Here is a 55888-nt window from a genome sequence, read left to right as displayed (position 1 = left end):
CCCCGAAACGCCACTTTGTGACCGGGAGCCACATTCGCACTCGTCCGGGTTCGATTTCGCGGCTCTCTGGCGAAACCAGGGGTGTCCTTGGTGCATGTGAGCGGACGTGGCCAAGTAGACTTGCGCGGTAGCGAGCGTCCTATGGGCGAGACAGAGGAGAGAACAAGCCGGTGACAGCGAAGAAGAACGAATACGACGCGTCATCCATCACCGTGCTCGAGGGTCTCGAAGCGGTACGCAAGCGCCCCGGTATGTACATCGGCTCCACCGGCGAACGTGGTCTCCACCACCTGGTGCAGGAGGTCGTGGACAACTCCGTCGACGAGGCGATGGCGGGTTACGCCAGCAAGGTCGAGGTCACCCTGCTCGCCGACGGCGGTGTCCGGGTCGTCGACGACGGTCGCGGCATCCCGGTGGAGATGCACCCCAAGGAGCACAAGCCGACCATGGAGGTCGTGCTCACCCAGCTCCACGCGGGCGGCAAGTTCGACAGCGACTCCTATGCGGTCTCCGGTGGTCTGCACGGCGTCGGCATCTCCGTGGTGAACGCGCTGTCCACCACGCTGCTGGCCGAGGTCAAGCGGAACGGCCGCAGCTACCGGCAGGTCTACACCGACCAGCTCCCCGGTGAGCTCGAGGATCTCGGCACCGACGCCGACACCGGCACCACGATCACCTTCTGGGCCGACGCCGCGATCTTCGAGACCACGACCTACAACTTCGAGACGATCTCCCGCCGCCTCCAGGAGATGGCGTTCCTGAACAAGGGACTCACCCTCTCCCTGCGCGACGAACGGGTCGCCGACGAGGAGACCGAGGCCGACGCCGAGGGCAAGCAGGCCAGGGTCAAGGAGGTCACCTACCACTACCCGGGCGGGCTCGAGGACTTCGTCAAGCACATCAACGGCAGCAAGGACCCGATCCACCGCAACGTCGTCTCGTTCGAGGCGAAGGGCGACGGCCTGCAGGTCGAGGTCGCGATGCAGTGGAACAACGGGTTCACGCCCTCGGTCTACACCTTCGCCAACACGATCAACACGCACGAGGGCGGCACCCACGAGGAGGGCTTCCGCGCCGCGCTGACCCGGGTGGTCAACAGCTACGCGCGCGACAAGAAGCTGCTCAAGGAGAAGGACACCAACCTCACCGGCGACGACGTGCGCGAGGGCCTCGCCGCGATCGTTTCCATCAAGATGGCCGAACCGCAGTTCGAGGGCCAGACGAAGACCAAGCTGGGCAACAGCGAGGCGAAGTCCTTCGTGCAGACCACCACCAACGAGTGGGTGGCCGACTGGTTCGAGCGCAACCCGGCCGAGGCCAAGACGATCATCAACAAGGCCGTCTCCAGCGCGCAGGCCCGGATGGCCGCGCGCAAGGCCCGCGACCTGGTGCGCCGCAAGGGCGCGTTGGACATCGGCGGCCTGCCCGGCAAGCTCAAGGACTGCCGCTCCACCAAGCCCGAGGAATGCGAGCTCTACATCGTCGAGGGTGACTCGGCGGGCGGTTCGGCCAAGGAAGGCCGCGACTCCATGTACCAGGCGATCCTGCCGATCCGCGGCAAGATCATCAACGTGGAGAAGGCGCGGATCGACAAGGTCCTCAAGAACAACGAGGTCCAGTCGCTGATCACCGCGCTGGGCACCGGCATCCACGACGAGTTCGACCTGGAGAAGCTGCGGTACCACAAGATCGTGCTGATGGCCGACGCCGACGTCGACGGCCAGCACATCTGCACGCTGCTGCTCACGCTGCTGTTCCGCTTCATGCGCCCGCTGGTCGAACACGGTCACGTCTTCCTCGCCCGTCCGCCGCTGTACAAGATCAAGTGGCCGAGGGCGGAGCCGGAGTACGTCTACTCCGAGCGGGAGCGCGAGGCCGTCGTCAAGGCGGGCGCCGAGGCCGGCCGCAAGCTCCCGAAGGACGACGCGATCCAGCGCTACAAGGGTCTCGGCGAGATGAACGCCGAGGAACTGTGGGACACCACCATGGACCCGGCGCACCGGCTGCTCGGCCAGGTCACCCTGGACGACGCGGCGACCGCGGACGAGTTGTTCTCCGTGCTGATGGGCGAGGACGTCGAAGCGCGCCGCTCGTTCATCACCCGCAACGCCAAGGATGTCCGCTTCTTGGACGTCTAGTCCCGCCCAGGCAGCACTTTTGTCCACTTCGGACTGTCCACACCAGAAGGACGAGATGACGGAAACCTTGCCGCCGGAGCACGACCGGGTCGAGCCGGTCGACATCCAGCAGGAGATGCAGCGCTCGTACATCGACTACGCGATGAGCGTGATCGTCTCGCGCGCCCTGCCGGACGTACGCGACGGTCTCAAGCCGGTGCACCGGCGCGTGCTCTACGCCATGTTCGACTCCGGCTTCCGGCCGGACCGCGGGTACAACAAGTGCTCGCGCGTCGTCGGCGAGGTGATGGGCAACTACCACCCGCACGGCGACTCGTCGATCTACGACGCGCTCGTCCGTCTCGCGCAGCCGTGGGCGATGCGGTACCCGCTGGTCGACGGACAGGGCAACTTCGGCTCGGCGGGCAACGACCCGGCCGCCGCCATGCGGTACACCGAGTCGCGACTTGCCCCGCTGGCCATGCACATGCTGGCCGACATCGAAGAAGAGACCGTCGACTTCTCCGACAACTACGACGGCCGCACCCAGGAACCCGACGTCCTGCCGAGCCGGTTCCCGAACCTGCTCGTCAACGGTGGTTCCGGCATCGCCGTCGGCATGGCGACCAACATCCCGCCGCACAACCTGCGCGAGGTGGCCGCGGGCGTCGTGTGGGCGTTGGAGAACTACGAGGCCAGCGACGACGAACTGCTCGCCGCGCTGCTGCAGCGCGTCAAGGGCCCTGACTTCCCGACGAAGGGCCTGATCCTCGGCACGCAGGGCATCGAGGACGCCTACCGCACCGGACGCGGTTCGGTGCGGATGCGCTCCGTCGTCGAGGTCGAGGAAGACGCCAAGGGCCGCACGATCCTGGTCGTGTCCGAGCTTCCCTACCAGGTCAACCCGGACAACCTGGTGGAGAACATCGCCAACCTGGTCCGCGACGGCAAGCTCACCGGCATCTCCGACATCGCAGACGAGTCCAACAGCCGCAGCGGGATGCGCATCGTCGTCACCATCAAGCGCGACGCCGTGGCGAAGGTCGTGCTGAACAACCTCTACAAGCACACCCAGCTCCAGTACAACTTCGGCGTCAACATGCTGGCACTGGTCGACGGCGTGCCCCGCACGCTGCGCCTGGACCAGATCATCCGCCACTACGTGAAGCACCAGATCGACGTCATCGTCCGGCGGACCCGGTTCCGCCTGCGCAAGGCCGAGGAACGCGCCCACATCCTGCGCGGCCTGGTCAAGGCGCTGGACATGCTCGACGAGGTTATCGCGCTGATCCGCCGCTCGCCCTCGGCCGACGAGGCGCGCCCCGCGCTGATGGAACTGCTCGACGTCGACGAGATCCAGGCCACCGCGATTCTGGACATGCAGCTGCGCAGGCTGGCGGCGCTGGAGCGGCAGCGGATCATCGACCAGCTCGCCGAGATCGAGCGGGAGATCGCCGACCTCAAGGACATCCTGGAGAAGCCCGAGCGGCAGCGCTCCATCGTCCGCGACGAGCTGATGGCGATCGTCGAGAAGCACGGCGACGACCGGCGTACGCAGATCATCCCCTTCGACGGCGACGTGTCCGTCGAGGACCTGATCGCCGTCGAGAACGTCGTCGTCACCATCACCCGCACGGGTTACGCCAAGCGAACGAAAACCGACCTGTACCGCTCGCAGAAGCGCGGCGGCAAGGGCGTCCAGGGCGCGACGCTCAAGCAGGACGACATCGTGCAGCACTTCTTCGTCTGCTCCACGCACGACTGGATCCTGTTCTTCACGAACAAGGGACGCGTGTACCGGGCGAAGGCGTACGACCTGCCGGAAGCCAACCGCAACGCGCGCGGTCAGCACGTCGCGAATCTGCTGGCGTTCCAGCCGGACGAGCAGATCGCCCAGGTCATCCAGATCAAGGACTACGAGGTCGCGCCCTACCTGGTGCTGGCCACGCAGAAGGGCCTGGTGAAGAAGACCAAGCTGGTCGACTTCGACTCGCCGCGCTCAGGCGGCCTGATCGGCGTCAACCTGCGCGAGGGAGACGAGCTGGTGGGTGCCGTGCTGGCCTCCGCCGACGACGACCTGCTGCTCGTCTCCTCCGACGGCCAGTCGATCCGCTTCCACGCCAGCGACGAGGCGCTGCGGCCGATGGGACGCGCCACCTCCGGTGTGCTCGGCATGCGCTTCAACGACGGTGACGAGCTGCTCGCCATCGGCGTCGTGGCGGAGGACAAGTTCCTGCTGGTGGCGACCGACGGCGGCTACGCGAAGCGCACCCCGATCGACGACTACCCGGTACAGGGCCGCGGCGGCAAGGGTGTGCTCACCATTCAGCACGACCGGAAACGTGGCAGGCTGGTGGGGGCGCTCATCGTCGACATCGACGACGAGCTCTACGCCATCACCTCCACCGGCGGCGTCATCCGGACGGCAGCCCAGCAGGTGCGCAAGGCCGGCAGGCAGACGAAGGGTGTCCGGTTGATCAACCTCGGCGAGGGCACCACTCTTCTCGCCGTCGCGCGCAACGCTGACGAGCCCTCGGACGTCATCGATGCGGAAGCCGTGGACGGCTCCGCCGAGGGCGTCGTGGTCGACGCCTCCGTGGTCGATGCCTCCGTGGTGGACCCCGAGGTGGCGGAAGCGGAAGCAGCCGCCGAAGAGGCAGCCGAGACGGATGCCGGCGACAACGACGAGACGAGTGCGTCGGAGTAACAACGACGACGAAGCAGGGACTGAGGAGTTCGTGACACCACCCGAGAATCCCGAACGGCGAGCCGGTGGCGGCCCCGCGGCAGGCGGATCCGGCACGGATACGCCGCCCCCGTGGCAGCGTCTGACCAGGGAAGACGGCGACACGCACTCGTCCGGAGAGCTACCGGCCGACGACGCCGCCTACCCGGACCGGGCGACGCCGCCGTCCGAGGCCGAGCAGACCATCGTCGGCGGGTCCGCCGCCCTGTTCGGCGGCCACGGTGACAACGGCGCCACCAGGACGATCGCGCACGAGGAGAGTCACCGCGGCGCGGCGCCGGCCGGGGAGAGGGAGCGAGAGACAGTGAGCGTTGCGAACGCCGGTGCCAGGGGCCGCTCCGCGCCCTCGGCCCTGCGGCGCCCCGGCCGCGGTCCACGCCGGGCGAGCCTGCAGATCAAACGGTTCGACCCGTGGTCGGTGCTGAAGCTCGCGCTCGTCCTCGGCGTCGCCATGTTCTTCGTCTGGCTCGTCGCCGTCGGCGTGCTCTACACCGTGCTGGACGGCATGGGCGTCTGGGAGAAGCTGAACGGCACCTACAGTTCGCTGGTCTCCGGCGAAGGGGCAGGCGCTCCGGTCGAACCACTGATCAGTGCCGGCCGGGTGTTCGGCATCGCCGCCATCCTCGGCGCCATCAACATCGTCCTCATCTCCGCCCTCGCCACCGTCATGGCGTTCATCTACAACGTCTCCGCGGACCTGGCAGGCGGCCTCGAGGTCACCCTCTCCGAACGCGAGTAGCCACCCGTGCCGGATGGGCCACCCGCTGACGGCGGCCCATCCGGTGTCGGGTAATCTTCTCGTCGTTCGAGGGCCTATAGCTCAGGCGGTTAGAGCGCTTCGCTGATAACGAAGAGGTCCCAGGTTCAAGTCCTGGTAGGCCCACCCGATTCGCCCGGTCATGTCCGCGGAAGGCGCGGACTTGATCGGGTGTTTTTCGTTTCTGGGGCCGAGCCCCAGACCCCACGGTGCGAGCTCCTCACCTTGACGGGGCGGTGGCGTCTCGCTTGGACCAGCAAACGGGTACTGCCGTACGTCGCTGGGCGACGTCGGCTCCGGGAGGGGCTGGGACAGTGGCCTGTATGGAGGGCAAGCGACCGGTCTGGGTGCCTGACCCGAACGCGATGACGCCTCGGCAGATCCGCATGCTCCTCGTCGCCGCGATCGGCATGACGGTCGGTGCGGTCTGTTTTCTGGCGATCGGATTCACGTCTCGAATGGACCGCCCGTTCAGCGGCGTCTGGCTTGGCGCGGTCACGCTCAGCGTGCTCGCCGGGCTCAACTGGTCGCGGTATGGCTCGGTACGGCGATCCCGTCGCGAACGGGAGTCCCACCCCCGCGACCGCTGATCGCCCGGCTGTCTACCGGCGGATCAGGTAGCGCAGCAGGAGAGTGTCACCGTCGACCAGGGTGGACGCCAGCTCCAGCGACGCCGGGTCGATGTTCGCGCCGCTCGTGATCCGGCCCGCCTGACCCGCGACGAGCAGTGGGGAGACCGTCAACCGCAGCTCGTCCACCAGCCCCTCCGCCAGCAGCGAACCGAACAGGCCAGGCCCGCCGTCGCAGTCGATCCGGGTGAAACCTCCTGCCTGCAACAAATCCAACGCGGCAGGCAGATCGACCTCGGTGTCGCCGACGACCTCCACCCGCGCTCCCGCCTCCGCCCACGCCGTCCGAGACGCGGCCGGTGCCGCCCCACAGGTGAGCACGATCGTCCTGGCGCCGGCCGCCCGCAGCACCGGGGCGTCGGCGACCAGCGACGGCCCCGTGGTGACCACCGCGATCGGCGGCACCGCGGACAGCCCGTGCCTGCGCCGCCGATCCGCCATCAGCCCGTCCGCCCGGAAACCCTCGAAGCCCTCCCGCACGGCCGTGCCCGCACCCACCAGGACCACGTCCGCCAGATCACGGCCGACCCGGAACACCCGCTGGTCGGCGGCGTTCGTCAGCCCGGCGGACAGCCCGTCCACGGCGACCGCGCCGTCCGCGCTGCTGACGTAGTTCACCGACACCCAGCGCCTCCCCGCCGGATACGGGTACAAAGCCTCCAGTGCCGCGTCGTCCAGCTCGGAGTCGTCACCGGGCGGCCAGATCCGCCGCATCAGTCGAGGTACCGCTCGGCGCGGGCAGGCGGCCGGATACCGAGAATGCTCGCCACCATCCGCACCGTCTGCAAGGTCTCCGGGACCTGGTGCGCACGGAACATCGCCGCGCCGTCCGCCGCGGCGAGCGCGGTGGCCGCCAGGGTGCCGGTGAGCCTGCCGTCCAGCGGGACGTCCAGTGTCTCGCCGACGACGTTCTTGTTGCTCATCGCCATCAGCACCGGCCAGCCGGTGTCCACCATCGCCCGCACGTTCCGCAGGATCTCCAGGCTGTGCAACGTGTGCTTGGCGAAGTCGATCGCCGGGTCGAGCAGGATGCCCTCCCTCGGTACGCCCCGCTCGACGGCCAGCTCGGCCAGCCGGGTGGTCTGCTCAACCACGGACGCGACCACATCGGCGTACCGCGGGCGAACCGGATCGGTACGCGGGGCCAGCCCGTCGACGTGCGCGCAGACGTACCCGGCGCCGTACCGCGCGGCCACGTCCAGGATCTTCGGATCGGCACCACCCCAGGTGTCGTTGAGCAGGTCCGCACCGGCCTCGCAGACCCGCTCGGCGACCTCGTGCCGGAAGGTGTCCACACTGATCACCAGGTCCGGATACGTCTCGCGCGCCCACTCGATGGTGGGCAGCACCCTGGCCAGCTCCTCGTCGACGGTCACCTCAGGGCCTGGACTGGCCGGGACGCCGCCGATGTCGACCAGATCGGCACCGTCGTGCACCGCCTGCCGGATCGCGTTGCGCGCGATCTCCTCCTCGAACGTCGCGCCGTGGTCGTAGAACGAGTCCGGCGTGCGATTCACGATGGCCATGACCAGCGCCCGATCCCGCTCGATGCGCCGACCGCGGAAGACCAGGTCCACTGCTGCCATCGTGTCGTTCCCTCCGTAGTGCCGTACGCCGGCGTCGAAGCCGTGACCTCCGCAAAGGTACCCAACGCACCGCGACCGGCAGCGGAACAGCCGCGCCGCCCGCTTCGGACACGGGTGAACGCGGCACTGGAGCTACAAGGGGATTCGCCAGGGGATGACCGGCCGGTGACCATGGCGGCACGTGCCTTCGGTGCCGCGAGCCGAGACGTATCGGTGCGGCCCGGTAACGGTCATTCGTCATACGCGATCGGCGTGGCAACCGTGCCGTGGTTTCACAAAGTAGTGACCAATGCGAAGCAATAGTCGATTCGGGCGAATTCGTAAACAGTTCGCCCAACTGGCGCACGGAAACCGCTGGTCGTGGGCCGGGGAAGTGTGGTCTGGACCAGTTGGGGAAGTCAACAGCGCCAGGTGAATCCAGTACCAAAGTCGGTAGTAGTCGACAAAAACAGACAGAACTTCGGGTCATCGTTGACCTGATTGTTCGGCCGTAGTTAACGTCGATTCCGGTCTTCGAGGTGACGAACGGAGGCCGGTCGAGGGGTCCGCTTCGCTGATGACGACGCCGCAACGGGATGAATTGACGATCGCCGGTGTGCGGCCGATTCCTCTGCGATAAATGTATGTCGATTGAAGGAGTTCCGGTGATTTCGCGTCGATCTTTTCTCGGCTTTTCCGCCGCCGCGGTCAGCGCACCGTTGTGGGGCCCCGTGCTGGGCTCACCTCTCGCGTCGGCGTCGGTGCTGGCCCCCGAATCGCTGAAGTTCAACCTGGTCAACAATTCTGGCACGACCGCGTTCGCCTACATCGTGGGCTCGCACGGTGAGATGGACGACGGCCGGGCGGTCTTCATCAAGGCCGACGGCACGCCGTTCTTCCCGGCCCGTCCCGGCGGGGGCGCGGAACCGATCACCGAGGACATCGCAATTCCCGTCGAGGGCACCACCGAGGTCACCGTGCCGCGGATGTTCGGCGCGCGAATCTACTTCGTGACCGAGGAGAAACTGGAGTTCCTGGCCGTACAGGGCGAGGGAGACAAGGCCGCGATCGCGCATCCGGACTTCGTCAGTGACGCCGACGTCAACTTCGGCAAGAACTGGACGTTCGCCGAGTTCACCCTCAACTCCACGCAGATCTACGCCAACATCAGCTACGTCGACTTCGTCGCCGCGCCGGTGGGACTGAAGCTCGACCACCAGGGCGGTGTGCAGGAGGTACCCGGCCTGTCCGACGGTGCCGTCGACGCGATCGCCGATTCGCTGCGCGAGGCCGACGGCGGCAAGTGGGCCACCTGTGTGCAGGAGGCCGACGGCAAGGTCATCCGCATCCTCAACCCGAACCACCGCGCCGCCGACTTCGAGGGGTACCTCGAGCCGTACGTCGACGAGGTGTGGGGTAAGTACGAGGGTGAGACGCTCACCATCGACTCGCAGCGCGACGACATCGGCGTCGTCGAGGGCCGCGTCGAGGGCGGTGAGATGGTGTTCGACTCCGAGCGGTTCGCCAAGCCCAGCTCGGTCGACATCTGGGGCTGCAACAGCGGCCCGTTCGCCAACAACCCCGACTCCGACAGCGAGCTGCGCAAGGCGATCGTGCCGCGGCTGGCGGCGGCGTTCAACCGGACCACGCTGCTGATCAACAACGAGCAGCCGCACGGCGAGGACCCGGCGACCTTCTACCAGAACCCGGTCACCAACCACTACGCCCGCGTGGTGCACGAGAACCTGCCGGACGGCAAGGGCTACGCCTTCGCCTACGACGACGTCAGCTCGAACGCGGGCGAGGACCACAGCGGGAAGGTCAACCACGGCGAGCCGACGCTGCTCACCGTGTCGCTGAACAAGCTGCGCTGACGCGGCCCCCGAAACAGACGGCCTCCGCCGGGAGCACGACTCCCGGCGGGGGCCGTTTCCACGTCCGTAGGATCGCGGCATGTTCGCCACCGCCACCGACGGAACCCGCCTGTACTACGAGGAATCCGGCGCGGGCGAGCCGTTGCTGCTGGTGAGCGGGCAGTGCAACGATCACCATCAGTGGGACGGCGTGCGCGGCACCTTCGCGGACTCCTACCGCACGATCGTCTACGACCACCGCGGCACCGGTCGCAGTGACAAACCTGACGCACCGCCGTACAGCACACGGGGTTTCGCCGCGGACGCCGTGGCCGTACTCGACGCGGTGGGTGCCGGACGCGCGCACGTCTACGGCATCTCGATGGGCGGCCGGATCGCCCAGTGGATCGGTATCGACCACCCGGAACGGCTCGGCGCGCTCGTCCTTGGTGCCACCACCCCCGGCGACCGGCACGGCGTCGCACGTCCGGCACACGCGACGAAGGTGCTCACGGCGCTGCCCTCCCGGGTCGACCGGCAGGCGTTGATGGAGCTGATGTACACACCGGCGTGGATCGAGGCACACCCGGAAGTCCTTGTGCCGCAACCGGATTCGATGCCCGGACACGCGCGGCGGATGCACTACGCGGCAAGTCAGGGTCACGACACCTGGGAGCTGCTGCCGCGTATCGCGGCCCCGACGCTGGTCGTCCACGGCGCCGACGACGAACTGAACCCGGTCGCCAACGCGGACCTCCTCGCGGACCGGATTCCCGGCGCGCAGCGGTACCTGGTCGACCGTGGCAGGCATGGCTACCAGGACGAGTTCGTTCAGGAGGCCGGCGCGGTCGTCCGCGAGTTCCTCGGCAGGCATCCGCTGTAGCGTCGCCAGGTTGCGGCAGGCCCGGACCCGTTCGAAGCTGGCAGGGCTGACTTCCTTCCACCACAAGGAGAACCGACATGACCAACGACGTCGTCGAGCTGATCCTGGCCGATCACCGCAAGTTCGAGGAGCTCGCCCGCGGGCTGCGCGACATCGACGCCGATCGCTCCGCACTGCGGGCGGAGATGGCCGCGCTGCTGATCGCCCATGCGGAGGCCGAGGAGCACGAGGTGTACCCGAAGCTGGCGAGTCGGAACGCCACCGAGGACGACGAGGTGGAGCACGGTGAAGAGGAACACGCCGAGATCAACAAGGCGCTGCTCGAATTCATGGAGATCGAGGACCTGAAGGGCGAGGACTACGACGAGGCGCTGGAGGGCCTCGTTGAGGTGCTCAACCACCACCTCAACGAGGAGGAGCAGAGCGTGCTGAACGACGCCCGGCGCAACCTCGACGCCAACACCCGGGAACGTCTCGGCGTCGCGTTCACCACCGCCAGGAAGGTCCAGCTCGACACCAACTGCGGCCGGATCGAGAACGTCCGGCTGATCGTGGAGAAGACCAGGGACCGGATCGACTGAACGGTGTTCCACGTGGAACGCCGCCGGCGAGCGAAGCGCTCACCAGCGGCGTTACCCGTTGGACCGGTGTCTACTGCTCGCGGCGCTGCCGCTCCTCGTCGATCGCGGCCTTCTCCCGAGCCTGCTGAAGCTCGGTCTCCTTCTCCGCGAGTTCCTGCTGCGACTCGGCCTTGTCCTGCTGCGCGCGTCCCTCGCGGCGGGCCGAGTCGTCACCCGTCAGCGCGCCGGCACTTTCCTTGACCCGGCCCTTCAGGTCCTCGACTGCGCCCTTGATGCCCTGTTCCTTCTCGTTCTCGCGTGTCATGAAAGCACCTCCAATGCTGGCCCGCGGCTACCCGGCAGCGGCACCACGCAAACCTCGGTGCCGAACGGTGCAGTAGCATCGGCGGCAAGCTCAGCAAGTAGTCGATGAGGGGGCTTCACCGTGAAGAAGCTGTTCGCGCTCGCGGCCGTCGCCGGCGGCGTTCTGTTCGCCGTCAAGCGCAGCAAGGACGCCAAGGCCGAAGCCGACCTGTGGCGCGAGGCAACCGCGCCGACCACGCAGCCGCTCGGCGGCGCGTCCACGAACGGCAGCGCCCCGGCCCACTCCGGCGCCTCCGACTCGCGCAACAACTGATCCACCCGCGGACGGACGGAACACACCGTCCGCACCCGGGGCTGTAGCTCAATTGGTAGAGCACCGCCTTTGCAAGGCGGGGGTCAGGGGTTCGATTCCCCTCAGCTCCACACAGTCTGACCAGCGGTTTCGCTAGGTAAAGTTGATCTAGTCTTCAAGTCATGGGCATCACAGTGGGTGCGGGTACCCTGGTGACGTGGCCAAACGCACCGGCGGTAAGCCCCGCGAGCAAGGCTCGATAGAGCGTCGCGGCAACTCGCTGCGCGTCAAGGTCTACGCCGGTGTCGACCCCTTGACGGGTAAGCGGCTCTATCTGACCGAGTCCACGACCGACGAGGCCGAGGCGAAGCGGATCCTGAACAAGTTCCGCGCCCAGGTCGACGAGAAGCGCAACGCTCGTACCCGCGCGCTGTTCCGGGTGGCGATCGAGGAATGGCTCAAGGTTCACGAGCTGGAAGAGACCACCCGCGACGGGTACGAGATGTACGCACGCCGGTACATCAACCCCGCGCTGGGAGACGAGCCGGTCAGCGCGATCTCGGCTCGCCTGCTGGAACAGCTCTACGCCGAGCTGCGTCGATGCCGTGCCCGGTGCGACGGCAGGCCCGCGATCGATCACCGCGTCGACGGGCCGCACGAGTGCCGGGTGGTGAAGCACAAGCGTCCGCCAGGCCGACCGCCCGCGGGTGGCTATCCGGAACACGACTGCAAGAAGACCGGGTGTGCGGTCACCGAGTGTCCGCCGCACGAGTGCCGGCCACTGTCGAACGCGACGATTTCGAAGCTGCACTTCATCATGCGTGGCGCACTGTCCGCCGCCGTGCGCTGGGAATGGATATCGAGCAACCCGGCCGAGGTCGCCAGAAAGCCGCGTCAGCCCGTGCCGCAGCCGAAGCCGCCGACGCCGGAGCAGGCGAGCGAGATCGTGACCGCAGCGTGGGAAGAGGATGAGGACTGGGGAACCCTGGTCTGGCTGGTCATGGTCACCGGCCTACGTCGCGCGGAGCTGCTGGCGTTGCGCTGGTCGGACGTCGAGCTGGAGACGGGATACGTGACGATCAGCCGGAACTACCTGCGGCTCAAGGGAAAGACCGTCGAGAAGGGCACCAAGACACACCAGGTCCGCCGTATCTCGCTGGACGAGGCCACGGTGGAAGTGCTCGCCGAGCACCACGCTCGCTACCTCGACACGGCGCGCGAACTCGACGTGGCCCCGCGTCTCGACGCTTTCCTGTTCTCGTACCAGGCCGATCACAGCCGACCCTACGACCCCAGCGGCGTCAGCCACCGCTACGCACGCATGTGCGCCAAGCTCGGCATCGACAGCCACCTGCACGCCCTCCGCCACTACTCGGCAACCGAGCTGCTGACAGCGGGTGTCGACCTCCGCACCGTCGCGGGCCGCCTCGGGCACGGCGGTGGTGGCGCGACCACCCTGCGGGTGTATGCCGCATGGGTCGGCGAGTCCGACAAGCGTGCCGCCGAAATCCTCGGCGGCCGGATGAAACGGCCGGCGTCGAAGCGGGCCGAGCCGTAGGCGTGTCGCGCGAAGACGCCCGTGACCGTGACCGCCTGGCCCTGCCAGCCGAGGTGGCGCGAGGGGTGCGGCGCCGCTGGCCGGAGCGTGGGAACGTCTGGTGCGAGTCGGTCTGCGGGGAGATGACGGATCTCTGTCGACGTCAGCGTTTCCGGCCGGTCGAGGTGATGAGTGCTCGATACGGATTCGTACTCTCCGTGGAGGCCGCCGAGGGTCGTCGTCTGGTGGTGAAGTCGACACCCGACCCCGGTGGAGGGTTTCAAGCCGTTGCAGCGCAACAGCTCGCCGTGCTGGGCATCGGTCCGGCGGTACACGAGGTGTGGGAGTCCGAGACCGGAGCTTGGACGGTGATGGATCAGATCCGGCCCGGTACGCCGTCGATCCGTTCGCCGCTTCCCGCGCTCGTCGCAGTCCTCCGCCCACTGGTGGCGGGACGGCAGTCGAACGCGGCCTTCCCGCCGGTGTCGGCGTGGCTGCGTGACCGGCTCCACCATGGCGACGAGCTAGACCTGCCGACCGGGCGGTCGGTGGCGACGAGGGAAGAGCGCGATCACGCCCTGGCGATCCTCGACGAACTGGTCACCGACGAGCGCAGAACGTTGTGCCACGGCGATATGTCGTCCGGGAACGTGCTCAGCGGCCCTGCTGGGCTCATGCTGATCGATCCCCGCGCAGTCTCGGGGGACGTCGAGTACGACGCCGCGGTGCTGGCCTTGAAGGCCGGCCACTCGGTCGCGGAACTCGTACGCCTGCTCGGGGCCGATGTTGAGCGTGCGGAGGCGTGGGCGTCGATCGCGATCGCCGCCCGTGTCTGAATTGGACGGTCAGTCCGTGCGTGCGGCGTGGATGCTGAGCAGCGCGGCCATGTCGTCAATGATCACGTCCGCGCCGAGACGGGCGAAGAGTTCCCGTTTTCCCGGCTTGTTGGCGTAGCCGACCGTTGCGGCACCCACTGCCTGCGCAGCCTCGATATCGGTCGCCGAGTCGCCGATCATCACGCAGTGGCTCACGTCGCGGCCGGCCAGCTCCGCGGCCTTGTGGAGAAGGTGCGGGTGTGGCTTGAGCAGGCGAGGATCGGACGCCGTTCGCGATGACACCGCCGATACGTACTGGGCAAGCTCGTGCCTCGCCAGGTACTCGTGGACACAACGCGCCGAGTTGTTGCTGACGACGACGAGCGGCGTGCTCGTTTCACCGAAGCGGCGCAGCACCGAGTCGGCCGCCGGTGTCGGCTCCGCACCGCGGACCGCCACGCTCTCCAGCCGGGCGAGTTCGTTCTCGGCTCGCTCCGCCGCGCTCGGATGGTGCTCGGCGACGTAGGACAGGACGTCGAAGGGCTCGTTCGTCTCCGGCATCCCCGGAACGGCGAGTCGAGTCCGAAGTTCCTGGGCGACTGCCGCAGGACTGAACTCGCTGAACACCGAGCAGATCGGGCCGTCGAAGTCGACGAGGAGACACGAAGCGCCCTCGATGACGTCCGCGAGTCGCGCGCTCGTCACGAATCCATCCGGCGGGCAACCGTCGTCCACAGGGACTCGAACCAGAGACGGGACTGAGCGATGTACTGCGATCCGAGCGACTCGGCGTCGCCGTCGGCAGTGTGGTGGAACAGCGTCGCGTCCTTGCCCATCAGATCCCAGATCGCCGTCTTCTCGCCGTCGAGCTGAACGTTGTGCTCGCGAACCGGGTAGTAGCCGAAGAAGGCGTCGGTGTCGTTGATCAGGTAGAGCTTGAACAGCGGTACTGCCGGACTGAACCGGATCTCCGCCCGCGCGTTCGGGACGATGCCGAGTTCGGCCAGCTCGTTCACCGCCTCGACGATGCCCACCGTGTGCCGCTGCATGATCTTTTCGGCGCGCGCACGGAAAGCCGGACTGTCCGACATGTCGCCCACGTGGGCAGGCAGCGTCCAGGGCTGTCCGGGGTCCGGGACCAGAAGTCGGATCAGCAGCGACTCGGGGCGCAGCCGGCCGTCACGAATCTTGTCCAGTGGCTCGGTGATAGCACCGTGGAGCGTTTCGCCGGAGAAGCCCGCGAAGTCGACCCACACCTCCGGTTGCTCGAACGCCTGTTCCAGGTGCGAGCGCAGGTCAACCGGTCGCTGGGTGCGCTCCCGGACGTAGACGCCGCTGCCTTGCCGAGACACCACCAGGCCCTCGTCGCGCAGCAGTCGAATCGCTTGCTGGACTGTCATCCGCGCGACGCCGAACCGGTCGGACAGCTCCGGGCCCGACGGCAGCTTGTCGCCCGGCAGGAACTTCTTGGTCAGGATCGCGGCGCGAAGAGCGTTCGCCACCTGCTGATACGGCGGCCGGGGGTCGTCAGGGTCCAGCTCCATACGCCGATTCTATGCCCCTGCCACCGGGCAAGCTAGGCAGCCTAGACAAGCAATTGACTTGTCTAGAAAAGTTGGGTAGCTTCACACATGGCTAGCCAACCTGTACAGGTTGAGCAAGTTGTGAAGCGGCCCGAGCGGGGATGCCGCCCCGCCCGGGCCTTGCACCCGACACATGGAGTCCCAGATGCAGGAACAAGTTACGACAGCCGTAGTCGCGGTCGGTCGAGGCCAGACCCGCGAACTACTTCGAGACGTGGCGTTGCAGAACGCGATGCGGAAGCGCGCGAGTGGAGTGCCGACGTACACGGTCCCGGAAGCCGCCGCGTTGCTCAGCGTTTCGCAGGAGTACCTGTACCGCCTCATTCAGGCGGACGTCTTTCCCGCTGTCCGGATGCGCCACGGGCGCAGCCAGGGCCGGTATGTCGTACCGGCCAAGGCCGTCGAGCACCTTCTCGACGGAGCTACCGCCGAGGGTGGCTGTACCGAGGTCGCCGATTGGGCCGAGGCGTGGCGTACCCAGACCACCGGGGGTGCGGCATGAGGTCGCTCAAGGGTGTGGTCGTGGCCGGTGTGTTGGTCGCGGTTGGTGTGGTTGCGTGGGAGACGCGGCCGGGGCCGTGGCTGGTGACGGCCGGTGTGGCGGTTGTTGCGTTGATGTTGATGGACGCGGCGCGGGCCCGGGTGTTGCAGCGGGTCGCGATCCTCGGCGTGACGTTGACGGGCCTGGCGGTGTGGTTCGCGGGCTGGGTACCGGAGTCGACCCCGGGCCGGGACGTGTGGCCGTGGGGTCTGGTGCTGGGGCTGCCGCTGCTGCTGGGTGCCGCGCTTGCCGGGTCTCGTCGGCACGGTGGTTCGGCGGGTGTGATCGGTCGTTGGTCGCGTCGGTCCCGCCGTAACGGTGGTGTGGCCTCGCGCTGGCAGATCTACCGGGTGGCCTCGCGTGCGGCGATGCGCCGGAAGGCGAAGGTCCTCAAGCCGAGTGTGCGGGCGTTGCGTCCGTGGCAGCGTCGCCGGACGCCGGTGGAGGAGTACGCCACGCCGATCGCGCGGGTGGGGTCGCAGCGGATTTGGTCGCCGTGCGAGGACGTGACGACCCGCTTCGGTGGCCCTCGCTCGGGTAAGACGGGTGAGTTGGCGTGCCGGATCTTGGACGCGCCGGGCGCGGTGATCGCCACCTCCACCCGCACGGACCTGATCACGCTGACGGCGAAGCTGCGTGAGCGTCGCGGCCCGGTGTACGTGTTCAACCCCTCGGGCATGGGCCAGCTCCCGTCCAGCATCCAGTTCAACCCGCTGGCCGGGTGCGACAACGCGGTGACCGCGACCCATCGCGGCGCGGACCTGTTGCCCGCCGACGGTGGCGACGCCGACCGCGAGCACTGGGTGTCCCAGGCCCGCCGTGTGCTGGCCGCGCTGCTGCACGCCGCTGCGCTGGGGGAGTTGGAGATGCGCGAGGTGCAGGGCTGGCTCGCGGAACCGGAAGCCTCGGCTGATGAGGTGCTGCGGCTGCTGCGGCGGTCGCCGGAACCGGCGTTCGTGCAGACCGCGAAGCAGTTCCTCGACACCAACGATCGGACCCGCTCGTCGATCACGACGACGATCATGCCCGCGCTGGCGTGGCTGGCCGATCCGAACGCGACCGCAGCGGCGACCGGTGGCACGTTCGACGTGGGGCGGTTGCTCGACGAGCGCGGCACTGTCTACATGCTCGGTGCCGAGGAAGGGCATGTGGCGCCGCTGGTGGCGGCGTTGACCGCGCACATCGCCCGCGAGGCCCGCCGGATCGCCGGGGGCTGCGTGGACGGTCGCCTGGACCCGGCGCTGACGCTGGTGCTCGACGAGGCGGCGCTGGTGTGCCCGATCCCGCTGGACGTGTGGACCGCGGACATGGGCGGCCGGAACGTGACCATCCACATTGGAGCGCAGTCCCGGGCGCAGTTGCGTAAGCGCTGGGGCGACACCGGGTGTGGCGAGATCATGACGAACTCGGCCACCGTGCTCGTGCTCGCCGGGTCCCGCGACGCCGACGACCTTCGCGCCTACTCGCTGCTGACCGGGGAACGTGACGAGGACACCAACTCGTTCGACGCCGACGGGCGCGTGACGGGGTGGTCGCCGCGGTCGGTGCCGGTGCTCTCGCCCGGGCAGATCGCCCAGCTCCCGGCGCTGCGGGCGGTGATCATCCGCCGGGGGATGCCGGTGGCGATCGGCAAGCTCCAGATGGCGTGGAAACGCGCTGACGTCAAGCAGCAGCGCCGTTCCGAGAAGTACGGCGACCTCTACGACCGCTGGATCGAGTTCCGCGAGAACGCGACCAGCAAGCTCGCCGCCGCCATCGACACGGCCGCGATCCGAATCGAACCGCTGCTCGAACGCCTCTCCCGCACCAGCACAGACACCCCCGTCGATCGGCACGCGCCCACGGTGCGCCCGGTCGAGCACTCCCACACCGGAAAGGACTGGTCCTGATGCCCACATTTGACACCGCGAGCCCGACGCGCGGCTACGCATCCTCGGAGCGTTGCCGGTCTTCGCGCTGCGTGCGTTCCAGCCACCAACTGACTGCGGTCAAAAATACGAACCCGATCAACCACACGACGATGTCGTCCCAGTGCACCAGTTCCTTGCCGACCGTCAGCCGTCCGAGCACGGTGCTCAGCGGGATCACGGTGGTGATCAGGGCAGCCCTGCCCACGATCTTTCCCCACGGGGTGCGCATACCCGCCAGTCGTCCGGACCAGGGCGTGCGTTACCCGGCGTGCGGAGGTGCGGCATGAACGCGATCACGACGTGTGTGCGGTGCGGCCGGCGTGGGGTCCGCGACTACGTGAGCGACCACGAGACCGCCGCCGAGGGCGGGGTGTTGTCGTGGCGGTGCAGCAACACCGAGGCGTGCACCCGCCGTCAGCACGCCACCGACGCACCCGGGCCGGAGGGCACCGGGTCGTACGCGAGTGCGGCGGCGGTCGCCGGGTTGGCGCGGGAGGTGGAGGCGCTGCGCACGACGGTGGAGCCGTTGACCGGGGTGCCCGGTCAGGTCACCGAGCTGGGCAGGTCGGTGCAGGCGTTGGCGGACAAGGCCGCGCGGGCACGTCCGGCGGCCGGGGGTGCACCGTCGTGGCTGGACCTGCCGACCGATATCCCCACTGTCCGCTCGGTGCTCGACGAGCTGTGCGGGTGGATGCGGGAGGTGTTCCTGCGCTACTCCGACGCGGTCAGGGCGTTGCCGGTGTGCTGGTTGTGGCACCCCGATGTGGTCGAGGAACTGCTGTGGCTGATGTATGCGTGGCTGGCCGCCTACCGCGACGACGAGGGCACGGTCGCCAAGGCCGGGGATTGGCATGACCGCTACCGCCCCGGTGTGGTGCGCCGGATCAAGGCGGCGACGGGCAGTTGCTCGCTGGAGAACCACCAGCCCCGCGGCGACCGCTACACCGGTGCGCCCGTGGTGCCGGTCGCGGATGCGATCGCTCCGCTGGCGGACTGGTGGGCCGTCCACCGTGGCGAGGCCCCGCCGGAACCGGACCAGGCGCAGCTCGACGCGGCCGACGCTGCCTACCGCCGTGCCGGGGGTGGTCGGCGATGAGTGCCGAACTGTGGATCACCGTTGTCACCGCCGCCGGATGGCTGGCCGCGTCCGGTACGGCCCGGTACTGGTGGCATCGCGCCCTGTTCGACGAGCTGACCGGCCTGCCCGGTCGTGCCCGTCTGAACACCGCAGCCCGCCGCGCCGCGCGCCGTGGTGCGCGGGTGGGTGTGCTGTTGCTGGACGTGGACCGGTTCAAGGCGATCAACGACACCCACGGCCACCGCGCCGGTGACGCCCTGCTGACCGTCATCGCCACCCGGTTGAACGCGGCGACGGGGCGGGGTGAGGTGGCGATCCGGTTGCACGGCGACGAGTTCGCCGTATGGCTCGCCGCCACCACACCCACCGCGGCCGCGCGCCGTGCCCGCGAAGTGTCCGCCGCACTGGCCCGCCCGGTTGTGGTGGAGGGCCGGGAGCTGACCGTGACCGCCAGCGTCGGCCACGCCACCGGACGCGCCCGCGACCTGGCCGGGCTGCTGCACGCCGCCGATCAGTCGATGTACGCGACCAAACGCGACCGCACCGCCATCGCCACCCTGCCCGGCGGACCCGGTCAGACGCGGTTGCGCGATGCCCGGAAGGACGTTGCCTGATGCACACCACCGATTCCCGTAGCCGCTGGACGAAGTGGGCATTGTGGGCTCCCGGCCTGACGGTGGCCGCTGGTGCCGGGGCCGCGACCGCGCACGGCGCGTTCGAGGTCGCCGTGGGCGCGGGTGTCCCGGCCGGGCTGGCGTGGATCTACCCGCTGATCACCGACGGGCTCGCCCTGGTCGCCTACCTGGCCACCGCCCGGTTGTCGGGTTCGGCCAGTGGCTACGCCTGGTTCGTGGTCGTGCTGGCCGCTGGGTTGTCCGGTCTGGCTCAGGCCGCCTACCTCGCGGGTGGGGTCGGTAGCTCGCCGCCGGTGCTGCGCTTCGGTGTCGGGGCGTGGCCGGCCGTCGCGGCGGCGATCGTGGCGCACCTGCTGTTCCTGCTCGCCACCGCCGGACGCACCACCACCCCCGACGAGGCACCGAAGCCCGTCGCGTCCGACCGTCCGGCCGCGCCGACACCCGAGCCCGTGCGTCCCGCGTCTGTACGCCCCGCGCCTGTACGCGCCACTGTTGTACAGCCCGGGCCCGTACAGCCTGCCCCGGTGAACACCCCAGCTGTACAACGCCCGGAACCCGGGTGGGCTGTACAGCCCACCGTGCCGTCCACGCCTGCTGTTCAGCCCCCACGTCCGGTCCAGCCGTCCCTCGCCCTCTCGGTGTCGCCGCGCCAAGGCGAGGCCGAGTCGCGCCCGTCGTCGCCGGTACGGGACCAGGCGCGCGCTGCCGCCCGTCGCCACTTCGCCCACCACGGCAGCCTGCCGACGGTCACCGAACTCATGGACGCCGCCGAGGTGTCCCGAGGCACCGCAGGAACCGCGCTCAAAGAGCTACGAGAGCACCCCGCACACCTGCACGCAGTCCACACCACCACCGAAGCCAAGGCCCAGTCATGAGCACACAGAAGCCCACCACAGCAGCAAGTCCCACGAAGTCCAGCAATCCCACCAATGTCACCAGTAGTCAGCAAGTAGTCACGTATTTAGGAACAAGGAAGAAGACCGAAGAAGGATCACACCTAGGCATCACGATCCGATGGGCCGGTGCGCCCTGCCGGGCACCCGGGAACGCCGCTGGCGCGGCGGTGGAATCGACCACCGTTGTTGATCTTGCTTGGTGGGTCTGATGCTGACGATCGCCACGGGATATTCGGTCGATTACCTCACCGATGAGGTCGCCGCGGGGCGGGAGAACTACTACACCGGCGCAGTCACGGCCGGGGAGCCCCCGGGCCGCTGGTACGGGCGCGGTGCCGAAGCGCTCGGCCTGACGGGGCTGGTTGACGCGCAGGACATGACCGCGCTCTACGAGCAGTTCGTGGACCCACGCGACGAGTTCTTCCGCGACCCGGCGCGTTGGGCGGAGGCGTCCACTCTGGGGCATACCGGCCGGAAGTACGCCACCGAGGAGGAGTTGTACGCGGCGGCGTTGGACGCCGAACCGGACGCCAGCGGTGAACGCCGTACAGAACTGCGGTTGGACGCCGGGAAGCGTGTACGCAAGAACGTCGCGTTTCTGGACGCGACGTACAGCGTCCAGAAGTCGGTGACCGTTCTGCACACCGCGTTCGAGGCGCAGGAAGTGAACGCCCGCGACACCGGCGACGAGGACGGCGCGGCGGCGTGGGCGGCGCACCGGCAGGCGGTCGAGGACGCCATCTGGGCCGGGAACCGGGCGTCACTGGACTACCTCGCAGACCACGCCGGGTACTCGCGGGTGGGGCATCACGGCGGGGCCGCCGGCCGGTTCATCGACGCGCACGACTGGACCGTGGCGTCGTTCTTCCAGCACGACTCCCGTAACCACGACCCGCAGCTACACATCCACAACGCCATCCTCAACCGCGTCCAGGGCACGGACGGTCAGTGGCGCACCGTCGACTCGCGCGCCATCCACAAGTACCGCGGCGCCGCATCGGCGGTGGGGGAGCGCACCACCGAGGAACACCTGGCCCGCGCACTGGGCGTGCGGTTCGCGACCCGCCCGGACGGCAAGGCCCGCGAGGTCGTGGGCGTGCGCCAGGAGGTGATGGACCTGTTCAGCTCGCGGCGACGTGCGATCACCCGCCACACGGCGACGTTGGTGGAGGCGTTCGAGGCGAAGTTCGAGCGGGAACCGACCACCTTGGAGCTGGACCGGTTGCAGCGCCAGGCCACCTTCGCCACCCGCAACGCCAAGACCCACGACGGTGAGACCGTCGAGGCCCGCCTCGAACGCTGGGATGCCCAGCTCCGCGCCGAGGTGGCCGGCGGACTCGCATCGGTGGCCAGTGACGTGCTCGACCTGCACGGGCAGGCGCCGGAGGCTGCGACGTGGACGCCGCACGAAGTGCTCGAAACCGCACTCGCCGACGTCCAGTCGAAAAAGGCCGGCTGGACCGCACCGGACCTGACGCGCGTGATCAGCGACGCACTGCCCGATCAGCTCGGTGACCTGGATGGCGCGGACGTGGCGCGCCTGCTGGACGGTCTCACCGAACAGGGCGTGGCACTGGCCGTTCCGCTGGACGCTGAGCGTCCGGCCGACGCCGTACTGCCGAACGAGCTGCGTCTGGCGGATGGACGTTCGGCGTACGAAGCGCCGGGCGGACGGCTGTACGCCACGCCGGAGCATGTGCACACCGAGCGCGCACTGATCGCCGCCACCGCGGTCGGTGGCTCACGAGCCCTCGACCGCACCGCCGCGGACGGGTTCGTGGCCGCGCTCGCCGCGACCGGGATCGAACTCGGTGCCGACCAGGCCGCCGCCGTGCGCGGCGTGCTGTCCTCCGGTGCCGACGTCGAATCCCTTGTCGGCCCGGCAGGGACGGGGAAGTCGTTCGTCGTCGGCGCGCTGGCGAAAGCGTGGTCGGACCCGGACCTGTGGGACGGGCAACCGCGCCGCGTCATGGGGCTGGCGTCGAGCCAGATCGCCACCGATGTGCTAGCTGGGGAAGGCGTCGAGGCCCGCAACATCGCCCGCTGGCTCGCCACCCAGAAACGCCTCGCTGCCGGGAACACGGTCGAGGCCGACGAGCAGTGGCGGCTGATGGCGGGGGATCTGGTGGTAATCGACGAGTCGGCGATGACCAACACCGCCGACCTCGCCGCGATCCATCGCCACGTCCACGCCGCCGGGGCGAAGCTGCTGCTGACCGGCGATCACCGCCAGCTCGCCGCGGTCGGTGCCGGGGGCGGCATGGACATGATGGCCACCGCCGGAGCCAGCTACGAACTCACCGAAGCCCGCCGCTTCCACGCGGCCTGGGAACGCGACGCCTCCCTGCGGCTGCGCGAGGGCGACCAGAGCGTGCTCGGCGACTACCACAAACACGGCCGCCTGCTCGATGCCGGAACGACGGAGCAGGCCGAGCAGTCCGCCGCGAAAGCGTGGCTCGGCGACACCCTCGCCGGACGCCGCTCGCTGCTGATCGTCGACACCAACGAGCAGGCCGCGAACGTCTCCGCCGACCTGCGCGCCGAACTCGTCCGCCTCGGCAAGGTCGACGACCACGGCGTGCCCCTCGGCCTTCAGGGCACCTACGCCGGTGCTGGTGACCTGATCCAGGCCCGCCGCAACGGATGGAGCCTGGCCGGGTTCGAGGGCAACCGGCGCGGACCGATCAACCGCGAGCAGTACCGCGTCATCTCCACCCGCGACGACGGCGGCCTGGTCGTCGCCCCCATCCTCGGCCGCGACGCCTCCGGCGAACAGCTCGGCGATCCGATGACCCTGCCCGGTGCCTACGTCGGTGAACACGTCGCGCTCGGCTACGCCTCCACCGTCCACGCCGCCCAAGGACTCACCGTCGACACCTCCCACTCGGTCACCACATCCGCGACCGGAGTGGACGCCTTCTACGTCGGCATGAGCCGCGGCCGCGACGCCAACACCGCCCACGTGGCCACCCTCGCCGTCCCACCGGACGCGCCCGAGGGTGCCGCCCTGGACGCGGTGCACCGCTCACCCAGCTCCGTGCTCGCCGCGACCTTCGAGACCGCCACCACCGCCCAGTCCGCGCTCGCCACCGCCACCGAGTCCACGGAGGACACGACCGCGATCCGCACCCCGGCCGAACTGCTGGCCGATGCCACCGAACTCGCCACCGCCGGCCGCACCACAACCTGGCTCGACCAGCTCGTCGCCGACGAGGTGTTGACCGCCAACCAGCGGGCGAGGATCGCCGCCGAAGACGGCGGCCCCACCCTCAGCCGCGTGCTCCGCCGCGCCGAACTGGCCGGCCACGACCCGCAGACGGTACTCACCGATGCGGTCGCCGCCCGCCCGCTCGGTGGGGCGCGGCAGTTGACCAACGTCATCCACCACCGCATCACCGACGCCGTCACCCTCGATCCCACCGGCGACACTTACACCGACTGGCTGCCCGCCACGAGCGAACCGCAGTGGCAGAGCTACCTCGCACAGCTCGCCGACACCGCCGACCAACGCCGCCTCGAACTCGGCAACCAGGCCGCCGCCGACGCACCGGCGTGGGCGGTCGAGGCGTTCGGGCCTGTGCCGGCTGAGACCGCCGCCGCGGATGACTGGAAGGCGAAGGTCGGCGTGGTCGCCGCGCACCGCGAGCTGGTCGGGCATGACGACGACAGCACCGCTCTCGGTGCCGCACCAAAACCTGGACAGGTCGAGACGTACGCTTCTTGGCGCTCGGCCTGGCGCGCGCTCGGCCGTCCCGAAGCCGGACGCGACGAACTGGAAATGAGCGACGGACAACTCCGAGTCCGTGTCCGGGCCTACCAGCGCGAACAGAACTGGGCACCGGCCTTTGTCGCCCACGAACTCGCGGGCACCAGCCAGACCGCCGCCGACCGCCGCCAGTCGGCCGCGCTGCGCCGTACCGAGGCTGACGCCGCGACCGACCCGCAGGAACGCGCCCGGCTCACGGCGGAGGCCGATGAAGCCGACGCGCTTGCCGCCGTTCTTGCTGAACGGGGCGAACAGCTCGCCGTCGCTGACCAGGCCCGTGCGCAGTGGCTCGCGCACACTGCCGCGACGCGGGCGGCTGCGGACCGTGCGAAGGCGGAGTTGTCCGCGCGTCATGTCGACGAGCGCGAGGCCGAGTTCGCAGTGACCGCCGCGGAATGGCTCGAAGCTCACGCCGCCGACACCGCCGTCGAGGACCAGCACCGGCCCGTCACCCACGAAGCCGAACTGGCCGAGATCGCCGACGAACGCAGCGCCGACACCGTTGCCGTCGCTGTCGATGAGGACGAACAGGTCGCGGCCGAGCCGGTCGAGGACGTGCGCGAAGTCGTCGAACCGGCCGAGGACACCGGCGATCAGGTGCGAGTGCCAACCGCGGACGAAACCGCCAAGGCCGTTGCCCGTGCACAGCAAGCGCTTCACGAGATCGAGCTACGAGAAGCCGCCGACCAGCGGGCCGCCGACGAAGCCCGCGCCGAGCAGGTCGCGCGCTGGCACGCCGCCGACCAGGCCGCCGAACAGGAAGCGGCTCTCGTCGAGAGCGGTGAGGTGATGGAACATGCCTGAAACCCGGGGAACGGCCTTAGCTGGCGGGACCACCAGCTGGCGGATCCGGTGACTCCGCCAGAGCGGCGCTAAACCGTGGCGTGACATCCGTACCAAGCTGTGCACCTGTGGTGATGAGGAGTCGGTTGCCGTTGACGTGAGAGGAGTACCGGCTCGCCGTCTCGATTTCGGCGGCCGGCACCTCGCGGGCCCAGCGCAGCCCGTAGGTAGAGCTGTCGAAGGTGATCAATACGGCGACGTCGAAATCGAACGAGCGGAAGACCGAGAAGATCGTCCCCGCCTGCGTGCCCGGGCCGACAGTTCTGGCCTTCACCTGAATCCGCTGTCCGTCGGCGGCCAGCAGGTCATAGGACTTGGCCGAGTTCGCGGCCAACTCTCCTTGATAGACCCGTGCGGCAAGGTACTCGGCGTAGTCACCCAGCGGCGCATTCTGCGTCCGCACCACGTCACGCCGCCGCAGCTCTTGCAGGATCGCTGCATAGCGGCCCAGCAACTCGGGAACAGGAACGTCGCTCAGGCCGTCAGGATTCATGTCCAGACACTACGCGTGGCATGTCGCCGTCCCCAGTCGTCGAACTGGCGGAGTCACTGACGGGGGTCGACGTCGAGCGGGTACGCGCCGACCCGGCGCCACACCCAGTTGAACGTGGTCACAATGCCCAGCGCCCAGCCAGGCTGGTGTTGCAGCCACGTCGGCACCGGTCGCCGCGCCAACTGCTTCTCGGCGGCCAGGTGCTCCGTCTCGATCAGTTCCGGATACGCCGACACGGTGCGGCGGGTCACCGGCGAGCGTGCCGGGTGCCACGCCCCGGTGGCAGGACGGACGGTCGCGGCAGCGAGCCACCGGCAGGTCACCACCACGCCACCGGCATACCAGTCCGAGGAACCGGTGGCCATGCGCTGTTCCGCCGCGAGCCACAGGGCAGCGAACTCGTCGCAGGACACCCGCAGGTTGCCCGCAGGAATTCGAGTCAGGTCCGACGCGGTGACGTCCATGTCTTCGAGGATGACACGCCCTACCGACCATTTCCGCCGCTCAAGGGCGGTGGTGACGGTGACGGGCACCCTCCCTGGCGGTCGGGAAACCGGTGCCTCCCTCCGGTCGGCGCTCTCCTGGCTTCACGCGATGTCCGTAGCTACTCGCCTCGGGTGGTGCGCACAAGTCCGGTTACCACGACGGCACCTCCCCAGCAAGGGGTCCGAAACATCTTGGCCGCAAAAAGCGCGCGGCCAACATCTTTCGGCCTGATCCCTTGCTGGCGAGCCTCCGCCGCCGTGGTCGCCCTCGCCCGCGGGCAGGCACCGGAAACCCACCGGCGCAGCCCGCAGGCCCAAGGGCCAACGGGACCATAGAACTCCGGATGGGTGACTCGGATGGTGGAGGGCAGCGGACCGAGTCGATCACCGCGCACCTCATCAGTGAAGGGGTCGACAATCGCACGCCTGCCAGACGGCCGAGCGCCTCGTGACGCTGCTGCGGAACGAGCCCTACCTGCTCCGTAGCTGGTGGCCGCCGTTCATCCAGCACTGCACCGCATCCCATCCCAAGCCACTCGACACCGGTCAGGTCCTGGATCGACTCGAGCCACGGTGTCCTCGACGCGATCGAACGCTTTGAGCTGCTGTTTGACGACCTCGACGAACCGGACCCCGATGTCAAGTCTTGCCGGATATCTCGCTGGCACGACCAGACGACCGGGGTGAACACCGCGTGCCACGACGACTGCTACAAGCACTACTACAAAATCACTAAGAGCGCCAAACAAGGTGGACGGGCCGGGTCGTGACCGGCCCGCCCACCTGCGTTTTCCCGCCCGCATGGCCGCACGTCGAGTGCAAAGGTTCACACGAGGAGGCTTGGATTCCATGGACGGTGATACTTTAAGGGCTCATTTTTAGTCCTCCGATAGTATCAAAATGGAGTTTGAGATGTTGACCGACCTGAGCCCAGGAGATCAGTTGCTCCGCCGTGAGCTCCACCAGCGGTTCGGGGGGCGCCAGCAAGGTGGCATTGGGCCGTCGAGCAAGGCCAAGGTCGTGATGTTCTTTACCGCCCCGGCGGTCGGCCAGCAGCACGGCTACTACGACGGCTGGGACTCTGACAGGCTGTTCCACTACGTCGGCGAGGGGCAGCGAGGTGACCAGCAGCTCACGCAGGGCAACAAATCGATCCTGAACCATCGCCGAGATGGAAGGTCGCTCGAGGGATTCCGGAGTGAGGGCACCACAGTTACGTACCTGGGCGAATTCGAGCTGGTGGGCTACTACTTCACCGACGCCCACGAGACCGGCGACCCGGACAGTCTCCGGCAGGTTGTCGTGTTCAAGATGCGGCCGCTGAACAAGGTGCCGGTCGACCTGCCGCAATTGCCGGTGAGTCCCGCCGCCGAACCTAGGGCCGAACGCGTCCCGGTCGAGGAGCAACACACCGAGCGTGCGCACGTCAGCCCGGACCGCGAGCCGTACGAGTTTGAGAGACGGGAGGCGACGCTGGTCCACCGCTACCAGCAACACCTGGTACGCCACGGGCACGACGTCAGTCGGCTCCGTCTCATCCCACCGGGCGAGACGAGCCCCCTCTATAGCGACTTGTGGGACGAAACCACTAGGGAACTGGTTGAAGCCAAGGGAACGGTCACGCGCCAGCAGATCCGACTCGCGGTCGGACAGTTGCTGGACTACCAGCGCTTTGCGAACGCCGAGAGTCTGGCGCTACTCGTGCCGACGCGACCCCGCGATGACTTGCTCGCGTACCTGGACGCGGTCGGCATCAAAGTCGTCTACCCAGACGGACACGACTGGGTACGGTTGACGCACGCGAAGGCTGCTGGTGCTTAGCCTCGGTGCCTGGCGCGGATCCGATAACGCTCCGGCTGCGGACCCAAACTGTCTGTAGACGCTGGTCCGATGGGGTGACCAGGGCAACAATTCGGGTATGAACTGTCTCAACCTGTCGCAAACTGTCGCACCCGTACACATGATGAGGGGACAGAGGACGGACTGGGAGGGGCGCCATGACTGTGGAAGTCATTGAGGTCAGCAGTGGGGACTTGCTGGCCCGTCGTCAGCGGCTGCTCCACGAGGTCAACTCCACCCACGAGGAGCTGCGCGAGCGCGTGGCCGCCGAGGTCGCTACTACGTCCGAGATCGAAGCACTTGAGAGCCTGGACGAGGTGGAGTTCTTACTCGGCGAGCAGCCTTGACTTCACCGCCCTTCGATCTCCTCACGACAACCAAAGCGTTCGCGCAGGAAGTCCAGGATCTTCTAGATGCTGTTTTCGCGGTGCCAGCAGGTGCCGACCTGGCCGTCCGACAGATAAAGGTGCTGTCGCACGGCGTCTACCACGCCGTGCGGGCGGGCACGCTGGAGAAAGTCGGCAGCATCCCCTTGTATGCCGGTGAGAAGCCGATCGCGTCATTGCTCGTCAACTTCCGTTGTGAGCCAGATCAGACTGGTGAATACCTTGCGGTCCGGAAGTCAGAGTTTTCGATCAGTTCGACGCTTGAAGGCACGCCGCTTTTAAGATGCGACTTTGATCAGAAGGCGCATTCAGTCCCCGCGGCGCACTGGAACGTCCATGCCGAACGAGGCGCCGTGTCGGTGCTCCTGGCGCGCAATAACCGCAAGCATTCCGGACTGTTGTCCGAGGTGCACCTACCTGTCGGTGGATCCCGATTCCGGCCCTGCCTCGAAGACTTCCTGGACATGGTCGTGCGAGAGTTCAAGTTGGATACCAAGCCTGGGTGTGACGGTGCCATTGCTGCAGGGCGCGAGAACTGGCGCGTCAAGCAAACCCGCTCCGCTGTCCGCGATAGCCCGGCAGCCGCCGCGGAGGTTCTGAAGAAGATGGGGTATGCGGTCACGCCCCCGGAAGGGGGTCATCGGTCGCCTAACACCGACATGTTGCAGTGCCGCTAGGGGTATCTGTACGGCCGGCCGAATGGGCCTGACGATGGGTGCGAAAGTCCGACGGGAGCATGCAAGGCAGCCAACGCAGACAACGCCTCGGTCAGCTTGACCAGCGCTATCCGCCCGAGACCGCGCCTACCAGCACCTTTGCAAGGCGGGGGTCAGGGGTTCGATTCCCCTCAGCTCCACACAGTCTGACCAGCGGTTTCGCAAGTAGCTCGCCCCAGGCGCTACGCGAAGCCGCAGACCCGCGGGCCGCCGAGGAAGCTACCCTCGCCGCCGAGACGGCCGAGGTGATGGAACGTGTCCGGGATCCGATGTGGGATAGACGTGGCTTAGCTGGCCGCTGCGTGTCCGCCGGACTGTTCGTAATTCGGCGGCGTGCCCGCGAGCCAGGAACTACCGTTCAAGTCTCATTCTTCGGCTTCCATATCAAACGGGGATGGCGCCTTGAGCACACCGGATCTCGGTCCTGTACCCCAGCGCGTCACTGTCGACGCGGAGCAGGTGCGCCGGTTGATCAGCGAGCAGTTCCCGCAGTGGGCAGATCTTCCGGTTCAGCCCGTGGCCAAGAGTGGTTGGGACAATGTCACCTTTCACCTCGGCGACGGAATGCTGGTGCGTCTGCCGAGCGCGGCTGCGTACGCCCTGGCGGTCGACAAGGAACAACGGTGGCTTCCGGCACTGGCTCCTCGCCTACCGCTACCCATCCCTGCCCCGCTGGCGAAGGGACATCCCGGCGCGGGCTACCCCTTCTCGTGGTCGATCTATCAATGGCTGGACGGCGATCCTGTGAGTGCGGACCGAATTTCCGACCCGGTCCGCTTCGCTCTCGACTTGGCCGGGTTCCTGGCAGCCTTGCAGAGCGTCGATGCCGCCGGCGGCCCCCAGCCGGGGAAGCACAACTGGTTTCGAGGGGCTCCCCTGCGCACCTACGACGCGCAGACTCAGCGTGCACTCGCGGCACTGGACGGCCACATCGACGTTGATGTGGCCCTCGAAATCTGGCAGACCGCGCTCGACGCCCCCTGGGACGGAGTGGACATCTGGTTCCACGGCGACATCGCACCAGGGAACCTCCTGATTGACGGCGGGGAGCTGGCGGCCGTCATCGACTTCGGTACCTGCGGTGTCGGCGACCCGTCCTGCGACTTGGCCATTGCCTGGACACTGCTGACCGCAGATGGTCGGCAGGCGTTCCGCGAACGCCTGTCCGTCGCCGAGGCGACATGGGCACGCGGGCGCGGTTGGGCCCTGTGGAAGGCGCTGATCACCTACGATCGGACCGTGGGCCGGGCCGACGAGGACGCCGCCAGTGCGCGTCGCGTCCTCGACCAAATCTTCTCCGAATACTCGACCGACCGCCGCAGAGGATGAAAGGTCAAGGTCAGCGCATCGGCGAACGTGTCGACGCCAAAGGCCGGCCGGATCCGCTGGCAGAGGCCACCATCACCCGCATCGAGGCGGGCCTGGCCGGCACGCACGGTCGATGCTCACCCCCGCCGGTGGGACGTGGCGCGATTCGGTGGTGCCCGTCGACGAGCCGCTCAGTACCCACGCTCCGTTCTGGCAGGCTGGAGTGACTGCGACACCGTGGGTGAGGGGACGAACGTGGGGGACGCACGCGCTGAGCCGGTCGAACGCGATCATCTGCTACTGGCGTTCGACGGGCCGGTCTGCTCGCCGTTCGCCAGGCTCAAGGCCGAAACGGTCGCCGATCGGCTAAAGGTACTGCTCGGCCCCGGTGTGCCGCGTGAGGTGGCGCGGACGCGCGATCCGTTCGACGTGCTCCGTTACGCGGTGAGCTGCGGCCCGGACACCGCCCACGTCGTCGAGCGGCAGTTGCGGCGGCACGAACTGGAGGCGGTCACACTGGTACGGGAGAAGCCGGACGTACGTGGGGCGCTGCGGCGGCTTACCGACGCCGGCATCACCGTCACCGTGTTCGGCAACCTCGCGGTGGACGCCGTGTCTTCATTCCTTTCGCTGCGCGATCTGGCCGAGGACGCGAAGTGGGTCAGCGCCCGCGCTTCCGGCGACCCTGCCCGCCTCACCCCGGACCCTTTCCTGCTGCACCAGGCGATTCACGCGTTGGGGAGTTCGGCGGAACGGTGCCTGGTGGTGGCCGAGTCGGCCGCCGATCTGGCCGCCGCGGCGGCCGCCGGTATCGACGCTGTCACCAGCCTGCGCGATCCGGCGGCCACCCCCGCACCGGCGAGCAGGTGGCCGCCGGATCGGTGATCAGCCGCAGAGCGCCTGGTTGACGAAATTCTTCGTGGCCTCGCCGGAGCCCGCACCGTCGGCGATCACCGGGGTGTTGATGCCGGTCGACAGCGCGCGCGTGCCGTCGGAGACGGTCATGGTCGTGTATCCGGCGATCTGCCCGATGTGGCCCCAAGCGGTACCGCAGTCGGTCTGGAACTTCTGCAGGCCGATGCCGTACTCGCCGGTGCCGCCGAGCAGCGCGTTGACGAATTTCGTCATGTCGGTGCCGTCCGACACCCGCGCCGGCCGCACCCCAGACGGCGGGTTCGTAGTTGGTGACGTCGGCGAAGGGCGCCCCGCCGACGTCAGAGGTAGCCGCGCGAGTACGGATCGGGCAGGCCCTTCTCGCCCGCCGCCGGAAGGAAGGTCGACGGCATGCCGACGCGGTCCAGGACGTGGGGGCGATGGCCGTCTTCAGGTCGTCACCGGTGAGCTTCTCGATCAGCATGCCCAGCACGGTGTAACCGGTTTTGGAGTCAACGGCCAAACCCGCGATGCGTACGGGTGGCGCGTCGCGGTTCCCGGTGGACGGCACGGCGTGCGGACCGTCGGTACCCGCGCCTACCGTGCGAGACGGAGGTGATCGGCATGTCGTGGCTGTGGGCGTTCCTCGGCCTGGTTGTCGTCGCGTACGTGGTTCCGGGTCCGGACTGGGTGGTGATCCTGCGTCAGTCGGTCCGCGATCGGCGGGCAGGCCTGGTCGCCGCGGCGGGCGTGCAGTGCGGGCTCTGCGTGCATCTCGCCGCCGCCTCGCTCGGGGTGTCGGCTCTGCTGCTGCGCAGTGCGCTCGCGTTCACGATCCTCAAGATCGCCGGCGCCGCGTACCTGATCTTCCTCGGCGCGCAGGCACTGTGGCGCTCGCGGCGCAACGCCGAGCCGTACTCGGAGGAACCCGCCGCCGACGGTCCACTGACCCGGATCTTCGGGCAGGCACTGGTGTCGAACGTGCTCAACCCCAAGGCCGCGCTGTTCTTCGTCAGCCTGCTGCCGCAGTTCGTCGACCCGGCGGCCGCGGTGGCACCACAGGTGCTGCTGCTGGGTGGCATCGACGTCGCCGTCGGGATCGTGTGGTGGGTGCTGTTCGTGGCGCTCACCGGCAGGCTGTCCGGGTTCATGCGCCGGGCGAAGGCACGCCGGATGCTCGATCGCGTGACCGGTACCGCCCTGGTCGGGCTGGGTGCGGGCGTCGCAGCCACAGCTCGCTGAAATCCCTCGCGAACGAGGACCGATGCTGTCCTAAAGGCTTCGTACCGTTGTGCCCATGACAACGCACAGCATCCCTACCGGCTTCGACACCCTCGCCGCGCGGGTCCACGGCCCGGTGTTCCGGCCCGGCCAGGACGGCTACGACGCCGAATGCGCCGGTTTCCAGACCGGGCTCCGGCACCGTCCTGACGTCGTGGTCGGCGCGACCGGGGCGGCGGACGTCCGGGCCGCCGTCGAGTTCGCCGCCACGAACGAACTGCCGATCGCCGTTCAGGCCACCGGTCACGGCGTCGCCGAAGCGGCGTGCGGCGGAATGCTGATCAGCACCCGCCGGATGGCCGGCGTCCGGATCGACCCGGCCACCCGTACCGCCTGGATCGACGCCGGGACGCGCTGGGCCGAGGTGATCGACGCGGCGGCTCCGCACGGCCTGGCCCCGCTCTCCGGCAGCTCCCCGGACGTCGGCGCCGTCGGCTACACCCTCGGCGGCGGGCTCGGCCTGCTCTCCCGCCGGTTCGGTTACGCCGCCGACCACGTCCGGACGATCGACGTGGTCACCACCGACGGCGTGCTCCACCGCGTCACCGCCGAGAGCGACCCGGAGCTGTTCTGGGCGCTGCGCGGCGGGCACGGCAATCTCGGCGTCGTCACCGCGATGGAGGTCGACCTGATGCCGGTGGACCGGATCTACGGCGGGAGGCTCATGTTCGACACGGAACTGGTCGACGAGGCGCTGCGCGTCTACCTGGAGTGGACGGCGACCGTTCCGGACGAGCTGACGTCCTCGGTCTCGCTGATGCGTTACCCCGACTTCGATGGTGTGCCGGAACCGTTCCGCGGTCGGTATTTCGTGCAGGTGCGGGTCGCCCATCTCGGCGAGCCTGCCGAGGGGGAACGGCTGGTCGCGCCGCTGCGGGACGTCGGCCCCCGGTTGCTGGACACGCTCGGCGAGCTGCCCTTCACGGCGTCCGCGTCGATCTGCGCCGACCCGGCCGAACCGCACGCCTACCGCGGCGACAGCCTGCTGTTGCGCGATCTCGACCTCGACGCGCTCCGCTCGGTGATCGCGATCGGCGGGCCGGACGCGCCGATCATGTGCGTCGTCCAGCTCAACCACCTCGGCGGTGCGCTGGCCCGGCCGCCCGCCGTGCCGAACGCGGTGTCGCACCGGGACGCCCGGTTCCTGCTGCGCGTCCTCTCACCCGTGGAGCCGTCCGAACCGTCCGAAGTGGACATCGCTGCCGGGCTGCACGGGCGGGTGCTCGACGCGCTGGAGCCGTGGTCGGCGGGTGCGGGCTCGGTGAACTTCCGTTTCGCCGCGACCGGTCCCGCGGACCGCGCCCGGCCGCTGCACGACGCCGCGACCCGGCGCGGACTGGTCGCCGCGAAGGCCGCGCACGATCCGGGGAACCTGTTGCGCGTCAACAACAACATCCCGCCGGAAGGGTCAGCCGGGCGCGGGTAGTTCGTGCGGCAGCGGGAGGGCGGCGTCCGGATCCAGCTCGACGCCGCCCTCTCGGAGGATCCCGTCGAGCACGACCCAGACCGTGCCGCTGAGTTGCCGCACGAGCTCCGGCCTGCCGACGGCACCGGGCCGGTCCAGCCAGCGATGGGTGGCCGAATCGACGTAGCCGACCAGGCCGAACGCCGTGGTGTCGGCCGGGCCCGCGTCGATGCCGAACGCGCGCAGGTACGCGCCGAAGAGGGTGCCGAGGTGCTCGCCGAGGGTGTTCCGGATGCCCCCGGGGCCGTCCGTGCCGTCGCCGGGCGGCTGCCGCAGCAGGTAGCGGTAGAGGTTGCCGTGCTCGGTCAGCCAGCGCAGGTGCGTGTCCACCGCGAGCGTGATCATCTGGTTCGGCGTGCCCTGCGGGTTCCACACCGGTTCCAGTTCCTCGACGATCAGCTCGCCGATCCGCCGGGCGACCGCGCGTTGCAGGTCGCCGGCGTCGTCGAAGTGCTTGTACAGCCGCGTTCTCGCCACGCCCGCCTGCTGGGCGATGAGCTCGGTGGACGCGTCCGGACCGTGTTCGGTGACGGCGTTCAGCGCGGCCTCGACGAACTCGGCCCTGCGGCGGGCGTGCTGGCCTGCCCAGCGGGTTGCGCGGCCGTCCGGCCTGGGCGCGTTCGCCTGCATGCGCGAAGCCTACCCAGCGAACCGGTCGACGTTTCGCGTTCGGCATGTACGCTCCAGGTAACCAGTACGATGTGTACCCCTAAATCTTGCCGGAGGCGAACATGGCTCGGACCAGGGACCGCGAGACGACGGCCGCCCGGCTGCTGACGTCCTCGGCGCGCAACTCCTTCGACCCGGACCTGGACGTCGACTGGGACGCTCCGCTGGTCGACGGCCTGCCGTACATGCCGCTGGAACGTGTCTCGCTCTACGGCACCGAACTGTGGGAACAGCTCTCCGAGGAGCAGCGCATCGAGCTGTCCAAGCACGAGATCGCCAGCGTGATGAGCGTGGGCCTGTGGTTCGAGATCGTCCTGATGCAGATGCTCACCCGTTACGCCTACGACCTCGACCCGCGCTCGGCGAACGCCCAGTACGCGCTCACCGAGATCGGCGACGAGACGCGGCATTCGGTGATGTTCGCCAGGGGAGCCGAACGCCTCGGCACCCCGCACTACGCCGTGCCGCGCGTCGTGCACAACCTCGCCCGCGTGTTCGGCGCCACGGCGGCGGGGCCGTCGATGTTCGCCGCGGTGCTGGTGGCCGAGGAGACGACCGACCGGTTGCAGCGGTCCATGATGGACGATCCGCGGATCCAGCCGCTGATCCGCGCGATCAACCGGATCCACGTCGTCGAGGAGGCCAGGCACGTGCGATACGCACGGGAACAGGTGAGCCGGATGATGCCGCGCCTGAGCGGCGGCGCGCGCCGGTGGCATCGTTTCAACACGGCGCTGGTCTCGTGTTTCGTCGTGGACAGCCTGATCGACCCGAAGGTCTACGCGAGCGTCGGCATCGATCCCGCCGAGGGCCGCCGGGCCGCGCTGGCGAACCCGCACTTCCGGGCGACGCGGTTCTGGATGGGCGAGAAGATCATGCCGTTCCTGCGTGAGGAGGGCCTGGTCGGCGGCCGGGCGGGGACGGCGCTGTGGCGCCGGGCCAACCTGCTCTGAGGCCCGAACCAGGCCCCGCACAGGAGGAAGCCCACCTCGTTCCGCAGGGGGCGGGCGGAACGAGGTGGGCGGGAATGAACGGACCGTCTCAGACGCGCGTCTCCCAGCGGAAGTAGCGCTTCGCCGACACGGCGCCGATCACTGTCCAGACGGCCAGCGCGCCCAGTGCGGGCAGCGCGTCGCCGACCTGGGCGGCGAAGGTGGACGTGGCATCGTAGGAAATCCTGGCCAGATCGACCATCGCGCCACCGGGAGTGATGGTCTGCAGCATGTTCGGTCCCTCGGCCCCGTTGGTGGCGGCCCAGATCCCGGTGCCGAGCAGGATCAGGAAGAACGGCATCGCGGCCATGTCGGCCTGCTGCGTACTCGACACCGCGCCGGTGGTGGCGAACCCGAGCGTCGCGCACATCGCCACGCCGAGCACGATCGCCGCCAGCAGCACCAGCGGGTTCGTCGGTGCCGCGGGCCCGAACACCCACACGATGGCGACGGTCAGCAGACACTGAAGCAGGCCCAGCACGATGATCGGGGAACTGACTCCGACCAGGATCGTGCCGTCCGAGGCCTCACCACTGCGCAGCCGTTTCAGGTAGAGGTCCTCCCGGCGTGCGGTCAGCGCGAGCGTGGTCGTGATGTAGACCGTCATGCCGAACATCAGCAGGAGCTGCAGGGCGACGGGCAACGCCCAGCCGAGGGCTCCCAGGTTCTCCCTGCCGAAGAAGACCAGCGCCGCGGCCATGCCGATCGGGAAGATCGTCGCCGTCGCGGCCACCGCCGAGTTCCGGCCGATCAGCTTGACCTCGGCCTTGAACAGTGCGGTGAGTTGTCTCTGCGCGAGATTCATCGGACTTCCTCACTCCTACTTCGAGTCGTTCGCGGCGAGGGTTTCGGCGGACGTGAGCGGCTCGGCGCGGCTGCTGTCGGCGACCCCGTGGAACACGTCGTCCAGCGAGGCGTGCTGGGCGCGGAACCGGGGCAGCGGAAGCTGGTGCGCGCTCTGCCACTGCATGACGGCGTGCAGGTCGCGTTCCAGATTCGGGGTCTGCACCTGGACGCGCCCCGCGGCGAGCTTGTCGCGGTCCAGTTCACCGACGAACTCCGGCAGGTCGACGGCCTGTGCGCCGAGCGGCAGGTCGAAACCGATCTGGGCACGCTCCTTGCTGAGCACGTCCACCAGGCTGCCGGCGACCGCGATCCGGCCTTCTTTCATGATCGCCAGCCGGTGCGCCAGACTCTCCGCCTCGTCGAGGTAATGGGTGGTCAGCAGCATGGTGACGCCCTCGTTGAGGAGTTCGCGGATGAACTCCCAAGCTGCCTTGCGCGACTCCGGGTCGAGGCCGGTGGTCGGCTCGTCGAGGAACAGCATCGACGGACGGCCGAGGGTGGCCAGCACCAGGTCCAGGCGCCTGCGCTCACCGCCGGAGAGCTGCTTGACGCGGACGTCGCGGCGGTGGGCAAGTTCGAGCCGTTCCAGCGACTCGGCCGGATCGGAGGGACGGCTGCTCATCGCCTGCCACAGGTCGACGGTCTCGGCGACGGTCAGGTCGCCGGCGAACCCGCTCTCCTGGAGCATGATCCCGGTTCGGCTGCGCAGCTGCTTGCGCTGGGTGGACGGGTCCATCCCGAGTACGCGGACCGAGCCCTCGGTGGGCCTGCGGTGACCCTCGAGGGTCTCCAAGGTCGTCGTCTTGCCCGCGCCGTTGGTCCCGAGCAGCGCGAACAACTCTCCTTCGTTGACCTCGAAGTCCACTCCGCGTACGGCTTCGAAGGAACCGTAGGAGCACTTGAGGCCGTTCACCTCGATCACTGGCTTCTGCATGGAGTCAACCTACGAAGCGGGCGAGGTCACTCACCAGGGTCGGCGATCATCGGTCCGTGTGGGTTTCGTGCCGCCTTCGCATGACAGATGTCATTTCGCCACGTCGTGCGGGACGCGGTGGCCGGGGGCGTGCATGCTGTAGGCATGTCCGTTTCGGTCGGTGCGCACGAGTTCGCGAGCATGAACTGGCTGCGCCGCTACATCTGGGTCACGCTGGCCCTGAGCGGACTGATCGTGCTCTTGGTGCCCGCGTTCGACCTGGCGTTCCGGACGGACTACGGCACGGCCAACACCATTTTCCTGTCGATCGTGCTGGTCGCGGCGGCCGTGCAGCGGACGCGCTTCATCTCGTACACGGCGAAGGCGGTGTCCTTCGCCTCGCGCAGGCCGACCGAGCAGATCCTCACCGCCTCGATCGCGGTCGTGGTCTGCGCGCACGCGGCTCGTTACACGACCTGGGCCGGGGTGTGGAGCCTGCTGCCGGCCGCGGTCGGTGGCGCGGGGGTGATCAGCGCGGAGCGCGGGGTACGGAACAAGCTCGCCTACGGCCTCATCCTGGCCACCGCGGGAACCGTCGGGACGGCCCTGTCCTGGCGGCACGTGCCGGGGGTGTCGCCGGTACCGATGGCGATACTGAGCGGGCTGATGGTGGCCGTGTTCGTCGCCGCGGATCTGCTCACCGTGCGCTTCTGGGACCTGGTGCTCGAACTCGAACGCGCCAGGGAACTGGCGGGCGAACTGGCCGCGGCCAGGGAGCGCCTGCGTTTTGCCGCGGACCTGCACGACATCCAGGGGCATTCGCTGCAGGCAATCGTCCTCAAAGGACAGTTGGCGGAACGGCTGGTGGGCAAGGACGACGACGCCGCCCGCAAACACGCCGCCGAGCTGACCGAGCTGGCCCGCGCCGCACTGGCGGATACCCGGAAGGTGGCGCACGGCTATCGTTCGGTCGGTTTCCGGACAGAGCTGCAGAACGCGGTCGGGTTGCTGGAGGCAGCGGGTATCGAGGTGGAGGTGCGCGGTGACCTCGACACGATCGCCCCGCCCTTGCAGCATCCGTTCGGTGCGCTGGTGCGGGAGGGTACGACGAACGTGCTGCGGCACAGCAGGGCGAAACGCTGCGTACTCGAGATCGGAGCCGACCGGGGGCACACCGTGGTGAGCATTGGCAACGACGGCGTGGACCACGTCGACGACGAGCACGCCGACGGCAGTGGCGTGATCGGCCTGCGGGAACGCTTCGCCACCATCGGCGGCACGGTGACCGCCACCCGGCCGGACGGGGACTGGTTCGACCTCACCGGACGCGCACGAGAACCAGGGAGCCGACGCCGATGATCCGAGTGGTGCTGATCGACGACGAGGACCTGGTGCGCGGTGCGCTGGCCTCGTTGCTGGAACTGGAGGACGACATCGAGGTCGTCGCGCAGGGCAGTGACGGCGATGTCGCGCTGCGGCTGACCCGCGAGCACGAGCCGGACATCGTGGTGATGGACCTGGAGATGCAGGTCATGGACGGGCTGGCTGCCGCGGAGGCGATCCTGGCCGAGGTGGCCGTGCCGGTCGTGATCGTCACCCGGCACGCCCGGCACGGCGTGCTCAAGCGGGCGCTGACCCTCGGTGTCCGGGCGTTCGTCCCCAAGGTGACTCCGGCGCCGAAACTGTCGGCGATCCTGCGCGACGTGCACGCCGGCGGCCGCTACGTCGACCCGGACCTGGCCGCGACGGCGCTCACCGCGAACTCCTGCCCGCTGAGCGAGCGGGAGCTGGAACTGCTGCGGCACAGCCTGGAGGGCGACACGATCGCGTCGATCGCGGAGGCCACCAATCTCGCCCAGGGCACTGTACGCAACTACCTGTCCTCGGCGATGAGCAAACTGGACGCCGACACCCGTTACGGGGCTGCGCGGCGCGCCTGGGAGGAAGGCTGGATCTGACGCGGAGTGAGGGAACGGCCTAAGCGCATCGGTGGAGAAGGCCCCGGGAGATGCACATTGTGACTGACGTAAACAGGACGTTCAGCGCATAACGTCTGGTTATCGGATCGACGGTAAAGAGGGCCGTGAGATGACCAGACAGATCTTCGCAACCGGAGGTGTCGGCCGCGTCAAACCCTGCCGCCTCATCGATCTCAACGAACACGCCGACCCGCGCGGCAGCCTCTCCGTGGTGGAGACGGGCCGGGACATCGAGTTCGACGTCAAGCGCGTGTACTACCTCTACGACCTGCCCGTGGCCACCGTTCGCGGGGCGCACGGCCACCGCAATCTCGAACAGCTCGTCATCGCCGTGCACGGCCAGTTCGAGATCACCGTCGACGACGGCCACCACCGCAGCCGGTACCTGCTCGACCACCCTTCGCGCGGCCTGCTGATCGGCCCGATGGTGTGGCGGAACCTGATCAACTTCTCGCCGGGCGCCGTGGGCCTGGTCCTCGCCTCCGAGCTGTACGACGAGTCCGACTACTACCGCGACTACGACGAGTTCCTGCGGGACGCCTGGGCGGAGGCGTGAACGTCCCGTTCCTGGACCTGCACGCCGGTTACGCCGAGCTGCGCGGCGAGATCGACGCCGCGGTGGCCAGGGTGCTCGACTCCGGCCGTTACCTGCTGGGCCCGGAGAACGCCGCGTTCGAGGCGGAGTTCGCCGAGTACAGCGAGGCCGGCCACTGTGTGACGGTCGGCAGCGGCTGCGACGCGCTGGAACTCGCGCTGCGTGCGCTCGGCATCGGTGAGGGCGACGAGGTCATCGTCCCCTCGCACACCTTCATCGCCACCTGGCTGGCCGTGTCCGAGACCGGGGCCGTACCGGTGCCGGTCGAACCGGACGAGCGCACCGCCACCCTCGACCCGGCGCGTATCGAGGCCGCGATCACGCCACGTACCGAGGCGATCATCCCCGTCCACCTTTACGGCCACCCGGCCGATCTGGCCGCCGTCGAGGACGTCGCCGGACGGCATGGCCTGGCCGTGCTCGCCGACGCCGCGCAGGCCCACGGCGCCCGCCACCGGGGCAGGCGCATCGGCGGCGGGCTCGCCGCGTTCTCCTTCTACCCCGGCAAGAACCTGGGCGCCTTCGGCGACGGTGGAGCGGTCACCACCGACGACGCCTCGGTGGCCGAGCGGCTGCGCCTGCTGCGCAACTACGGCTCGAAGGTCAAGTACCAGCACGAGGTGCAGGCCACCAACTCGCGGCTGGACGAGATCCAGGCGGCCACGCTCCGGGTGAAGTTACGGCACCTGGACCGCTGGAACGCCAGGCGAGCCGAGATCGCGAAGCGCTACGCCGACGAGCTGGCCGGGCTGCCGGACCTGGCGCTGCCGGTCGTGGAGCCATGGGCCGAACCCGTCTGGCACCTGTTCACCGTCCGCTCGCCGCGCCGGGACGAGATCCGGGAAAGCCTTGCCGCGCAAGGGATCGAGACGCTGATCCACTATCCGGTACCGCCGCACCTGTCCGGGGCGTACCGGACGCACCCGGCCGCCGGGCGGGGTTTCCCGGTGGCGGAACGGCTGGCCGCGGAGGTGTTCAGCCTGCCCATCGGCCCGCATCTCGGCGAGGAGCAGGTGGACGCCGTGGTCACCGCGGTGCGCGCCGCCTGTCGCTGACGCTGTTCGTTGTCGGTGCCCGGCGCTACCTTTCCGGGACACGTCACCTACCGGGGAGCCGACATGAGCATCGTGCAGACCAACCAGCCAGAGGGCACGCCCACCTGGATCGACCTGGGCATCCCGGATCTGGACCGGGCGATGGAGTTCTACGGCGCGTTGTTCGGCTGGGAGTTCGCGGTGGGTCCGGCGGAGACCGGCCACTACACGACCTGCCTGCTGGGCGGCCGTCCGGTCGCGGCGCTGATGTGGAACAAGGACCCCGATGCCACCGACTTCTGGTGGAACGTCTACCTCGCCGTGGACGACTGCGACGCCACCGCCGCCAGGATCGCCGAGGCGGGCGGCACCATCCTGGTGCCGACGATGGACGTGATGGACCTCGGGCGCATGGCCGTCGCCCTGGACCCGACCGGTGCGCAGTTCGGCCTGTGGCAGGGCGGCAAGCACATTGGCTGCCAGGTGGTGAACGAGCCGGGAGCGCTGGTCCGCAACGACCTGGTCACTCCCGACGCGGTGCCGGCCCGTGCGTTCTACGCCTCGGTGTTCGGCTTCACCCATGACCGCAACGAGGATCAGCCGGAACTGGACTTCACCTTCCTGCGCAGGCCGGACGGGCACGAGGTCGCCGGCATTTTCGGCGCGCCCGGTGCGCGGCCCGCCTGGAACACGACCTTCGAGGTCGCCGACACGGACGCCGTGGTGGCGCTGGCGAAGTCGCACGGCGGCACGGCAACCGAGCCGGAGGACATGGTCTACGGCCGGATCGCCACCCTCACCGACCCGTTCGGCGCCGAGTTCTCGGTGATCACCCGCACGACCGGAGCCTGACCGGAACGGCGCGGGCCGGGAGCAGCATCCGCCGCCGTAACCCGGTCGACGTCCGGACCGCCGGTTCAGGCCGCCGTGCCGACGAACAGGCCCCGTCCGGACGGTCCGCCCTCGACGTACTCCACCGCGCAGCCCGCCGAGGTGAACGCCGACTCGTACGCGGCGCGTCCGAACAGCGTGATCCGGTGAACGTCCACAAAGGACCGGATGCCCGCGGGTTCGGCGACGGTGTAGTGCACCTCGACCCGGCTCGCGCCACCGTCGAGGGTCGAGTGGGAGACGCGGGAGATCGTCCGCTCGCCGACCCGCACGACATCGCCCGCGACGTACCCGGGCAGGAACCGCTCCGGGAACCACCAGGGCTCGATCACCAGGACGCCGTCCGCGGTCAGGTGAGTGGCCATGCTGCGCACCGCCGCGTCCAGTTCGGCCTGGTCCGCCATGTGCCCGATCGAGCTGAACATGCAGGTGACCGCGTCGAAACGACCGTCCAGCCGGAAGTCGCGCATATCGCCCTGGTGCAGCGGGACACCGGGCAGCTCGGCCTTCGCCACGGCGAGCATGTCGGCGGAGAGCTCCAGGCCCTCGACGTGCGCGCAGGCCCCGGCGAACGCCCGCAGGTGCGCGCCGGTGCCGCACGCGATGTCCAGCAGGGACGCCGGTTCACCCCGCCGGTCCCGCACCAGGTCCAGCACCCCGGCCGCCTCGGCCGTGTAGTCCTTGCCCCGGCCGCGGTACGACTGGTCGTACACCTGCGCGAGCTCCGCCCCGTACATCGCCTCAGCCCCGTCTCTCGGAAGTCAGCCGTTCCAGCTCAGTGACCACCTCGGCCGGACTGCGCTGCGAACGCATCTCGTTCTGCAGCTTCGCCGCGGCCTCGGTGTACGACTGGTCCTCGAGTATCCGGCGAACGTGGTCCCGCAGCGAATCCGCGGTCATGGTCCGTATCGGCTGGTGCACTCCCGCACCGAGTTCGGCCAGCATCGTCGCCTTCAGCCCGGTGTCCCAGATCTCCGGCACCACGACCTGCGGCACCCCGGCGCGCGTCGCCGTCGACCAGGTTCCCGCGCCGCCGTGGTGGATCACCGCGGAGCAGGTCGGCAACAGTGCGTGCAGTGGCACGAAATCGACCAGCCGGACGTTCTCCCGCACCTCGCCGAGGGCGGCGCGCTGGTCGGCGTTGAGGGTGGCGACCAGCTCTATGTCCAGTTCGGACAGTGAGTCGACCATGTCGGCGACCGACACCGTGGACCGCCCGATCCCTTCCCTCGCCGAGATTCCCAGCGTCAGGCAGACCCGCGGGCGGGAAGGCGGTTCGCGCAGCCAGTCCGGGAGGACCGCACGCCCGTTGTACGGCACGTACTGCATGGAGACCGTGCGCCGGTCGGTGCGCACCTGCAGGCTCGGCGGCTCCTGTTCGATGGTCCACTGGCCGGTGGTCAGTTCCTCGTCGAACTCCAGGCCGTACTTGGCCACGGTCCAGCCCAGCCACTCGGCGAACGGGTCCTCGTGTACCTCGGCGGGCTGCCGGTCGAGTGCACCCAGGAACTGCTGCCGGATCAGGCCCAGCACGTCCGTGCCCCAGAGCAACCGGGCGTGCGCGGCACCCGCCGCCTTCGCCGCCACGGCACCGGACCAGGTCATCGGCTCCCACACGACGAGGTCGGGCTGCCATTCGCGGGCGTACGCGACGAGGTCGTCGACCATCGTGTCGTTGTTCATCGTCGCGAACAACGCAGGGGTCAGGATCGTGTAGAAGCCCAGCAGATGGTGGAAGTCGTAGGTGCCCTCGCGGACGTGCGTGAAGTCGATGTTCGGGGCGTCGGCCGGAATCGATGCGCTGGCCGCGATCTTCTCCCGCATGTCGTGATCGGTGCCGACGGGGACCGCGGTCAGTCCGGCGTCGGCGATCGTTTCCATCAGCGCGGGCTGCGAGGCCACCCGCACCTCGTGCCCGGCGCTGCGCAATGCCCACGCGGCAGGCACCATCGAGAAGAAATGGGTGCTGTTGGCAATCGTCGCGAAGAGCACGCGCATCGGGCCGTCCCCCGTCATCGGGCCGTCACCGGCAATCGCAGTAGTGTGCCGGTGACCGGGGATCGCAGACGTCGCAAGGGTTTCCCGGTCTCGACGTTCCGACCGGCGCGCAGCGTCTCGGTGGCCACCTCGGCGGTGAGCCGCACGAGCGGCAGCACCAACCCGTACTGCGGGTCCGCGTCGAGCACGGGACCGTGAGCCTGCGCATCGGCGACGAGCACGACCACCTGCTCGCCCGCACCGACCGTCGTACCGGCGAGGTCGACCTCGGTGTGCGCGACCCTGGACAACAGCCGCAGCGGCGGGTGCGCGTGGAGTACCGCGTCCACCGGCCCGCCGTCCGCCGCGGCCCTCGCGATCACGTTCGGCGCCGTGGCGGCGAACAGCACGCTCGCTGCCATCCGGAACGCGAGTACGTCCGGGTCGGCGTCGGTCTCGGCGAACGCGGCCTCGACGTGTTTGAGCGCCTTGGACAGCGCGACGGCGTCGGCCAGCCGTTGCGGCGTGGCCGTGCCATCCGGGACGAGGCCGAGCCCTGCCCAGTGCTCGCCGATGACGGCGTCCGCACCGAGAACACTGCTGAGAACCCGGCGGGCGAGTGGGTTCGCATAGTCGGTGACCAGGTCGAACGCCGTGAAATCCGCTTCGCGCAACAGGTCCTCGGCGTGGGCGCGGATCGCCGGACGGTGGGCGGGCACCGCCTCGGCACCCAGCACCGGGCGGGCAGCCTCGATCATCCGCGTCAGCTCGGGACGTTCGACGTTCAGCCGTGACCTGGTGGCGGGCAAGATCTGGAGGTGCGCCTTGGCGCCGTCCGGCCTGCGGAAGCCGAACCGCACGTCGGCCAGTACGTGCCGCGCCACGGCCGGATCCCGGATCAGCCAGGCGCCGAGAGCGCTGCGGGTCACGGCGGGATCGTCACCGGAGGTGACCGGCCGGTCTTCCGGCGAGGACGTGGCATCGGTCAGATCGGTGAAGTCGCGCAGCAGAAGGGCGTAGCGATCCCCGTTCAGGGACTCCTGCCAGATCGCGCCGCGGATCGTCTGCAGGCGCTGGCCGAGATCGTCGCGCGTCATCGTCGCCAAGGGGTTCGCCTCCCGCACCGTGCACCGCGTCGCCGAGTCTGTCCGTTATGTCTCACTCCAGCAGACGGAGTAGCCTGCCGCGTCCGTACATCTGTTGAAATCGCCCCGGACCCGGAGTCGTACTTGTACTGAAACCCCTGGCTGGGGCGCTGTCGGCGGTCTTCGGGTGGGAGGATCGGACGGTGAGCATCGACGAGGAGATCCTGCGGCTACTCGACGCGACGGCGGCCGGCCTGGAGCCAGGGGCGGACACGCTCGATGAGCTCGGCCCGGACCGGGTCGCCAGGATCCTGCTCGACGAGATCGTCGACCGGGCCAGGCTCGACACACTGGGGACCTTCGCGGACACGGTCGTGGTGGAGTTCCGGCTCGCCTGCCACACCGGTGCGGCGATCGTGTTCCTGAGCCTCGGTGACGGCGGGTGCACGGTCTCCACCGAGCCCCCTCGCGCCGCGGACGTCGTCGTGGGACAGCAACTCGGCGAGGTCTGCCTGGCGGTGTTCGGCCCCGCCGAGTCGGTGAGCGCGTCGACCCGCTCGGTGTACTGGAACCATGGCAACCTGCTGGAGCCCGGCGCGGCGGCGGCCCCGGTCTTCGCCGTCACCCAGCGCCTGCTCGGCGCGCTCGACCGGCGGGAACGTCCCGGGCTGGCCGAGCTCGCGGTGCGCTTCGGCTCGGACAAGTGGGGACCGCACCAGTTCACCCGGCACTACGAGCGGCACCTGGAACCGTGGCGGGACAAGCGGTTGACCGTGCTGGAGGTCGGCATCGGCGGGTACGACGATCCGGCGGGCGGCGGGGCATCGCTGCGCATGTGGCGCGGCTACTTCCCGAGGGCACGGGTGTACGGCGTCGACATGTGGGACAAGTCCGGTGTGGACGGTCCGCGGATCACCACCGTGCGGGCGAACCAGGCCGACGTGGAAGCGATGTCGGCGGTGGCCGCGAAGTACGGGCCATTCGACCTGGTGGTGGACGACGGCAGCCACGTCAGTGAGCTCACCAGGGGCACTTTCGACGTGCTCTTCCCGCACGTCCGCTCCGGCGGTCTGTACGTCGTGGAGGACGTGCAGACCTCGTACTGGCCGGTCTTCGGCGGCAACGGCACCGACCTCGACGACCCGGACACCACCATCGGCTTCGGCAAGCAGCTCGTCGACGGGCTCAACCACGACGAACTGCTGCTGACCCACGAGCGGGAAGCCGCCGTCACCGACCACCAGATCGAGGGCGTGCACTTCTACCGGAACCTGATGGTGCTGGAGAAGGGCACCAACCTCGGGCAGAGCCCGATCGCCGACAAGCTCAACGAAGCGATCCGCGCCGCCGACGGGGCCTGAATCCCCGTCAGAACGCGCAAGCTGGGCGGGTCAGGTGACCGCTTCGGTGCTGGGTGCCACACCGGCCCAGTTCTCCAGCACCTCGCACGCGCGCTCGACGCCACGGTCACTGCGCACGTACCGCCCGATGTCCGCTGCCTTCTCCCGCATCCGGGGGTCCTCCAGCGCACGGGTGACGGCGCGGTTCAACCGACGGGCGGTCAGTTTCGCACCGGGAATACCTTCGGGTGCCACGCCCAACCCGGCCATCCGTGCCGCCCAGAACGGGTGGTCGACGAAGATCGGCACGACCACCTGCGGCACCCCGGCGCGCAGGACGGCCGCACCGGTGCCGAAGCCGCCGTGGTGGATCACCGCCGCCGCACGCGGGAACAGCCAGGTGTAGTCGACGTCGTGCAGGCGCAGGACGTCGTCCGGCAGTTCGGTGTCCTTGGGGCCGTCGATCATCACCAGCCTGCGCCCGGCAGCGCGTACCGCGTCGAGCACGATCTGCAGGCTGTTCTCCGGATACGCCGGCCAGAGCGAACCGAACGACAGCACGACCGGCGCTGGGCCGCCCTCGATCAGTTCGACGAGTTCCGGCGGCGCCTGCCATTCCCGGTCCCAGAACCAGTAGCCGGCGACGTGGTTGGTCGCCGGCCAGTCGGCGGGGGCGGGCAGCACGGACGGGCTCTGCAGGCAGAACGTCGGCCGGTCGTCCTCCAGCGCGGCGAACGGTACCCGCGGCCCGAGCGGCTTCTTGCCGAGTTTCTCCCGGTAGGCGTTGACGATCGGACGGCACATGCGCCACTCGATCGCGTGCGAGACGTGGTGGGTGAGCCGGTTGTACAGCCTGCCCAGTGGCAGTTCCGGTGTGCCCATCGCCGGGAACGCGGAGGTCGGCGTGTTCGGATACCAGGAGACCAGCGCCCACGGCACGTCCGGCGGGTTGGCGAGGTAGGTGTTGCGGTTGAACACCGAACTCACCACCAGGTCGACGTTCTGGAACGCGGGCGCCACGCAGGCGTCGAGCTGCGCCATCCCCTCGGCCGCGGCCTGGGCCGTGTGCTTCGGCATCGTCCGCGTGAGGCGCAGGATCGACGGGCTCTTGCGCAGCGACTTGATCAGCTCGGGGGACTCGAAATAGTGCTTGGGGCTACCGGGGATCGGGAAGAACTCGAGCCCCGCCTCCTCGGTCAGCTTGCGGAAGTCGCCGTGGGTGGCCAACCGCACCTGGTGTCCGCGGGCGCGCAACCCCGCGCCGAGCGCGATGAACGGCTGAACATCGCCCCGCGATCCGATGGCCACCATTGCGATACGCATACGGCTCCTGTCTTCGTGTGTCGCCCGGCCTTACTGCTTGCGGTACACCGTGATGTGCCGGTGTGAACCGACGACGAACGGCGAACGGTCCCAGCCGCCGAAGCGGTCGACCTTCTCGTAGCCGGCGATCCGGGCCATCATGTCCAGCTCGCTGGGCCAGGCGTAACGGCTCAGCTCGGTGAACGTGGACACCTCGCCGCCACCGATGGTCGTGTGGATCTCCGCCAGGATCTGGTTCGGCGGGTCGACGCTGATCGTGTCGACCATGAGCCGGTCCACGGCGAGATGCCGCACCTGGAACTCCGGCTTGGTGAGCCCGTGGAAGTAGGTCGGGTCGTAGACCTCGACGAGCAGCGTCGCACCCGAGGGCAGGTACTCGCCGACCTTGCGCATCGTCTCGATCTGCTGCTCGGGATCGACGAGCATGAACAGCGTGTTGCAGACGACGTAGCAGTGGTCGAAGGTGCCCTCGAGGTCGAGCTTGGTGAAGTCGGCCCGGATGGTGGTGACCTTCTTCTCCGGGTCACGCTCGTGCAGCTTCTCCAGCATCAACGGCGAGACCTCGACCGCGTGCACGTCGAAGCCCTTGTCGGCCAGCGGAATCGCGACCCGGCCGGTGCCGGCGCCGAGTTCGATGACCCGGGCTCCGGGTTCGACCAGCGAGGCGATGAAGTCGACCGTCGCCGGCGTCTCCATCGTCGGGTACATCTGGTCGTAGACCTCGGAGAGCGCGTCGCCGTAGGCCTCGGGATTCACTTGGAAAGGCACAGGTCGCCACCATCTTCGGCGTCGACGGCCGGCTTCTCGCCGAGCGCGTGGTAGTCCGACAGGAACAGCATCCGTGGCTCGACGCTCTCCTCGTGACCGGCCGACTGGGCGATCAGGAACTGCACCTGGACGGCGTCGGGGTGGTGGTCCACCTGATTGGTGACGAAGTTCAGCAGCGCCAGGTAGCTGACGGTGAGCTGAACGCGTTCGATCTCGGCCACCTTCTCGGAGGCCGAGAGCAGCTCGGAAGCCACGTCGAACAGGGCCTTCTCCATCCGGCGATGCGGGTGCCAGATCATCTGCAACATCGTCCGGTCCTTGTTGATCTGCTTCTCCCGCCACGGCGTCAGCTCACCGTTCGGCAGCTTGTCGCGGTACAGCACGTTGAAGTCGTGCCGCGCGGGCGTCGGGGCGAAGAAGCGCCAGTTCGGGATCGCCATCGACGTCGGATCGATCCGCACGCCCCACGGGTGCGGCTTGTCCGCCTGCTGGCACAACGTCAGCGCGTACCAGGACCCGAGGGTCCCGTAGAGCGCCCACCTGCCGACGGTACCCACCGTCAGTTTCGGCCTGGAGAATCTCGACACCGCAACACACCGCCCTGTGGTTAGTAGGTCTGGCCGGTAGGCCGTTGACAGCTCAAGGCCCGGTCGGCACCCGGTTCGCATGCCGTTCGAGCGCCCACTCGATGACGCTCGTGACGTTCCTGGCCTGGTCCTCGTTCATGACGAGCCCGTCGTGTTCGGCGTTCGGCACGACTTTGTGCATGCTGACCGTCGACAGCTCCGCCAGCTCGGCCTGCATCCGGCCGTGTGCGAGGTCCATCGACGCCTGCTGCCCGGCCGTGACGACGCCGATCGGCAGGGCCTCCGGCAGCAGGGTGGAGGCTGCCTGCGGGGCCCACTCGGTGTTCCACAGTGCGAACTCGCGCCGTGCCGCCGCCCACGGTTCCGGGCGGCGCATGATGCGCCCGCTCGGCTCCACCAGGTCGGCAGGCAGGTCGGCGATCGCGCCGAAGTCGTCCGGGTTGGCCTCCGGCAGCAACCGGTATCGGCTGCGCAGGTGCATCCGTGAGATTCCTTGTTTGACCAGCGGCATGCCCTCGCGTTGCAGGGTGGACCGGCGAAGCTGGTCGGGGTGCGAGGAGTCGACCAACACGATGCCGGCCAGGTCGGCCGCGTGGTTCCGGGCGAACGTCCGCGCGAGCAGGCCGCCCACCGAATGACCCACCAGCAGGTACGGGCCGGAGAGGCCGAGCTCGTGCAGCAGCCGCTTGGTGAGCAGGTTCAGGTCCGCCGAGGTCACGGCCGGCTTGTGCTGGCTGCTCCAGCCGTTGCCCGGACGGTCGTAGGCGAGGTACGGAACGCGGCCGTCGAGCGAGCGCAGAATCCACGCCCATTCCGTGCAGGGGCAGGACAACGCGCTCTCGAACACCACGGTCGGGCCACTGCCCGCCGTGCTGGACATGTGGTGGATCGACTCGCGGCCGATCTGTGTGAACGTTCCCGGAGCCTCGGGACGTTCCTCCGGCTGCCGGGCGCGGGCGGCCCCCGCGAGCGCGAGTGCCGCGCCCGCGGCGCCCGCCACGGCGATGGCCGTCCGGTTCGCCCCGCTCACGATGACGCGCTCGCAAGCTGCTTGCGTGCCTCGGTTCGGGAGGCGAATCCCAGGGACCGGGAGAAGTGCGCGACCGCGGGGTAGGTGGCGACGAACGACCAGAAGAACCGGTTGAGACCCATGAACCGCGCGTTGCCGAGGTGGAAACCCATGCCGCTGAGCAGGATCAGCCGGGCGATCGGTTTGGGGGCGACGAGAACCAGCGGGAACAGGACCTCGGAGAGCATGACCATCCAGGCGAGCCCCTGCGCGGCGAACTTGTTGCTCTTGGCGACCTGGTAGAACAGCTTGTCCCCGTAGGTTCGGGTGCGGAAGACGCCGGTGATGGCGTCGCCGCTGCGCCAGACCGGGGAGGTCAGCTTCACCGCGCCCGAAGTGAAGTAGGACAGGCAGCTCTGCGCCGCGATGAACGCGAGCGCGGCCTCGCGGGCCCGGCGGTCGTGCGGGTAGGCCTTCTCCAGCAGTGAGACGGCGAAGTTGATGAACGCCAGGTGATCGGAGCCGTCCAAGCCGTAGTTGCTGCGCAGGTTCATCGCCGCGCCGGTGCTGGTCATGCCGGCGAGTGCGGCGCCGCGGCCCTTGCGGTTGACCCGGGGGGCCAGCAGGCTCAGGCCGCTGAGCGCCCTAGTCCGGACGACGTTCACGACCTGCGGGTACTTCAGCACCTTGTCGAGCTGTTTGCCGACTCCCCTGTTCAGGCCCAGCATCCGGGTGCGGGAGATGGGCCAGCCGAGCAGACCGTTGTCGTCCAGGGACTTCGAGGTGGCGAGCAGTTCCATCGCGCTGATCGTCGCGCCGACAGCGGTGAGTTGCTCGACACGCTGGAAGGCGTGGTCGATGTCGTCCTTCGGCGTGCCCCTCCAGCGCCCGGGAATCGAACGCAGCCGCATGGTTCCTCCGACCTGTAGGCGATCACCGGCGCGTACGGCAGCCGGACCGCGGGTCCGACGAAGTGGGTGGCTCCATCCGCGGAACGGTAGAACCGGAGGTGGAAGTCGCCTTCGACCTGGGGATCTTCAGTGCCGGGCTGAGCCCTTCGTCGCTTGCCTCGAAGCCTATGGCGAGGCCGGTGTCGAAGTCGTCCGTCATCCGACGGGCATCAGGGGAGGGGGGTTCAACCAGAATAATGATCAGGTATCATGCCGCCCGATCTCGCTGGCCTACTACCAAAGTAGGAGGGGTGAGGCCATCCGGACGCATTCCCACTGTCTGAACGAGCGGAGGTGGGCAGGCTGGTTCCAAAATTACGTTCTATAGCCGACGAAACGGTCGATGTGCTAAAAAGTGCTATCGAAGAACGACGTCAGCGCGTTATCTCCTGGCGGGGAGCGACACGGGGGCGCGGGATCTCTACCCAGTCGTAATCGGGTCGAGACTCTAAGTTCTTCAGGTGCCAGCGGCTCGCAGCAGTCGAGGTGCGGAGTCGTACGTTTCATTGCTATGGGGGAAAGATCGGGCCTTGTGGCCGGCCGCTGCTACTGGGGGTGGAAACACCTGGCAGAGGCCACCACGGCGACCTGTCCAACGACTCTCAATCGAAGGTAGCGATGCTTTGTGATAGCGATGGGAATGATCGACGAGAGGCCGGGCAGAGCTGACGCGGATCCCTTCTTCGCATGGCTGCACGCGATGGATCTGGGGCGGTTCAACATCACGATCAATCACGTATCACCTAACGTCGAACAAGCGGCACAGAATGTGACCGACGCGCGGCCGGATGTTTGGCTCATGCGTTCGAAGGCGTCATTGCGTTCTGGGGCGCTGCACCAGCTCTGCGGGGATTCCGTGCCGAAGGACCTGCTCCGGCCGGTCGTCGCGGTCTGCGAGGACGACACGGAGGACGTCGGGCACGCACTGGGGCACCGCGTCTCCGCGGTGGTACTGACGAACGACTCGCCGTGGCAGATCACCTCGGCCATCCACTCGGCGGCCTCGCGGAAACTCTTCCTGTCCTCGCAGGTCCTCGACCAGTACCGGGACCAGGTGGTCGAGCTCATCACCTCGCCGCCGTCGACCCGGCTGGAGGCGCTGACCAATCGCGAGCACGATGTGCTCATCTGCCTCGCGGAGGGCCTTTCCAACTCCGAGATCGCGCGTCGTCTGTACATCAGCAGGGCCACCGTCGGCTCGCACGTGCTGAGCATCCTCCGAAAGTTGGAGGCGTCCAACCGCACCGAGGCCGCCGCGCTGGCGTACCGGTTCGGGCTGATGGACGGCGCGAAGCGCATCGGCGGCACCGAGCGGGAGGGTGTGGAGGTGCGCCGCCGTGCGTGAGGGCGAGCCCGCCGGTCCGGTCCTGCTCTACGACGGCGACTGCGGCTTCTGCTCGCGGTCGGTCCGTTTCCTCGAGGAGCACAACCTCATGGGATACCGGGCGACGCCGTGGCAGCGGGTGCCGGACGGCGAGCTCACCGTCGCGTTCGAGCGGCTGCAGAGCGAGGTGGTGCTGGTGCGTCCGGGGCTGCCCGTCGTCGGCGGCGCGGACGCGCTCGCCGCGTCGGTGCGAGCGTCGGACTCGCGGCTGAGGTTCACCGGTCGCCTGCTCGCCCTGCCGGGATTTCGGGCGGTGGCACATGCGGTCTACCGGCAGGTGGCGCGGAATAGGTATCGCCTCCCGGGCGGATCGGCGGCGTGCCGGATCGGTTGAGCGTTCGGACGGTGGGCGTCGGCCTTACTTGCGACCTGACACGACGAAGCCGAGGATGACGCCCACCGCCAGGCCGATCGCCAGGCCGATGATGATCTGGTCGAAGAGCATGCCGGCGCCGAAGCCCAGCGCTATGCCTATCGCGGTGAAGTATTCGACGGTGTGCTTCTTCGATCCGGCTTCATTGGAAGTCATGGCATCTCCTATTCCGGGTAGATAATTGTCTGATGGTCACACGGGAGTAGCGTCATGGCAACTCGGCCGGCCCGGTGACTGCGAGCTTTCAGTCACCGCGAATGGAGGAGTTCACCAGGCAGAAATCCCGATGAACTCCTCCATCGCAGTTTGCCCCGTAGGACTACTGAATCAGCCGCGCAGACCCTCGGCGCGAATGTTCAGCAGCTCCGCGCCGGACCTGCCGGCCAGGTTGATGCCCGGGTTCTTGACCGCGGACTCCTGGCCCACCAGGTCGGTGACCATGTTGCCCGCCGCGTACAGCGCGGTAGCCGAGGCGACCACCGCGGCAGCCGCGGGGGTCGCCAGGACAGGGGCGTTACCACTCACACGCTCGAATGGACGAAGAACGCCCTCAGTCTTCTGAAACGCTACCTGGGCAGCCTTCTCGATTCCGTTCATTCCAATTCCTCCATTTCGATCAATGGTATTGATCAGTGGAAATCCTACTGGTCTCATATTGTCTCGCATCCATCATGTGAACGATTGTCGCTTTGCCGCGCTGCAAAAGGAGGAGGTCGATCGCCGCGGCATCGCGAGAGAGGCGACCAATGGTCCCTGCGGGGACTGGGCGTCGAGTAGCGGATGTGTCCCGTCCAGCGCACCGCGCATCCAGGCAAACGTGGCGGCCCCGTCCGAGGCGTTCAGCAGGGCCGTCAGACTGCGCGCGAGCGCGACCTCGTCCTCCTCCCGGCGTTCCGGCGCCAACCAGAACGCGGCGAACTGCCGGGCACCGGCCAGGATCTCCTCGTACGACTTCTGGTAACCGTCCGCCACCGTCCGCCGTCCTTCGGCCAGCGCCGCCTCGACCGCGTCGGCTGCGGCCTGAGCCGCCAGCAGGGCGATCGTCGACGGCGTCAGGAACAGCGGATCGGCGAGACCGGCCGCGTCACCGACGCTCAGCCAGCCCGTACCGGCGAGCTCGGCGGCACGGTAGCCGCGCCACCGGCGAACCGCACCGGACCCTGTGGATTCCGGTGTCTGCCCGTCCGTCGGCACCGGCAGCAAGGTCCCGTGCTCGACGTTGCCCTGGCCGAGCGGTATCGACCAGGACCATCCCGCCTCGTGCGGCAACCTCGCGATCACGAAACTGTGCGGATCCGGTGGTTCGGCCGACTCCGCTCGCGCGACCGGCTCCGTGCTCAGCAGCTGCCCACCCGGATCCGGTTCGGTCGCGGCGAGATGCCCGGCCACCGCGCGCTCGGGTCCGCTGGCATCGACCACGATCGCCGCCGCCCACTCGGTGACGACCTCCTCCGAGCCACGGGATCGCACCCCGGCCACGGCACCGTCGGCGCACACCGGGCCCAGCACGGTCACCCCGCGGCGCACGGTCGCGCCGAGTTCCCGGGCACGGTCCAGCAGCAGCTCGCTGAACGCCCGGTAGTGGACGTGATAGCCGAAGCCGAACGGGCCGGATTCGGCGAGGTCGCTACGGGACGGCTCGGCCCCGTTCCCGCGGTCGAACACGGCGTATCGGGAGCGTACGGCGCCGATTCCGGCCATCCGGTCCCGCAGTCCGAGTTCGGCCAGCAGCGGCTGGACGCCGGGATACAGCGCCTCGGCCCCGGCCGGTGCCGCGGAGGACTCCCGTTCGAGCAGGCACACCCGGAAACCGCGCAGGGACAGCAACGCGGCGACGGCGGCGCCGCTGGCGCCGCCGCCGACCACCACCACGTCGGCCGGGGCCGGGGGCTCGGAAGGGACCGTACTCACGGCGTCCGCTGCACGTCCCCGGTCGCCTCGGCGCGCTGCGCCGCCGGAGGCGTCCCGACGGAGTGGAACTCGGACAGGAACACCATCGTCGGCTCGTCCTCCACCTCGTAGCCGCCCGAGACGGCGATGAGGAACTGCGTCTGGACGGCCTCCGGGTGGTGCTTGCGACTGGTGAGGTGCGAGAGCAACGTCAGGTACGGCACGGAGAGTTGCACGGTCGGGTCGGCGTTGCCGCTGAGGTGACCGTGCTGGCCGATGAAGCGCAGCAGTTCCGCCGAGGTGTCGAACACGGCCTTCTCGGCGCGGCGGTGCGGATGCCACACCGAGTGCAACAGGGTCCGCTCCTCCACCTTGCTGTACTCCTGCCAGCCGGTGACGGTGCCGTCGGCGAGCTTGTCGCGCATCAGCAGGTGGTGATCGTGGATGCCGGGATTCGGGGCGAAGAAGCGCCAGTCCGGGATGAACAGGTACAGCTTGTCCCACACGCTGGTCTTGCTGGAGTCGCGGTACAGCTTCTGGCCGACCACGGTGAGGCCGAACCAGCTCGCGAACACCCCGTAGAGCACGTGCCGTGCGGTCTTCCTAGACATCGCCCTGCCCTCCACCCTGTGCCTTGTCGACGGGTTGTTGCCCGCTGGCGGGCACGCCGGCCACCAGGCCGAGCACGTCCCGCGTCGCCTTCGTCACCGCCGCCGCCCACTCCTGCGCCAGCAGCAGGCCGAAGTGGGACGCCTCGCGCACCACCGAGGCGAACGACTGGTCGGAGAGCTGGAGCAGTTCGTCCTGCAGCTTGCGGTGTGCCACGTCGTTGCGCAGCGACTCGCCGGAGATGACGACGCCCACCGGCGCGCCGCGCGGGAAACGGCCGGTGACCAGCTCCGCCGGGTCGGCGTTCTTCCAGGACACCAGCTCCGCGGCGGCGGATCGCCACATGGCACCCACGTGCAGCCGGGAACGAGCGTGCTGGGCGGCGGTCGGTGGCAGGTCGGTGAACCGTTCGTCGATCTGTCGCTTCCCGAAACCGGTCATCGCCTTGAGCGCGGAGACCTTGAGCGACTGCTCAAGCCAGGCGGTGCCCCGGCGCTG

The 55888-nt window shown here is 68.7% G+C and carries 57 protein-coding genes and 2 tRNA genes (1 of these 59 running past the window's edge); 34 read left to right on the top strand and 25 right to left on the bottom strand.

From position 1 onward, the window contains the following. The first annotated feature begins 170 nt into the window (after positions 1-170). The 5 genes from gyrB to CFN78_RS13655 all read left to right on the top strand — a co-directional run bounded on the left by gyrB (position 171) and on the right by CFN78_RS13655 (position 6210). On the top strand, positions 171-2138 hold the full coding sequence (gene gyrB, locus CFN78_RS13675; protein WP_094863151.1) for a DNA topoisomerase (ATP-hydrolyzing) subunit B: 1968 nt from the start codon (positions 171-173) through the stop codon (positions 2136-2138). Between the two features lie 55 nt (positions 2139-2193). Beyond that, on the top strand, positions 2194-4824 hold the full coding sequence (gene gyrA, locus CFN78_RS13670) for a DNA gyrase subunit A (protein ID WP_094863150.1): 2631 nt from the start codon (positions 2194-2196) through the stop codon (positions 4822-4824). A 31-nt stretch (positions 4825-4855) separates the two neighbouring features. Next, positions 4856-5602 (top strand): DUF3566 domain-containing protein, encoded by a 747-nt coding sequence (locus CFN78_RS13665; protein ID WP_094863149.1) that lies wholly within the window; start codon positions 4856-4858, stop codon positions 5600-5602. Positions 5603-5672: 70 nt separating this feature from the next. Beyond that, positions 5673-5746 (top strand) — tRNA-Ile (locus CFN78_RS13660). A gap of 197 nt (positions 5747-5943) precedes the next feature. Beyond that, the gene (locus tag CFN78_RS13655; RefSeq protein WP_094863148.1) at positions 5944-6210 is read left to right on the top strand and encodes a hypothetical protein; all 267 of its coding nucleotides are present in this window, start codon (positions 5944-5946) and stop codon (positions 6208-6210) included. Positions 6211-6222: 12 nt separating this feature from the next. Here CFN78_RS13655 and CFN78_RS13650 read toward each other — a convergent pair whose 3' ends face one another. Together CFN78_RS13650 and folP are read right to left on the bottom strand one after the other, a co-directional pair. Further along, positions 6223-6963, bottom strand: coding sequence for a dihydrofolate reductase family protein (locus CFN78_RS13650; RefSeq protein WP_094863147.1), 741 nt, complete (start codon positions 6961-6963; stop codon positions 6223-6225). Further along, on the bottom strand, positions 6963-7835 hold the full coding sequence (gene folP / locus CFN78_RS13645; RefSeq protein WP_094863146.1) for a dihydropteroate synthase: 873 nt from the start codon (positions 7833-7835) through the stop codon (positions 6963-6965). The genes CFN78_RS13650 and folP overlap by 1 nt, the downstream gene beginning before the upstream one ends. A gap of 644 nt (positions 7836-8479) precedes the next feature. On the opposite strand from folP, the gene CFN78_RS13640 reads away from it, so the two are divergent. The 3 genes from CFN78_RS13640 to CFN78_RS13630 all read left to right on the top strand — a co-directional run bounded on the left by CFN78_RS13640 (position 8480) and on the right by CFN78_RS13630 (position 11131). Continuing rightward, positions 8480-9688 (top strand): glycoside hydrolase family 64 protein, encoded by a 1209-nt coding sequence (locus tag CFN78_RS13640; RefSeq protein ID WP_094863145.1) that lies wholly within the window; start codon positions 8480-8482, stop codon positions 9686-9688. Positions 9689-9767: 79 nt separating this feature from the next. Further along, positions 9768-10550, top strand: a complete 783-nt coding sequence (locus CFN78_RS13635; protein WP_094863144.1) for an alpha/beta fold hydrolase — start codon at positions 9768-9770, stop codon at positions 10548-10550. 77 nt (positions 10551-10627) lie between these two features. Continuing rightward, positions 10628-11131: a hemerythrin domain-containing protein gene (locus CFN78_RS13630; protein WP_094863143.1), complete on the top strand. Its 504-nt coding sequence runs from the start codon at positions 10628-10630 to the stop codon at positions 11129-11131. Between the two features lie 70 nt (positions 11132-11201). Here CFN78_RS13630 and mbp1 read toward each other — a convergent pair whose 3' ends face one another. Then, positions 11202-11435, bottom strand: coding sequence for a microaggregate-binding protein 1 (gene mbp1, locus CFN78_RS13625; protein ID WP_094863142.1), 234 nt, complete (start codon positions 11433-11435; stop codon positions 11202-11204). Positions 11436-11555: 120 nt separating this feature from the next. Between mbp1 and CFN78_RS13620 the strand changes: the two genes are divergently transcribed. The 4 genes from CFN78_RS13620 to CFN78_RS13605 all read left to right on the top strand — a co-directional run bounded on the left by CFN78_RS13620 (position 11556) and on the right by CFN78_RS13605 (position 14099). After that, positions 11556-11747, top strand: coding sequence for a DLW-39 family protein (locus CFN78_RS13620; protein WP_094863141.1), 192 nt, complete (start codon positions 11556-11558; stop codon positions 11745-11747). Between the two features lie 37 nt (positions 11748-11784). Further along, positions 11785-11857, top strand: a tRNA-Ala gene (locus CFN78_RS13615). Between the two features lie 86 nt (positions 11858-11943). Continuing rightward, entirely contained in the window at positions 11944-13284 is a 1341-nt protein-coding gene (locus CFN78_RS13610) for a site-specific integrase (protein ID WP_205660508.1), read from the top strand. Between the two features lie 167 nt (positions 13285-13451). Further along, positions 13452-14099: a phosphotransferase gene (locus CFN78_RS13605; RefSeq protein ID WP_165777548.1), complete on the top strand. Its 648-nt coding sequence runs from the start codon at positions 13452-13454 to the stop codon at positions 14097-14099. A 9-nt stretch (positions 14100-14108) separates the two neighbouring features. On the opposite strand, the gene CFN78_RS13600 is transcribed toward CFN78_RS13605, so the two are convergent. Next, the gene (locus CFN78_RS13600) at positions 14109-14783 is read right to left on the bottom strand and encodes an HAD family hydrolase (RefSeq protein ID WP_094863139.1); all 675 of its coding nucleotides are present in this window, start codon (positions 14781-14783) and stop codon (positions 14109-14111) included. Continuing rightward, positions 14780-15622: a GntR family transcriptional regulator gene (locus CFN78_RS13595; protein WP_094863138.1), complete on the bottom strand. Its 843-nt coding sequence runs from the start codon at positions 15620-15622 to the stop codon at positions 14780-14782. Before CFN78_RS13595 ends, CFN78_RS13600 begins: the two co-directional genes overlap by 4 nt. A 253-nt stretch (positions 15623-15875) precedes the next feature. Between CFN78_RS13595 and CFN78_RS13590 the strand changes: the two genes are divergently transcribed. Both CFN78_RS13590 and CFN78_RS13585 read left to right on the top strand, forming a co-directional pair. Then, the gene (locus CFN78_RS13590) at positions 15876-16163 is read left to right on the top strand and encodes a helix-turn-helix domain-containing protein (RefSeq protein WP_240519437.1); all 288 of its coding nucleotides are present in this window, start codon (positions 15876-15878) and stop codon (positions 16161-16163) included. Beyond that, positions 16160-18091, top strand: a complete 1932-nt coding sequence (locus tag CFN78_RS13585; protein ID WP_094863137.1) for a type IV secretory system conjugative DNA transfer family protein — start codon at positions 16160-16162, stop codon at positions 18089-18091. The genes CFN78_RS13590 and CFN78_RS13585 overlap by 4 nt, the downstream gene beginning before the upstream one ends. A 34-nt stretch (positions 18092-18125) precedes the next feature. Here the strand turns inward: CFN78_RS13585 and CFN78_RS13580 are convergent, their stop codons facing one another. Beyond that, on the bottom strand, positions 18126-18317 hold the full coding sequence (locus CFN78_RS13580; protein ID WP_133116348.1) for a hypothetical protein: 192 nt from the start codon (positions 18315-18317) through the stop codon (positions 18126-18128). Between the two features lie 132 nt (positions 18318-18449). On the opposite strand from CFN78_RS13580, the gene CFN78_RS13575 reads away from it, so the two are divergent. From CFN78_RS13575 to mobF, 4 genes are all read left to right on the top strand, one after another. Next, a complete protein-coding gene (locus tag CFN78_RS13575; RefSeq protein WP_205660507.1) occupies positions 18450-19208 on the top strand; it encodes a hypothetical protein in 759 nt (252 codons plus the stop codon). Then, on the top strand, positions 19205-19804 hold the full coding sequence (locus CFN78_RS13570) for a GGDEF domain-containing protein (RefSeq protein WP_094863135.1): 600 nt from the start codon (positions 19205-19207) through the stop codon (positions 19802-19804). Before CFN78_RS13575 ends, CFN78_RS13570 begins: the two co-directional genes overlap by 4 nt. Further along, complete coding sequence (locus CFN78_RS13565) at positions 19804-20700, top strand: hypothetical protein (RefSeq protein ID WP_133116347.1); 897 nt, start codon at positions 19804-19806, stop codon at positions 20698-20700. Before CFN78_RS13570 ends, CFN78_RS13565 begins: the two co-directional genes overlap by 1 nt. Before the next feature lie 229 nt (positions 20701-20929). Then, entirely contained in the window at positions 20930-25291 is a 4362-nt protein-coding gene (gene mobF / locus CFN78_RS13560; protein ID WP_094863315.1) for a MobF family relaxase, read from the top strand. 16 nt (positions 25292-25307) lie between these two features. Here the strand turns inward: mobF and CFN78_RS13555 are convergent, their stop codons facing one another. Together CFN78_RS13555 and CFN78_RS13550 are read right to left on the bottom strand one after the other, a co-directional pair. Next, positions 25308-25823 (bottom strand): DUF6998 domain-containing protein, encoded by a 516-nt coding sequence (locus CFN78_RS13555; RefSeq protein ID WP_094863133.1) that lies wholly within the window; start codon positions 25821-25823, stop codon positions 25308-25310. A gap of 53 nt (positions 25824-25876) precedes the next feature. Further along, positions 25877-26287, bottom strand: a complete 411-nt coding sequence (locus CFN78_RS13550; protein ID WP_094863132.1) for a hypothetical protein — start codon at positions 26285-26287, stop codon at positions 25877-25879. 933 nt (positions 26288-27220) lie between these two features. On the opposite strand from CFN78_RS13550, the gene CFN78_RS13545 reads away from it, so the two are divergent. The 5 genes from CFN78_RS13545 to CFN78_RS13525 all read left to right on the top strand — a co-directional run bounded on the left by CFN78_RS13545 (position 27221) and on the right by CFN78_RS13525 (position 31442). After that, positions 27221-28129, top strand: a complete 909-nt coding sequence (locus CFN78_RS13545) for an SRA domain-containing endonuclease (RefSeq protein ID WP_133116346.1) — start codon at positions 27221-27223, stop codon at positions 28127-28129. Between the two features lie 176 nt (positions 28130-28305). Continuing rightward, complete coding sequence (locus CFN78_RS13540) at positions 28306-28494, top strand: hypothetical protein (protein WP_094863130.1); 189 nt, start codon at positions 28306-28308, stop codon at positions 28492-28494. After that, positions 28491-29210 carry a hypothetical protein gene (locus CFN78_RS13535; protein WP_094863129.1) on the top strand — a complete coding sequence of 240 codons (720 nt, stop codon included), beginning with the start codon at positions 28491-28493 and terminating at the stop codon, positions 29208-29210. The genes CFN78_RS13540 and CFN78_RS13535 overlap by 4 nt, the downstream gene beginning before the upstream one ends. A 441-nt stretch (positions 29211-29651) precedes the next feature. Further along, positions 29652-30578 (top strand): aminoglycoside phosphotransferase family protein, encoded by a 927-nt coding sequence (locus CFN78_RS13530; RefSeq protein ID WP_094863128.1) that lies wholly within the window; start codon positions 29652-29654, stop codon positions 30576-30578. A 234-nt stretch (positions 30579-30812) separates the two neighbouring features. Beyond that, the gene (locus CFN78_RS13525; protein WP_165777547.1) at positions 30813-31442 is read left to right on the top strand and encodes an HAD family hydrolase; all 630 of its coding nucleotides are present in this window, start codon (positions 30813-30815) and stop codon (positions 31440-31442) included. On the opposite strand, the gene CFN78_RS13520 is transcribed toward CFN78_RS13525, so the two are convergent. After that, entirely contained in the window at positions 31443-31685 is a 243-nt protein-coding gene (locus CFN78_RS13520) for a hypothetical protein (protein ID WP_133116345.1), read from the bottom strand. It lies immediately after the preceding gene. Between the two features lie 369 nt (positions 31686-32054). Between CFN78_RS13520 and CFN78_RS13510 the strand changes: the two genes are divergently transcribed. Continuing rightward, positions 32055-32672, top strand: a complete 618-nt coding sequence (locus CFN78_RS13510; protein ID WP_094863314.1) for a LysE family translocator — start codon at positions 32055-32057, stop codon at positions 32670-32672. Positions 32673-32727: 55 nt separating this feature from the next. Then, positions 32728-34137 (top strand): FAD-binding oxidoreductase, encoded by a 1410-nt coding sequence (locus CFN78_RS13505; RefSeq protein WP_094863124.1) that lies wholly within the window; start codon positions 32728-32730, stop codon positions 34135-34137. Here CFN78_RS13505 and CFN78_RS13500 read toward each other — a convergent pair. Then, a complete protein-coding gene (locus tag CFN78_RS13500; RefSeq protein WP_094863123.1) occupies positions 34120-34806 on the bottom strand; it encodes a TetR/AcrR family transcriptional regulator in 687 nt (228 codons plus the stop codon). The two genes, CFN78_RS13505 and CFN78_RS13500, sit on opposite strands and share 18 nt — an antisense overlap. Before the next feature lie 101 nt (positions 34807-34907). Between CFN78_RS13500 and CFN78_RS13495 the strand changes: the two genes are divergently transcribed. Next, positions 34908-35798 carry an AurF N-oxygenase family protein gene (locus CFN78_RS13495; RefSeq protein ID WP_094863122.1) on the top strand — a complete coding sequence of 297 codons (891 nt, stop codon included), beginning with the start codon at positions 34908-34910 and terminating at the stop codon, positions 35796-35798. 88 nt (positions 35799-35886) lie between these two features. Here the strand turns inward: CFN78_RS13495 and CFN78_RS13490 are convergent, their stop codons facing one another. Then, a complete protein-coding gene (locus CFN78_RS13490; protein WP_094863121.1) occupies positions 35887-36642 on the bottom strand; it encodes an ABC transporter permease in 756 nt (251 codons plus the stop codon). A gap of 15 nt (positions 36643-36657) precedes the next feature. Beyond that, positions 36658-37617, bottom strand: a complete 960-nt coding sequence (locus tag CFN78_RS13485) for an ABC transporter ATP-binding protein (RefSeq protein WP_094863120.1) — start codon at positions 37615-37617, stop codon at positions 36658-36660. Between the two features lie 144 nt (positions 37618-37761). On the opposite strand from CFN78_RS13485, the gene CFN78_RS13480 reads away from it, so the two are divergent. The 5 genes from CFN78_RS13480 to CFN78_RS13460 all read left to right on the top strand — a co-directional run bounded on the left by CFN78_RS13480 (position 37762) and on the right by CFN78_RS13460 (position 42056). Further along, positions 37762-38955 (top strand): sensor histidine kinase, encoded by a 1194-nt coding sequence (locus CFN78_RS13480; RefSeq protein ID WP_110494999.1) that lies wholly within the window; start codon positions 37762-37764, stop codon positions 38953-38955. After that, a complete protein-coding gene (locus tag CFN78_RS13475; RefSeq protein WP_094863118.1) occupies positions 38952-39554 on the top strand; it encodes a response regulator transcription factor in 603 nt (200 codons plus the stop codon). The genes CFN78_RS13480 and CFN78_RS13475 overlap by 4 nt, the downstream gene beginning before the upstream one ends. Before the next feature lie 130 nt (positions 39555-39684). Next, a complete protein-coding gene (locus tag CFN78_RS13470) occupies positions 39685-40131 on the top strand; it encodes a sugar 3,4-ketoisomerase (RefSeq protein WP_094863117.1) in 447 nt (148 codons plus the stop codon). Next, positions 40128-41225, top strand: coding sequence for a DegT/DnrJ/EryC1/StrS family aminotransferase (locus CFN78_RS13465; RefSeq protein ID WP_094863116.1), 1098 nt, complete (start codon positions 40128-40130; stop codon positions 41223-41225). Before CFN78_RS13470 ends, CFN78_RS13465 begins: the two co-directional genes overlap by 4 nt. Positions 41226-41288: 63 nt before the next feature. Then, on the top strand, positions 41289-42056 hold the full coding sequence (locus CFN78_RS13460) for a VOC family protein (RefSeq protein WP_094863115.1): 768 nt from the start codon (positions 41289-41291) through the stop codon (positions 42054-42056). A gap of 65 nt (positions 42057-42121) precedes the next feature. On the opposite strand, the gene CFN78_RS13455 is transcribed toward CFN78_RS13460, so the two are convergent. From CFN78_RS13455 to CFN78_RS13445, 3 genes are read right to left on the bottom strand one after another with little or no spacing between them, the layout of a single operon-like run. Then, positions 42122-42832 carry a class I SAM-dependent methyltransferase gene (locus CFN78_RS13455; protein ID WP_094863114.1) on the bottom strand — a complete coding sequence of 237 codons (711 nt, stop codon included), beginning with the start codon at positions 42830-42832 and terminating at the stop codon, positions 42122-42124. 4 nt (positions 42833-42836) lie between these two features. Next, entirely contained in the window at positions 42837-44111 is a 1275-nt protein-coding gene (locus CFN78_RS13450) for an activator-dependent family glycosyltransferase (protein ID WP_276307333.1), read from the bottom strand. Next, positions 44108-45178 carry a cytochrome P450 family protein gene (locus CFN78_RS13445; RefSeq protein ID WP_133116344.1) on the bottom strand — a complete coding sequence of 357 codons (1071 nt, stop codon included), beginning with the start codon at positions 45176-45178 and terminating at the stop codon, positions 44108-44110. Before CFN78_RS13445 ends, CFN78_RS13450 begins: the two co-directional genes overlap by 4 nt. Before the next feature lie 182 nt (positions 45179-45360). Between CFN78_RS13445 and CFN78_RS13440 the strand changes: the two genes are divergently transcribed. After that, a complete protein-coding gene (locus CFN78_RS13440; RefSeq protein ID WP_094863112.1) occupies positions 45361-46518 on the top strand; it encodes a hypothetical protein in 1158 nt (385 codons plus the stop codon). A 30-nt stretch (positions 46519-46548) separates the two neighbouring features. On the opposite strand, the gene CFN78_RS13435 is transcribed toward CFN78_RS13440, so the two are convergent. Genes CFN78_RS13435 through CFN78_RS13415 form a run of 5 tightly spaced genes read right to left on the bottom strand, consistent with a single transcriptional unit; the run spans position 46549 to position 51095 of the window. Then, positions 46549-47820 carry a glycosyltransferase gene (locus CFN78_RS13435; RefSeq protein WP_094863111.1) on the bottom strand — a complete coding sequence of 424 codons (1272 nt, stop codon included), beginning with the start codon at positions 47818-47820 and terminating at the stop codon, positions 46549-46551. Between the two features lie 30 nt (positions 47821-47850). After that, a complete protein-coding gene (locus CFN78_RS13430; RefSeq protein ID WP_094863110.1) occupies positions 47851-48588 on the bottom strand; it encodes a class I SAM-dependent methyltransferase in 738 nt (245 codons plus the stop codon). After that, complete coding sequence (locus CFN78_RS13425; protein ID WP_094863109.1) at positions 48573-49175, bottom strand: hypothetical protein; 603 nt, start codon at positions 49173-49175, stop codon at positions 48573-48575. The genes CFN78_RS13430 and CFN78_RS13425 overlap by 16 nt, the downstream gene beginning before the upstream one ends. Positions 49176-49227: 52 nt before the next feature. Next, positions 49228-50205: an alpha/beta fold hydrolase gene (locus tag CFN78_RS13420; protein WP_240519436.1), complete on the bottom strand. Its 978-nt coding sequence runs from the start codon at positions 50203-50205 to the stop codon at positions 49228-49230. Beyond that, positions 50202-51095 carry a hypothetical protein gene (locus tag CFN78_RS13415; RefSeq protein WP_094863108.1) on the bottom strand — a complete coding sequence of 298 codons (894 nt, stop codon included), beginning with the start codon at positions 51093-51095 and terminating at the stop codon, positions 50202-50204. Before CFN78_RS13415 ends, CFN78_RS13420 begins: the two co-directional genes overlap by 4 nt. A gap of 838 nt (positions 51096-51933) precedes the next feature. On the opposite strand from CFN78_RS13415, the gene CFN78_RS13410 reads away from it, so the two are divergent. Together CFN78_RS13410 and CFN78_RS13405 are read left to right on the top strand one after the other, a co-directional pair. After that, positions 51934-52479 (top strand): response regulator transcription factor, encoded by a 546-nt coding sequence (locus CFN78_RS13410; protein ID WP_165777546.1) that lies wholly within the window; start codon positions 51934-51936, stop codon positions 52477-52479. Further along, a complete protein-coding gene (locus CFN78_RS13405; RefSeq protein WP_094863106.1) occupies positions 52472-52852 on the top strand; it encodes a thiol-disulfide oxidoreductase DCC family protein in 381 nt (126 codons plus the stop codon). The genes CFN78_RS13410 and CFN78_RS13405 overlap by 8 nt, the downstream gene beginning before the upstream one ends. 24 nt (positions 52853-52876) lie before the next feature. Here the strand turns inward: CFN78_RS13405 and CFN78_RS28535 are convergent, their stop codons facing one another. The 5 genes from CFN78_RS28535 to CFN78_RS13390 form a co-directional block, all read right to left on the bottom strand. Then, complete coding sequence (locus CFN78_RS28535; protein WP_110494998.1) at positions 52877-53047, bottom strand: glycine zipper domain-containing protein; 171 nt, start codon at positions 53045-53047, stop codon at positions 52877-52879. Between the two features lie 171 nt (positions 53048-53218). Then, positions 53219-53416 carry a hypothetical protein gene (locus CFN78_RS28730; RefSeq protein ID WP_133116343.1) on the bottom strand — a complete coding sequence of 66 codons (198 nt, stop codon included), beginning with the start codon at positions 53414-53416 and terminating at the stop codon, positions 53219-53221. A gap of 144 nt (positions 53417-53560) precedes the next feature. Further along, positions 53561-54802: an NAD(P)/FAD-dependent oxidoreductase gene (locus tag CFN78_RS13400; protein WP_094863105.1), complete on the bottom strand. Its 1242-nt coding sequence runs from the start codon at positions 54800-54802 to the stop codon at positions 53561-53563. After that, a complete protein-coding gene (locus CFN78_RS13395) occupies positions 54799-55392 on the bottom strand; it encodes a DUF5819 family protein (protein ID WP_094863311.1) in 594 nt (197 codons plus the stop codon). The genes CFN78_RS13400 and CFN78_RS13395 overlap by 4 nt, the downstream gene beginning before the upstream one ends. Continuing rightward, positions 55385-55888, bottom strand: the 3' portion of a protein-coding gene (locus CFN78_RS13390; RefSeq protein WP_094863310.1) for an alpha/beta fold hydrolase. Its footprint extends 435 nt past the window's final position; only the last 504 of its 939 coding nucleotides appear in the window; its start codon lies beyond the right edge, outside the window; it ends in the stop codon at positions 55385-55387. Before CFN78_RS13390 ends, CFN78_RS13395 begins: the two co-directional genes overlap by 8 nt.

The organism is Amycolatopsis antarctica (assembly GCF_002262875.1).
Classification (GTDB): Bacteria; Actinomycetota; Actinomycetes; order Mycobacteriales; family Pseudonocardiaceae; genus Amycolatopsis; species Amycolatopsis antarctica.
This window is presented reverse-complemented; position numbering and strand designations above follow the sequence as displayed.

What these genes read in the sequence shown, in the direction of transcription:
- CFN78_RS13460 (WP_094863115.1), top strand. Translation starts at nt 41,289, where the DNA reads ATGAGCATCGTGCAGACCAACCAGCCAGAGGGCACGCCCACCTGGATC.
- CFN78_RS13655 (WP_094863148.1), top strand. Translation starts at nt 5,944, where the DNA reads ATGGAGGGCAAGCGACCGGTCTGGGTGCCTGACCCGAACGCGATGACG.
- CFN78_RS13470 (WP_094863117.1), top strand. Translation starts at nt 39,685, where the DNA reads ATGACCAGACAGATCTTCGCAACCGGAGGTGTCGGCCGCGTCAAACCC.
- CFN78_RS13635 (WP_094863144.1), top strand. Translation starts at nt 9,768, where the DNA reads ATGTTCGCCACCGCCACCGACGGAACCCGCCTGTACTACGAGGAATCC.
- CFN78_RS13550 (WP_094863132.1), bottom strand. Translation starts at nt 26,287, where the DNA reads ATGGACGTCACCGCGTCGGACCTGACTCGAATTCCTGCGGGCAACCTG.
- CFN78_RS13540 (WP_094863130.1), top strand. Translation starts at nt 28,306, where the DNA reads ATGACTGTGGAAGTCATTGAGGTCAGCAGTGGGGACTTGCTGGCCCGT.
- CFN78_RS13435 (WP_094863111.1), bottom strand. Translation starts at nt 47,820, where the DNA reads ATGCGTATCGCAATGGTGGCCATCGGATCGCGGGGCGATGTTCAGCCG.
- CFN78_RS13565 (WP_133116347.1), top strand. Translation starts at nt 19,804, where the DNA reads ATGCACACCACCGATTCCCGTAGCCGCTGGACGAAGTGGGCATTGTGG.
- folP (WP_094863146.1), bottom strand. Translation starts at nt 7,835, where the DNA reads ATGGCAGCAGTGGACCTGGTCTTCCGCGGTCGGCGCATCGAGCGGGAT.
- CFN78_RS13395 (WP_094863311.1), bottom strand. Translation starts at nt 55,392, where the DNA reads ATGTCTAGGAAGACCGCACGGCACGTGCTCTACGGGGTGTTCGCGAGC.
- CFN78_RS28535 (WP_110494998.1), bottom strand. Translation starts at nt 53,047, where the DNA reads ATGACTTCCAATGAAGCCGGATCGAAGAAGCACACCGTCGAATACTTC.
- CFN78_RS13455 (WP_094863114.1), bottom strand. Translation starts at nt 42,832, where the DNA reads ATGTACGGGGCGGAGCTCGCGCAGGTGTACGACCAGTCGTACCGCGGC.
- mobF (WP_094863315.1), top strand. Translation starts at nt 20,930, where the DNA reads ATGCTGACGATCGCCACGGGATATTCGGTCGATTACCTCACCGATGAG.
- CFN78_RS13605 (WP_165777548.1), top strand. Translation starts at nt 13,452, where the DNA reads ATGAGTGCTCGATACGGATTCGTACTCTCCGTGGAGGCCGCCGAGGGT.
- CFN78_RS13505 (WP_094863124.1), top strand. Translation starts at nt 32,728, where the DNA reads ATGACAACGCACAGCATCCCTACCGGCTTCGACACCCTCGCCGCGCGG.
- mbp1 (WP_094863142.1), bottom strand. Translation starts at nt 11,435, where the DNA reads ATGACACGCGAGAACGAGAAGGAACAGGGCATCAAGGGCGCAGTCGAG.
- CFN78_RS13485 (WP_094863120.1), bottom strand. Translation starts at nt 37,617, where the DNA reads ATGCAGAAGCCAGTGATCGAGGTGAACGGCCTCAAGTGCTCCTACGGT.
- CFN78_RS13475 (WP_094863118.1), top strand. Translation starts at nt 38,952, where the DNA reads ATGATCCGAGTGGTGCTGATCGACGACGAGGACCTGGTGCGCGGTGCG.
- CFN78_RS13585 (WP_094863137.1), top strand. Translation starts at nt 16,160, where the DNA reads ATGAGGTCGCTCAAGGGTGTGGTCGTGGCCGGTGTGTTGGTCGCGGTT.
- CFN78_RS13410 (WP_165777546.1), top strand. Translation starts at nt 51,934, where the DNA reads ATGCGTTCGAAGGCGTCATTGCGTTCTGGGGCGCTGCACCAGCTCTGC.
- CFN78_RS13480 (WP_110494999.1), top strand. Translation starts at nt 37,762, where the DNA reads ATGTCCGTTTCGGTCGGTGCGCACGAGTTCGCGAGCATGAACTGGCTG.
- gyrA (WP_094863150.1), top strand. Translation starts at nt 2,194, where the DNA reads ATGACGGAAACCTTGCCGCCGGAGCACGACCGGGTCGAGCCGGTCGAC.
- CFN78_RS13630 (WP_094863143.1), top strand. Translation starts at nt 10,628, where the DNA reads ATGACCAACGACGTCGTCGAGCTGATCCTGGCCGATCACCGCAAGTTC.
- CFN78_RS13490 (WP_094863121.1), bottom strand. Translation starts at nt 36,642, where the DNA reads ATGAATCTCGCGCAGAGACAACTCACCGCACTGTTCAAGGCCGAGGTC.
- CFN78_RS13415 (WP_094863108.1), bottom strand. Translation starts at nt 51,095, where the DNA reads ATGCGGCTGCGTTCGATTCCCGGGCGCTGGAGGGGCACGCCGAAGGAC.
- CFN78_RS13510 (WP_094863314.1), top strand. Translation starts at nt 32,055, where the DNA reads ATGTCGTGGCTGTGGGCGTTCCTCGGCCTGGTTGTCGTCGCGTACGTG.
- CFN78_RS13495 (WP_094863122.1), top strand. Translation starts at nt 34,908, where the DNA reads ATGGCTCGGACCAGGGACCGCGAGACGACGGCCGCCCGGCTGCTGACG.
- CFN78_RS13650 (WP_094863147.1), bottom strand. Translation starts at nt 6,963, where the DNA reads ATGCGGCGGATCTGGCCGCCCGGTGACGACTCCGAGCTGGACGACGCG.
- CFN78_RS13555 (WP_094863133.1), bottom strand. Translation starts at nt 25,823, where the DNA reads ATGAATCCTGACGGCCTGAGCGACGTTCCTGTTCCCGAGTTGCTGGGC.
- CFN78_RS13520 (WP_133116345.1), bottom strand. Translation starts at nt 31,685, where the DNA reads ATGACGAAATTCGTCAACGCGCTGCTCGGCGGCACCGGCGAGTACGGC.
- CFN78_RS13450 (WP_276307333.1), bottom strand. Translation starts at nt 44,111, where the DNA reads ATGACGGGGGACGGCCCGATGCGCGTGCTCTTCGCGACGATTGCCAAC.
- CFN78_RS13595 (WP_094863138.1), bottom strand. Translation starts at nt 15,622, where the DNA reads ATGGAGCTGGACCCTGACGACCCCCGGCCGCCGTATCAGCAGGTGGCG.
- CFN78_RS13500 (WP_094863123.1), bottom strand. Translation starts at nt 34,806, where the DNA reads ATGCAGGCGAACGCGCCCAGGCCGGACGGCCGCGCAACCCGCTGGGCA.
- CFN78_RS13570 (WP_094863135.1), top strand. Translation starts at nt 19,205, where the DNA reads ATGAGTGCCGAACTGTGGATCACCGTTGTCACCGCCGCCGGATGGCTG.
- CFN78_RS13545 (WP_133116346.1), top strand. Translation starts at nt 27,221, where the DNA reads ATGTTGACCGACCTGAGCCCAGGAGATCAGTTGCTCCGCCGTGAGCTC.